A 57,671-nucleotide genomic window follows, 5' to 3' on the forward strand; every position below is an offset into this window, starting at 1 on the left:
CGCGCCATTGGGGCCGAGCAGCCCGAATATCTCGCCGCGCCGGACATCGAACGAGGTATTGGCGACAGCCGTGAAATCCCCGAAACGGCGCACCAGATCGCGCACATGAATGACCGCGTCGCCCGCAGCATCTTCCTTTGCCGCCAGACGCATTTCCGGGATTGCCGCATCGCGCGGTGCATCCGGCTTCGCGGCGTCATGCTGGCGCAGCAGCAGCATGAAAGCGTCTTCCAGCTCCTCGCTGCGCGGCTCGGCCGGGCGCCCCTGGAGCAGATCCGCCATGCCGTCCACCGGGCAATCGGCCTGACGGATAAAACGGACGGCGCCGCCGCGCGGCACCGCATCCACCACCCGCTCGGGAGCATCGATCAGCCTGGCCTGCAGATCGCGCGCTGGCGTTCCGGGTTCGGGCGTGACGCGGTAGGTGAGGCCGGCCGCCCTCGCGGTAATCGCCTGGGGCCGATCCTGGGCCAGCAGCCGTCCGTGATCCATGACCAGCACTTCGTCGCAGCGCCCCGCCTCGTCCATGTAGGCGGTACTGACGAGGACACTGAGGCCATCGGAGGCAATCAACTGCTCGATGATCTCCCAGAGATCGCGGCGCGACAGGGGGTCGACACCCACGCTCGGCTCGTCCAGCAGAAGCAGGTCGGGCACGCGCACCAGCGTACAGGCAAGGCCCAGCTTCTGTTTCATGCCGCCCGACAGATTGCCCGCCGCCCGCGCCGTAAAGCGGGCCATGTCGGTCATTTCCAGCATGCGGCGGAAACGTTCGGCCCGCACCTCCTGCGGCACGCCGTGAAGATCTGCGTAAAGATCGAGATTTTCCTGAACGGAAAGATCTTCATAAAGACCAAATCTTTGCGGCATATAGCTGATACGGTTCTGAACTGCCTGCGGATCGCCAGCGACATCCGTACCCAGCACTTTGAGCGACCCGCCATCCGGCTTCAGCAGCCCGGTCAACATGCGCATCAGCGTGGTCTTGCCCGCACCGTCGGGCCCCACCAGGGCCGAAATCGTTCCTCGCTTCAGCGAGAACGTCAGATCGTGGACGGCATCGAAAAGTCGGCCGTCCGGCCCGGCGAAGACCTTGCGCAGGCCTTCGCAGACGACGGTGCAATCGCTCACCGTGTCGATCCGGCCTTCGCGGCGCCCGCGTCGATGCGTACCGTCACCGGCTGTCCGAGCCGAAGCCGGCCCTGCCGGTCGTCCACGCGCACCCGCACTTCGTAAACCAGCGCGGTACGCAACGATTCTGTCTCCACCGACTTGGGCGTGAATTCGGCAACCGAGGAAATGTACCCGATCGTTCCGGCAACCGGCTGGTCGGGGAAACTGTCACTGGTCACGGCAGCCCGCTGACCCATGCGGACCCGGCCAAGGTCGGCCTCCTCGACATAGACCCGGATCCACTTGGGGCTGGTGAGCGCCAGTTCGTATACCGGTTTCTGCGGTGCGGCCATGTCGCCAACTTCAAGCAGGCGCGAACGCACGACCGCATCCGATGGCGCCTTGAGCGCGCCCTGATCGATCTGGTGTGTCAGCAGCGCCAGCTGCGCCTCGGCGCTTTTCACCTGGGCTTCGGCGGCAGCGATGTCCTCCGATCGCGGGCCGCGCAGGGCCAGCCTCAGCGCCGCCTCCGCCTCCTTGAACTGGGCCTTGGCGACTTGCGAGGCATTGCGCGCCTGATCGAGTTCCTGAGCGCTCACCCCGCGCCCGTCGGTGCTTGCGGATACCGTTTGCGCCCGCTGGTAATCGTCCGCAGCGCGCCGGGCCGTAGCCTGCGCGGAGGCGAGCCGAGCCCGTGCCTGCGCGATGTCTTCAGGGCGCGTGCCGTTCCGCAGCTTGAGCAGGTTTTCGCGCATCGCCGCCACCTGGGCTTCGGCATTGCGCGCCTGCAGACCAAGGCTGACCGTGTCGAGCCGGGCGATGACCTGCCCGGCCCTGACGGCATCGCCCTCCTCCACCGCCATCTGGATGACGCGGCCCGACCCGTCAAAAGCCAGAGAAACCTGCCGAATATCGACATTGCCGTGCAGGATGATCGCATCCTGCTCCTTGCCGCTTCGGGTGAACCAGAAAACCAGCCCGGCCGCCAGCAGTATTGCCACCACCACTGCGGCGACCACGGATTTCTTCATCGACGTACCTCGCCCAGCGTCTCGGGAATCGGAAAAGTACTCACGCTTTACCAGTCACATAGTGACACCGCGTTGGCGCAAATCAAATCGTGTTTACGCATAGGGAAGCTAGGCGGCGTGGACAGATTCCGCATTGCCACGGCTGGAGACAAAAGCCGTCAATTCAAGAAGGTGAGGCGCAGGAGTATGTCGATACTTCCAGCCGAGCCGACGCCGAAGGGACGGCTTTTGCCTCCAGCCCCGTAGGGGTTGCCCTGCAAGCTGCGCCAGCAGCGTTGCTCCGCCTTGAAAGAGGCCCGCTCTTCCTGCGGCTTCGCGCCTTGCTGGCGCAGCTTGCAGGGCAACCGTGGCAATGCGGAATGTGTCCACGCCGCCTAGGTCTCGCTGCGCCTGCGCAGTGAGGGTTTCCCCAAGCCGCAAAAATGCTCTAGGCGCTGCGCCATGCTGAATATTCGCGATATCACTGTCCGTCTCGGCGGGCGCACCATTCTCGACCAGGCTGCCGCCACCATTCCCAAGGACGGCAAGGTCGGCCTGATCGGCCGCAATGGCGCGGGCAAGTCCACGCTGGTGAAGGCGATCATCGGCCAGCTGGAACCCGATGGCGGCTCGGTGGAGATGCCACGCCGGGCCCGTCTCGGCTATATCGCCCAAGAAGCCCCTAGCGGCACCAGAACCGCCCTTGAAGCGGTCCTGGACGCCGACACCGAGCGCAAGGACCTGCTTGCCGAATCCGAAACCTGCGTCGACCCCCACCGCCTCGGCGACGTCCACGAACGCCTCCTCGCGATCGACGCCTATACCGGTGAGGCACGCGCCGCGCGCATCCTTGTCGGCCTCGGTTTCGACGAAGAGATGCAGAACCGTCCGCTCGACAGTTTCTCCGGCGGCTGGAAGATGCGCGTCGCCCTCGCCGGCCTGCTGTTCTCGCAGCCCGACGTGCTGCTGCTCGACGAACCTTCGAACCACCTCGACCTCGAAGCGACGCTGTGGCTGGAGAACTTCCTCCAGACTTACCCCAAGACGCTGATCGTCATCAGCCACGAACGCGATCTGCTCAACAACGTGGTCGATCACATCCTGCACCTCCAGCAGGGCAAGCTGACGCTTTATCCCGGCACGTACGACAGCTTCGAGCGTATCCGCGCCGAGCGCGCCGCGCAGGCGGCCGCAGCGCGCGCCAACCAGGATGCGCAGCGCAAGAAGCTGGCCGAATACGTCGCCCGCAATTCCGCCCGCGCCTCGACCGCAAAGCAGGCGCAGTCGCGGGCCAAGATGCTGGCCAAGATGCAGCCGATCGCGGCCATGGCCGAGGATTCCTCGCTCAGCTTCGATTTCCCCAGCCCCGACGAACTGCGCCCGCCGCTGGTCACTCTGGACCTTGCCGCCGTCGGCTACGAGACCGACAAGCCGATCCTGCGCCGGTTGAACCTGCGCATCGACCCCGAGGACCGCATCGCCCTCCTCGGCCGCAACGGCAACGGCAAGACCACGCTGGCGCGCCTGCTGGCCCGTCAGCTGGAGCCGATGGAAGGTTCGCTGAGCTTCTCGCCCAAGATCCGCATCGGCTACTTCACGCAGTACCAGGTCGAGGAACTGCCCTCGGATTCGACCCCGCTGGAACTGATGACCCGCGCGATGGAAGGCAAGCCGCCGGTTGCCGTGCGCGGGCAGCTTGGCCGCTTCGGCTTTTCCGGCGACCGGGCGACGGCGCAGATCTCCACGCTTTCGGGCGGTGAGCGCGCACGCCTTGCGCTGGCGCTGGTCACCCGCGATGCGCCGCACATGCTGATCCTCGACGAACCGACCAACCACCTCGACGTCGACGCGCGCGAGGCACTGGTGCAGGCGCTCAACCAGTTCGAGGGCGCGGTCATCCTCGTCAGCCACGACCGCCACATGGTCGAACTCGCGGCTGACCGGCTGGTGCTGGTCGATCAGGGCACGGCGGCCAATTACGACGGTTCGATGGAGGACTACATCGACTTCGTGCTCGGCCGGAACCAGCCCAAGGGCGATGGCAAGGCGCAGGCCGATGCCAAGCCCGCCCGCAAGAACGGCGCCGTCGCGCGCGAGGAACTGAAGGCCCTGCGCAAGAAGGTTTCCGAGACCGAGACGCGCATGAAGCGCATCCAGCAGCAGATCGAGGCGCTCGACGCCGCGCTGGCCGATCCCGCTTCGGTCAAGGGCGATCTCGCCAAGCTGGGCATCGGCGAGATCGGCAAGCGCCGCACGCAGGCTGCCGAGGAACTCGAAGCCGCCGAACAGGGCTGGTTCGAGGCCAGCGAGGCCATGGACGAATACATGGGCGGCGGCGCATGAGTGTCGCTTTCCGGCGCGACGGGGACGAGGAGCATCTCGAGCCCAAGTTCGAAGTGCCGATCCCGCCGGGACCGAACCTCGTCACCGCCGCAGGCCGCGCCCTGATCGACACCCGCATCGCCGCGCTGGAGGCCGAAATCCCGGCCCTCACCGACGAAACCGCGCTCAATGCCGCCAAGCGCGACTTGCGCTACTGGCGCAAGCGCCTGGCGACGGCGGACGTGCAACCGGCGCCTTCCGGCGACCGGGCGATGTTCGGGCACCATGTCCGCTTCGCCCTCAACGGCAAGGAGCGCGAGGTGCACATCGTCGGCCATGACGAGGCCGATCCCGCCAAGGGCGCGCTGGCATTTACCGCCCCGCTCGCCCGTGCCTTGCTCGGCGCGGAAGTCGGCGAATTCGTCGATTTCAATGGGCAGGAAGAGGCTATCGAGGTGCTGGCTCTGCGCGCTTGAGAGGGTCAGCCTCTCGAAAACACAGCCCTCACGAATGCGGGCGCCCCGCTTTCTTCTGCCCGCCAACCGCAAGAAACGCGGGATCCCCGCCTTCGCGGGGATGACGGATATGGTTTGGATCGGTGTTTGGATCGGCCTCTGGATCGGCCTTTGGATCCGGGCGGGGCTCGATTTCCTCTCGCGCTCCCTGATCCAAAGAAAAAGGCGGGGAACCGAGCCCCGCCTTCTCCTGATTTCAAGCCTGGCAGAGCTTACCAGTTGCCCTTCTTCGGCTTCTTGTGGAACGGCTTGCCGCCGCCGCCACTGCGCTCGGGACGGGCACCGCCGGTCGGGCGCGGCTGGTAGCGCTGGCCTTCATAGCCGCCACGACCACCTTCCTCACGGCCGCCATGCGGCTTGCGACCGCGGCCCTGCGGGCCTTCGCGGCGACGTTCGCGGGCGACTTCGCGCGGGGTGTCCTGCGCCTGCACGATGCGGATAGTGTTCTCCACGTCGCCGCTATCGTCATTCGCCGTACGCTCGACGGCGCGAACGAACTGTTCGGCCTGCGCGCGCGGGATCTGGAAGTAGGTCTCGTTGGCCATGATGCGGATCTGGCCGACCGCGTTGCGGGTAACATGACCACGGCGGCACAGCAGCGGCAGGATCCAGCGCGGATCGGCGTGCTGCTGACGGCCCACGTCCATGGTGAACCACACGACATCGTCGAAACCGGGACGCTGGCGCGCCTCGCGGGCCTCGGGGCTGTTGCCGATGAGTTCTTCCGGCTGCGGCATGGCGGCGCGGTGGGCGCGAACCAGTGCGGCGGCCAGATCCTCGGCGCTCACCTTCTCGAGGATTTCGCGGGCGATCTCGCGATCTTCCTCGTCAGCCTCGACCGGGGCGAGCAGCTTTTCCATCAGGCGGCCACGGTCGGCGGCGCGGATGACGTCGGGGGTCGGCGCGGCCACCCATTCGGCCTCGATGCGCGCACCGCGCAGCATGCCTTCGACGCGGCGACGGCGCGGGAACGGCACGATGAGCACGGCCGTGCCCTTTTTGCCGGCGCGGCCGGTGCGGCCCGAACGGTGCTGCAGCGTTTCGGCATCGCGCGGGATTTCCACGTGGATGACAAGCGTGAGCGAGGGAAGATCGATACCGCGCGCGGCGACGTCGGTGGCGACGCAGACGCGGGCGCGCTTGTCGCGCAGCGCCTGGAGCGCGTTGTTGCGCTCGTTCTGCGAGTGCTCGCCCGAAAGCGCCACGGCCGAGAAGCCGCGCTCGGTCAGCGTCGAGTGCAGGTGCTTCACATTGTCGCGGGTGGCGCAGAACAGGATCGCGGTTTCGGCGTCGTGAAGGCGCAGCAGGTTGACCACCGCGTTCTCGACGTCGGCCGGGGCAACGGTGACGGCCTGATAGGAAATGTCACCGTGGCCGCGGTTCTCGCTGATCGTCGAGATGCGCAGCGCATCGGTCTGGTAGCGGCGGGCCAGCGCCTCGATCGGGCGCGGCATCGTGGCCGAGAACAGCAGCGTGCGGCGGCTCTCCGGCATCGCGTCGAGCATTTCTTCCAGGTCTTCGCGGAAGCCCATGTCGAGCATCTCGTCGGCTTCGTCGAGCACGACGACGCGCAGCGCCGAGAGGTCGAGCTTGCCGCGTTCCAGATGGTCGCGCAGACGGCCCGGCGTGCCGACAACGATCGTCGCACCGCGTTCGAGCGCCTTGCGCTCACGCACCGGGTCCATGCCGCCGACGCAAGTGACGATGCGCGCGCCGGTCTTGCCGTAGAGCCATTCAAGCTCGCGGCTGACCTGCTGCGCCAGTTCGCGCGTGGGGGCAATGGCGAGGGCCAGCGGCGCCTCGGCGTAGGGGATGGAACCGTCCGCCAGCAGTTCGTCGCTCATGGCGATGCCGAAAGCGACGGTCTTGCCCGAGCCGGTCTGCGCGGAAACCACGAGGTCGCGCCCGCGCGCTTCGGCTTCCGAAACGGCGGCCTGAACGGGGGTCAGGGCCTCGTAGCCCTGCGCCGTGAGGGCGTCGGCAAGGGGCTGGGGGAGCTGTGAAAAAGTCATGAGTTTGTGAATCAGTCCTGTGCCGCTTGCGCGGTCTCATGGGGGTAAGTTGCCGTGGAGTGTTTTTGTGCGACCCAATGGTCCTTGCACGCCCCATAGCGGAAAAATCCACGTTTGGCGCGTCCCAATTTCACATCGTTCATCGCAGCAGTCGCAAGACTGCGGATTTACCAGTCCGGCGGCGTCACGGAATGGTCACGCTGTGCGCATAGTCCGCTCAGCGGGGACCGCAAGCAAAAAACAGGAACCGCATCAACTTGACACCACGTCAACCCAAGCGCCTGCTGGCCTCGATCCACGATGTCGGGCCGGCAAGCGAACGCGCCGTATTGCAACTGGCGGACATTCTGGAAGCGCGGCTGGGCGGGCCGAGCTTCGCCATGCTGGTGGTGCCGGACTATTGGGGCAGCCATCCGCTTGCCCGGGACAAGGCCTTCCAGGCCCGGCTGCGACACTGGTCCGATCGCGGGATCGAGATGTTCGTGCACGGCTGGTTCCACAAGGACATGGTCGCGCTCGGCAGCGGCCACGCCAATGCCGCCGCGCGCTTCAAGGCCCGCCACATGACCGCGGGCGAAGGCGAGTTCCTCGGCCTCGACGACACCACCGCGCTCGCACGGATGCTGGAAGGCAAGGCGCTGGTCGAAGACGTGATCGGGCGCGAGAGTGCCGGTTTCATTGCACCGGCATGGCTCTACGGGGACGGCGCGCGGACCGCGCTGCGCAAGGCCCGATTCGCCCTCAGCGAGGATCACTGGCGGGTATGGGACGCATCGACCGACCAGGTGCTGGCCAAGGGACCGGTGATCACCTGGGCGAGCCGCTCGGCAATGCGCACGGCATCGTCGCTCGCCTTTGCCGGGATCGCCCGCGCCGCGCTGGGCGCACTCGATACGGTGCGCATCGCCGTGCACCCCGGCGACGTCACCAGGCCATCGCTGCTCGCCAGCATCGATGCCACCCTCGGCCGCTTCGCCAAAACGCATCGGCCGGCCCGCTATGGCGAACTGCGCGCTCCGGCCAACGCCTCCGGAATGACTGTTTGAATACGGTTTCCGGTCCAGGGAATGACAGCCCCGGGAACGTCACGAACCCGACACGATAGTCGCAGTACCGCGACACCGGCCGCCGAAGCTGCGGTCTTGATCGGCCGCGAAATTTTGCGCGCGGCGACTGCGGAGGGATGCAGTCGGTGACGTCGGGGGTAGCATGAACGACAAGCTCAGGATCGTCATTCCGATCCACAGTCTCGACCCGGGGGGAGTGGAACGCGTCGCGCTCGGCCTCGCGGTGCATTGGGACCGTGCGGGACACGATGTGACGATCGTGCTGGGCCGTTCGGCCAGCAGCCACCTGACCAGCGCCCCCGCGCTCGATTACTGGCAGCTCCCCGCCCCCTTCCCCACCGCGTCCTGGGAGACGCCGTGGATGATCCACTGTCTCCACGGCTACCTCCTCAAGAACGACGCCGACGTGGTGTTCCTTGCGGGCAACACTTATGCGGTGGTCGGCGCCGCCGTGCGGCTGATGCTGGGCGAGCAGATGCCGCCGATGATGCTCAAGGTCAGCAACGCCCTGCACCGCCCCGACATGCCGCCCCTGCTGCGCAGCGGTTACCGGGCCTGGCTGCGGACGCAGGGGCGGATGTTCGACCGCCTGATCGCGCTGTCCGAACCGATGGCGCGCGAGATCCGCGAGATCGCCGATGCCCATCCCCGGCAGGTGGCGACGATCGCCAACCCCATTCTCGGACGCCGCCGGCTTGCCGACCTCGCCCGCATCGAACGGCGCCCCGCCTCGGCCTGGGGCACCCGCTATCTCGCCGCCGGACGGCTGGTCCCGCAAAAGAACTACGGCCTGATGCTGCGCGCCTTCGCGCGCTCCGCCCGCCCCGGCGACACCCTGACGATCGCCGGCGAAGGCCCCGAACGCGCCGCCATCGAGCGGCTGGCCGGCGAACTGGGCATAACCGACCGGCTGCACCTTCCCGGCCATCTCGCCTCGATCGACCCCTTGCTCGCCCAGGCAGACGCCTTTGTGCTGAGTTCCGACTACGAAGGCCTGCCCGGCGTCGTTGTCGAGGCACTGGCGAGCGGCCTGCCGGTACTCGCCACCGACTGCTGCGTGTCGATGGCCTGCCTGCTGGAAGAGGAACGCACCGGCCTGCTGGTGCCGACCGGCGACGAGCAGGCCTTTGCAGCGGGGCTGGCCCGCCTGCGCGAATTCCGCGGCGACCCGGCCCGAGCCCGCGCCATCGCCGCGCGCTACGAAATCGAGGGTGCATCCTCACGTTACCTGGACCTCATGGAAAAACTGCGCCGCGAACACGAGCGCAGCCGCCAGCGGATGCGCGACACCAGCGCCTGGCTGTCACCTGCCCCCCGGCAGCGAACGCTTTGAGCATCCGCGCACACCTTCGGAGAATCGCGTGACCGAAATCGTCACTGCCATGGCGCCCGCATCAATCGGCGCCGACGGCCCCACCATTCAGCTTACCCCGCAGGACCGCAGCCCCAATCGCGGCAGGCAGGCCCTGTTCTCGATCGTGCTCTCGCTCGCGGTCATCGCTGCCGTCATCCACGAGATGGGCGGCCTCGAAATCGCGCGGATGCGCGCGATGATGCCGATGGGCGTCGGCTTCTGGCTGGTCTTCGCCGCAGGATACCTGGTGACGCCGGCCAGCGAGTGGCTGATCTTCCACCGCCTCTGGGGCATTCCGGCGGGCGGCATGCTCGCGCTGCTGCGCAAGAAGATCTACAACGAGCTGCTGCTCGGCTATCTCGGCGAGGCCTATTTCTACACCTGGGCGCGCAAGCGCGTCGCGCTGACGGCGGCCCCGTTCGGCGCGGTGAAGGACGTGGCGATCCTCTCGGCAATGACCGGCAACGGCGTGACCATGCTGCTGGTGGCGATCATGCTGCCGATGGTGGGCACGACCCGCCTCGGGCTCGATTCGCACATGCTGGTCTATTCGCTGGCGATCCTGCTGGCGGTCTCGGTCGGTGCCATGGTGTTCCGCCGCAAGGTCTTCACCCTGCCGCGCGCCGACCTGGTGATGATCACGCAGGTCCACCTTGCCCGCATCGCCTTCACCACGCTGGCCAATGCGGTGATGTGGCACATCGTCCTGCCGCAAGTGCCGCTGAGCTGGTGGCTGTTCCTGGCGACGCTGCGCCTGCTCGTCTCGCGCCTGCCGCTGATGCCCAACAAGGACCTGCTGTTTGCCGGTTTCGCGGTACTGGCACTCGGCCACGAGGGCGACATCGGCGCGCTGATGACGCTCATGGCGGGCCTGCTGCTGGCCGCCCACCTCGTGCTTGGCGGCCTGCTCGCCGTGCGCGACCTGATCGCACCGGAGGCCAGCGCATGAGCCTTGCCCTGCTACTCCCGCTCGCGATGACGGCGGCGATCCCTTCCACCCCCGATCTCGGCAAGGCCGAAGGCCAGTGCCGTGCGGGCGAGCGCGGCCCGGCCTTCGAGGTGGAAGTGCTTGGCCTCAAGGACCGCGCCGGCAAGCTGAAGCTCGAAGTCTACCCAGCCAACGACAAGGACTTCCTGGCCGACGACAACGTGCTGGTCATGGCCGGCAAGACCTTCCGCCGCGTGGAAGTGCCGGTCCCCGCCAGCGGCACGCCAAGGCTCTGCGTGCGCCTGCCCGGCCCCGGCACCTATGCCGTCAGCCTGCTGCACGACCGCGACAACGACCGCCGCTTCAGCTGGCGGATCGACGGCATCGGCTTTTCGGGGAACCCCAGGCTCGGCTGGGGCAAGCCTGCCGTGCGCAATGTCGCCGTCAGCGCCGGCAGCGGCCTCACGGCGCTGCGCATCGTGATGAACTATCGCAGCGGGCTGGGCGTCGCCCCGCTCAAGTCCCCATCCAGACAGGACTCCTGAACCATGCGGATTGTCGATGTCTGCGCCTTCTATTCCCCCCAGGGCGGCGGCGTGCGCACGTATGTCGAACAGAAGCTGCGGATCGGCCCGGCGCTCGGCCACGAGATCGTCATTCTGGCCCCCGGCGACGAGGAAGCGGTGATCGAGCGCGGCCCCGGCGCCCGCATCGTCACCCTCAAGAGCCCGCGCTTCCCGCTGGACCGCAAGTACTGGTACTTCAACGAGGCGCCGCGCCTCCACGCCGCGCTCGATGCCCTCGCCCCCGATTTCGTCGAGGCGACCTCGCCCTGGCGCAGCGCGGGGCTGGTGGCGGACTGGGCGGCGCCGACACCGCGCAGCCTTGTCATGCATGCCGATCCGCTGTCGGCCTATGCCTATCGCTGGCTGGGCGACGTGTTCTCGCGCCAGACCATCGACCGGCAGTTCTCGATGTTCTGGCAGCACTTGCGCCGCAATTCCCGCCGCTACGACTATGTCGTCTGCGCCAACAGCGACCTCTCCCGCCGCCTCGACGAAGGCGGCGTAAGCCACACGGTGACGATCCCGATGGGTGTGGAGGCAAACCGCTTCTCGCCGGACCATCGCGATCCGGCCTTGCGGGCCCGCCTGCTGGCCGGTTGCGACTTGCCGCAAAGCGCCGCGCTGCTGCTGGCGATCGGCCGCCTCGCGCCGGAAAAGCGCTGGCCGCTGGTGATCGATGCGGTGAGCATGGCCAGCCAGCAGAGCCCGATCGGCCTCGTCATGCTGGGCGAAGGGCGCGAGCAGCGCACGATCCTGCGCCATATCGCCGGAAACCCGCATGTCCGCCTTTATGAGCCTGAGCGCGACCGTGCCGCTTTTGCCCGGATCATGGCGAGCGCGGACGGCCTCGTCCATGGCTGCGAGGCGGAGACGTTCTGCATGACCGCCGCCGAAGCACGGGCAAGCGGGGTTCCGGTGATCGTTCCCGATGCCGGGGGCGCTGCCGACCATGCCCGCGGCGGCGCAGGCCGGACCTATACGGCGGCCGATGTCCACGCCGCCGCCGAAGCGATCCGCGCGGTGGTGCGCGAACGTCCGCGTCCCGCCGCCACGGCACGCACGATGGACGAACATTTCATTGATCTTTTCGCGGCTTACGAAGCGCGCCTGCGCCATCGCCGCGCGGCCTGACGCCGCTTTCGGGGACTGCCGCAAGGCAGTCCCCGAACGGTCACTGCTTTTCCCAGCCGCCGCCCAGCGCCAGGAACACGGCGATCTGGTCATCCACCAGCGAGGCTTCCGCCGCCGCATGGTTGACCTGAGCCGAGGCCAGATTGGCCTGTGCCGTCAGCAGCGACAGCAGATCGCTGCGCCCGAACCGGAACAGCTTGGCTGCCTGCGCCGAGGAAACCCCGGCGCTGGACGTCGCGCTGCCGAGTGCCGCGGCACGGTCGGTATCGCGCGCATAAGTCTCCAGCGCCGTTTCGGTGCCGCGCAGGGCCTCCAGCACGGCCGCGTCGAACTTGGCGATATCGCCTTCGACTTGCGCATTGGCCGCATCGATCCGCGCCTTGACCACCGGCCGGTTCGGGAAGCTCCAGCTCAGCAGCGGGCCAAGGCTGAAGCCGAAGCTATGCGTCTTGCCGAGGTTCTCCAGCTTGCCGTCGTTGATGATGCCGCCGCCGATGCTGACGGTGGGATAGAGGTCTGCCGTGGCGACGCCGATCCTGGCCGTGTCGCCCGCGATGGTGCGTTCGGCCTGACGGATGTCGGGACGGCGGCGGATCATCGCCGCACCGTCTCCCACCGGCATCGGCGAGCGCAGCCTTGGCAGCGCGGCGCAGCTTTCGACGTCCGCGGGGTATTCCGCGGGCGGTTTGCCCAGCAGCGTCGCCAGCAGATAGAGCGCTGCCTTGCGCTTGGCGGTGAAGGCCGGGAGGCTGGCCTTGCTGGTCTCCACCGCCGTGCGGGAACGGCTGACGTCGAACGCGGTGCCGCGTCCGCCGCGCTGCAGCCGGGTGGTGGCGGTGAGCGTCTGCTGCTGCAGCGCGATCACCTTCTCGACCGTCGCCTGCTGGTAATTGGCCGCGCAGACATCGGCATAAGCCTTGGTGACTGCCGCCGCGACGCTGATGCGCACGGCATCGCGCGCGGCCTCCACAGCCTCGCGGTCGGCCAGGCTGCCTTCGATGGCGCGCTTCAGCTTGCCATTGAGGTCAAGCGGATAAGTAACTGAAAAACCGAGATCGTAAGTCAGAACGCCGGGCATGTTGGTGCCGGCGGACGTCGTCGTGTAGTCGCGTTCGAGGTCGGCATCGGCCAGCACCGAAGTGCCCAGCGCCTTCTGCCCGCTCGCCTCGCGCACCACCGCGTCGGCGCGGCGCAAATTGGCATCGGCCGCGCGCAAGTTCGCGTTCGCTTCCAGCGCCTGCTCAACCAGCGCATCAAGACGCGGATCGTCGTAGAGGCTCCACCAGCGGTCCGGCAGCGGCTCCTGCGAGAACTCCGGCCCCTGCCCCGAGGCGAAGGCGCCGTTGGCGGAAGGCATGGTCGCCACCGAATGCTCCGGCGGCTTGTAGTCGGGACCGGCAACGCAGCCGGCCAGCATCGCCATCGCGCCAAGCGAGGCGGCACCGAGGAGTCGGGGGAGGAGGCGGGGAGCGATGGTCACTGGGCAGGCTCCGCCGATGCGTTGGGGGCCGGGTTCCGGGCCTGCTTCTGGCTCTTGGCGGGCGCCTGATCGTGCTGTTCGATGGTCACCGTCGCGGTGCGGCCCGCGATCAGGCGCACGTCCTTGGGCACATCGGTCAGCTTCACGCGGACGGGGATGCGCTGGGCAAGGCGGACCCAGGTGAAGGTGGGATCGACGCTGGGCAGCAGGTTGCGCGAATCGCTGCGGGTGGTGTCGTTGATGCCCGCCGCGATGCTCTCGACCACGCCCTTGATCTGGCGCGTCTCGCCCATCAGCACGACCGTCACCGGCGCGCCGACGTGGATATTCGGCAGCTTGGTTTCCTCGAAATAGCCTTCGACGCGGATCGAATCGCTGTCGATCAGCGCCATCGCCTGGCTGCCCGGCGCCACATAGTCGCCCGGATGCAGGTCGAGGTTGGTCACGGTGCCGTTGACCGAGGCGTGGACATTGGTGCGCGCGAGGTCGAGCTTGGCCTTGTCGAGCGCGCTCAGCGCCTGATCGAGCGCGGCGCGGGCGGTGGCGACGGCGGCAACGTTCTGTTCGTGGCTTTCGGTCGCCACCAGGTCGCCGAGGGCAAGGTCGCGCGCGGCCTCGCGCTGGGCCTGACCCAGCTTGGCCTGCGCGCTGGCGACGGCGGCCTGTGCCTGCTGCATCGCCAGCGTGTAGCGCGGACGGTCGATCACGAAGAGCAGGTCGCCTGCCCTGACCTCCTGGTTGTCGCGCACTTCCACCGAGGTGACGAGGCCGCCGATGTCGGGCGTGACGCGCACCACGTCGGCGCGGACACGGCCGTCGCGGGTCCAGGGGCTGTCTTCGTAATGGTTCCAGAGCCAGTAGGCGACGCCTGCGGACAGGACGACAAGGACGATGGTCGCAAGGCTCGGGGCGATCCGGGCAAGCAGGTTCTTCATTGGCGGAAACCGATCAGCGGAGCGGCCCAGACCAGAAGCCCGAGCACGAGGATGTAAAGGCACAGGTCAACCGCCGCACGATAGGCGAATAGGCGGTAGAAACCCACGAGATTGGCAATGCGCATGAGCATCAGGGTGATGACCGAGGCAATCACCGCGAGCACCAGAAGGGTCGGCACGAAGACGCCGTCGAACGAGATCTCGCCCCTCATGCCGCCACCCTTTCGGGCGCGGCCATGGGCGGCGCTTCGGGGAAGATGTTGCGGCGCAAGCTGTAGAGGCTGAGCACGCCGGAACGACCGACGGCCGGATCCTCGTCATGCTGCACGGCGCCGAGCGCGACGTCGATCTCGTGCAGCAGCCTGGGGTCGGCAGGAGCGGGACGATCCGGTTCGAGGCCGCGGTAATAGTCGCCCACGCTCGCCAGCACGGCGGTGAGCGGGGCGCTGCGTTCCGGCGACATGCCCAGGCGCAGTTCACGCAGTTCGCCGATGGCAATGCCGGTGCGAAGGTCACGCAGGGCATCGTAGAGCGGCTTTCCGGGCGAACGCCCGGCCATGGCAAGGCGGGGGGCAAGGTGTGCGATACGATCGAGCATGCGGTTGATCCAGGCGCGCACGTCGGGCGGGCCCATGAGGTTGGAACGTTCGGCGATATCCCCCCATCCGGCACGGATCGTGCGCCGGATGGCGGCTTGCGCGCCGGTCGAATTGAGCAGGCGGATCATGACGATGGCGTAGAGAATGCCCACCAGCTGGGCGATGCCGCCGTTTATGTAACTGGCGAAACCGCCGACATACTCGTTCGCCACCAGCACCGGCGAGCCGAGGCCAAGCAGCATCGGCATCGCCACCCCTGCGTAACGCGGGGACTGCATCAGCATCCCCAGCATCAGCAGCATCGGCGCCATCGTCGCGGAAAACTGCAGGTAGCCGTCCAGCCGCGGCATCAGCACGAAGCCGTAGAGCATGCCCAGCAGCACCGCGATGAAGGTGCCGACAAAAAACGTGCGCAGCGGTGCCAGCGGGTCCGGCGCGGAAGCGAACAGCGCGGTGAACACGCCTGCCAGCATGATCGCGGTGCTGCCGTCGTGCCAGCCGCTCATGATCCACAGATAGCAGCCGAACACGATGGTGGCGAAGGCCCCGAGCGCGCCGCGGACCGCCCCGCCATAATCGCGATGGACCTCGCGCCCGCGCCGCCCTTCGAGCAGTTCCGCCGCGCGCGCACTGACCGGACGGGTGCTCGGCGTCTCCAGCTGTTCGGCGAGATCGCGGCAGTCGCGATGCGCCGCGATCAGTGTCGAAAGGCGCGAGAGCAGGCTGAGCAGGATGATGTCGTGCCAGGGCGTGGCGGCGCGAACCGGCGGTTCCAGCGCGGCGCAGCGGGCGCGCAGCGCCTCGGCCTCGGCGGTGCGGGAGGCGATGTCCATGTGCCCGAGGCGCGCGAACCAGTCCCGCGTATCGTCCAGCAGGCGGGCGATATCGGGATGGGGGATCCCGGCCTCATGAAGTTGCGCGATCCGGTCGGCAACGGCGGCCCCCAGCGGCATGATGAGCGAAAGCTGGTCCTGCAGGGCACGCACGGTGCGGATGCGCGGGGCGATGCGGGTGCTCTCGTAAGGAAGGTGGATCGAGAGCTGCTGCAATTCGGTGACGTCCAGCGCCAGCCGCCGCCGCTCGCGGTCGATCGCGGGATCGGCATCGACCGACAGCGAATCGCGTGACCAGCGCTCGGCGTCGGTCAGGATCGCGGTCACCCGCTGCAGCATGAAGGCCGACACCGACTGCGGAAACACCAGGGCATGGACAAAGCTGCCGCACAGGATGCCGATGGTGATTTCCTGCACGCGCAGCGAAGCCGTGGTGAAGATCAGCTGCGGGGTATCGACGCTGGGCAGCACGATCAGCACCGCCGTATAACCCGCCAGCACCGAGGCATAGGAGCGCGGTGTGCGGTCGAGCAGCGAGACGAAAACGCAGATCGCCAGCCAGCCACCGATCGCCAGCGTGAGCAGTTCGGGCGAATGGGCCAGCGGCGGCACCATGAACACTGCGGCGGCCGCCCCGATGAACGTGCCGACGACGCGGAACATCGCCTTGGACACCACCGCGCCCGCCAGCGGCTGGGCGACGATATAGGATGTCAGGAACGCCCAGTACGGCCGGTCCAGCCCGATCGACAGGGCAATGTAGACGGCCAGGATCGCGGCGAGGTACGCCTTCACCGAAAACAGCGCTGCATCAAATCCAAAGCGCTTGGTCATGGCTTGCTGCTGCTTTCAGCCACGCGGGCAGCGATTCGGTCGAGAACCGCCACGGTGGTTTCGAGGTCCGCATCGGTGATGCCATCCAGAAGGCCGGCGCGCAATGTGTTGAGGCGCGTATCAATTCGTGCGGCCAGCGCCTCGCCATCAGCGGTCAGCGACAGGTGCTTGGCGCGGCGGTCGGTCTCATCGGCGATCCGCGCGACCAGCCCGGCGCCTTCCAGCAGGTTGAGCGTGCGCACCAGCGAGGGTTCGGTAACCCCGACGACGCGGGCAAGCTCGCTCTGGCGCACCGTCTTGCCGAGGCGCAGCAAGTGCACCAGCGCCCAGCCCGAGGAGTTGGAAATCCCGAGCGAGGAAAGCGCATCGTCCGCCAGTTGCCGCCATGATCGCGACACCGGCGCCAGCCTTTCGGCAAATGCCCGTTCGCGCTTTCGTCGTTCCTGCATGGACGGGTACTTAGCAGCCTAACTAATGACCGCAAGGCGAACGAACGGAGATATTATTGCAAGTCCCGCAAGCCAATCGGCAATTGCATCTGCTGCATTTGCGAAGATGCAGGCGCCGGAATCGGGCAGCGAGGCGCCCAGGAAGCCCCACTCTTGCACATGGCCAGGGGCGGCGGGGCTGGCACAAGCCGGCAAGGCTCGTTAAGCCACGGGAAAATCGGTCGCTCCCAGACAGGAGAACGCACTTGCGCCGCCCCACCGCCTTCCGCCGTATCACCGCTTCCGCCCTCGCCCTATCGCTGACTTTCGCGCTGACCGCGCCGTCGATCGCGCAGGCCGAGGCGCCTGTCGATGTTGCCGCTGCGAACACCCGCCCGCAGCAGTGGGGCCTTGCGCGCCACGCGATGGTCGCGGCGGCCAATCCGCTGGCGGTCGAGGCCGGAGTCGAGGTGCTGCGCAAGGGTGGTTCGGCGGTGGATGCCGCGGTTGCCATCCAGGCCGTGCTCGGGCTGGTGGAGCCGCAAAGCTCGGGCCTCGGCGGCGGCGGCTTCATGATCTATTACGATGCCAGGACCCGCAAGGTCACCGCCTACGACGGGCGCGAGATGGCCCCGTCCGGCGCCAGCAATCACCTCCTCGTCGATGACGGCGGCAAGCCCCTGCCCTTTGTCGACGCGGTGCTGGGCGGCATCTCCACCGGTGTTCCCGGCGCCGTCGCGATGCTCGACATGGCGCACCGCGATCATGGCAAGCTCGCCTGGGGCAGCCTGTTCGGCAAGGCGCACGAACTGGCCGCGGACGGCTTCATCGTCAGCCCCCGGCTTGCCGGCATGATCAAGTCGCGCGCGCCGCAGGCCTCCTCGCCCGACGCCGTGCGCTATTTCACGAAGCCGGACGGCACCCGCTATGTCGCGGGCGACCGGCTGCGCAATCCCGCTTACGCGCAGACGCTGGAGCGGATCGCCAAGTTCGGCGCATCCGGCCTGCTCACCGGCCCGGTCGCACAGGACATCATCACCCGCCTCCACGAAGGCCCGCGCCCCAGCACGATGACGCTGGCCGATCTGGCCGCCTACAAGCCGCGTTCCGGCCCGGCGCTGTGCAATCCTTATCGCACTTACGTCGTCTGCACCCCTGAATCCCCCTCGGGCGGCCTCGGCCTGCAGGTCGCGCTGGGCCTGCTTGCCCATACCGACATCAACACGCGCTCGGCCAGCGACGAGAAGGCCTGGTTCCAGTTCGCCCAGGCCAGCCGCCTCGCCTATGCCGACCGCGACCGCTACGTCGGCGACCCGGCCTTCGTGAAAGTGCCCGAACAGGGCCTGCTCGACCCGGACTATCTCGCCAGCCGCGCCGCGCTGATCGGCGAGAGGGCCGGTCCCGTGAGCTTCGGCATGCCCAGGGGGGCGCCGGTCAACGGGCCCGATGCCACCGCCGAACCGGGCGGTACCAGCCACTTCGTCATCATCGACACGCAAGGCAACGTCGTCTCGATGACAACGACGGTGGAAAGCATCTTCGGCTCGGGCCGTATGGTCGACGGCTTTTTCCTCAACAACCAGCTGACCGACTTCTCCTTCTCGCCGCGCGACCAGGACGGCGCGCCTGCCGCCAATGCCCCGGCCCCCGGCAAGCGCCCGCGTTCGAGCATGGCCCCGGCCATCGTCCTCACCCCGCAGGGCAAGCTCGTGGCCGCAGCAGGATCGCCGGGCGGCACGTCGATCCAGGCCTACAACCTCAAGGTGCTGGTCGCCATGCTCGACTGGAAGATGACGCCGCAGGACGCCGTCGCGTTGCCCAACCTTGTCGCCAAGGGCGATGCCTTCAATGCCGACAAGTTCCCCGAACCGATCATGGCCGGGCTCGCCGCGCGGGGCATGCCGCTGTCGACCGGCAGGGGCGAGGAATCGGGGCTGCAGGCCGTGGTCGTGACCCCCAAGGGTTACCTTGGCGGCGCCGATCCCCGCCGGGAGGGCGTGGCCAGGGGATTCTGACGCGGGTCCGGCTTGAGCGGAGCGGATCGGCCACGCATAGTCGGCGCCGATGAATCACACCGCACCTGCCGTTCCGCTCGGCCAACTCGTCGCGACCGACCCTGCCGGGGCCGTGCCCTTGCTGCGCGAGGCGCTGGCCCGCAAGGGCGAGGATCCGCGCGTGCTGCGCCTGCTCGGACAGGCCCTGCGCACGCTTGGACGGGACAGCGAAGCGGAACGGGCGGAAAATGCCGCGATCCGCGCCTCGGTGCGCGATCCCGCGCTGATCGCCATCGCGCAGGCCTTGCTGGCGAACGATTTGCCGACCGCCGAGGCGGGCCTGCGGGAACGCCTGTCCGCCCAGCCGCGCGATGTCGCCGCGATCCGCATGATGGCGGAACTCGCCGGGCGAATTGGCCGTTACCGCGACGCCGAGACGCTGCTGCTCCGCGCGCTGGAACTGGCCCCCGGTTTTGCCGCGGCCCGCGCCAATCTTGCCACGGTTCTCTACAAGCAGAACCGCTTCGCCGATGCCGTGGCCGCGCTGGACCACGTGCTCGCCGCCAACAGCGCCAGTGCGGGCGATCTCAACCTCAAGGCTGCGGCGCTGGGGCGGATCGGGGAATACGAGGAATCGCGCAGGATCTACCGCGAGCTGCTCGAAAGTTTCCCGGACCACGCCAAGCTCTGGATGAGCTACGGCCATATCCTCAAGACACTGGGCGAACAGGCCGAAGCCGTCAGCGCCTATCGCCGCTGCATCGCCCTCGAACCTGCCCTCGGCGAGGCATGGTGGAGCCTTGCCAACCTCAAGACGGTCCGCTTCGGCGATGCCGATGTCGCGGCGATGCGGCGCGTTCTGGATCAGGCCGGCATCGGGCCGGACGATCGCCTGCACCTCCATTTCGCGCTCGCAAAGGCGCTGGAAGATCGCAGCGAGGCCGAAGCCGCGTTTGCGCACTACGCCCAGGGCAACGCGCTGCGCAGCATGGAGCTGCAGCATGATCCCGAGGCCGTGGCCGAGCAGGTCGACGCGGTGATCGGGACGTTCTCGCCGACCTTCCTCGCCGCCCATGCCGATGGCGGCGATCCCTCGCCCGCGCCGATCTTCATCCTCGGCATGCCGCGCGCCGGCTCCACGCTCATCGAGCAGATCCTCGGCAGCCACTCGCAGATCGAGGGCACGATGGAATTGCCCGACATTCCGGCACTTGCCATGCGCGAGGCACAGGCCACCGGCGGACGCCCGCGCGACTGGCCAGCCGCGCTGGCCGCCATGTCGCCGCAGCGCCGCGCCGAACTGGGGGCGGAATTCCTCGAACGCACGCGCGTGCAGCGCAAGACCGACAAGCCCTTCTACATCGACAAGCTGCCCAACAACTGGGCCTACCTCGGGTTCATCGCGCTGATCCTGCCCCATGCGAAGATCATCGACGCCCGCCGCCATCCGCTCGATTGCTGCGTCTCCAATTTCCGGCAGAACTACGCCAAGGGGCAGGCGTTCTCCTACGATCTCGCGCACATGGGCCGCTATTATGCCGACTATGTGCGGGTGATGCGCCACTACGATGATGTGATGCCCGGCCGCGTTCACCGGGTGATCCACGAGGACCTGCTGGACGATCCCGAAAGCCGCGTCCGCGCGCTGCTCGACTATCTGGGCTTGCCGTTCGAGCCCGCCTGCCTCGAATTCCACAACAACACGCGCGCCGTGCGCACCGCCTCGAGCGAACAGGTCCGCCGCCCGATCAACCGCGACGGCGTCGGCCAGTGGCGCGCCTACGAGGCCTGGCTCGCCCCGCTCACGGCAGCATTGGGCGATCTTCCAGAGACTTACGCAAAATCCTGAACGTGTGTTCATGTGGCAGAAATGTCATAGCTGCACCGCAACATGAGCGACCTCCCAAAGCCCTATTGCCGGTTCCCGAAAATTATGGAGACCTACGCATAGAGGACATAATGGGGGTTAACGGGTGGTCGTTTCCGGCATTTCGTTTCGTCGCAGCATGGTCGCCATGCTGCTGGGGTCGTCCGCGATTGCTGCAGCGCAACCTGCCTTGGCGCAGGACGACAAGGCCGCACAGGCGCCCGCCGCCGATGGCGTCATCTACGTCACGGCCCAGAAGCGGGTCGAGAACCTCCAGGACGTGCCGATCGCGATCACCGCACTCGGCGCTGAAAAGCTGAAGGACCTGCAGGTCAAGGAACTGCAGGACGTCGTCAAGTTCCTGCCCTCGGTGACGATCCAGACGGTGCAGCCCGGCTTCAGCCAGGTCTACTTCCGCGGCGTCGCCTCGGGCGAGAACGCCAACCACTCCGGCCCGCTGCCCACCGTCGGCACCTATCTCGACGAAATGCCGATCACGACCATCCAGGGCGCGCTCGACATCCACGCTTACGACATCGCCCGCGTGGAAGCGCTGGCCGGCCCGCAAGGCACGCTCTACGGCGCCAGCTCGATGGCGGGCACCATCAAGATCGTCACCAATGCGCCAGACACCTCGGGCACGTACGGCGCAGTCGACGCGGAAGTGAACTCGGTCTCGCACGGCGACATGGGCGGCGTGATGCAGGGCTTCATCAACTACCGGATCAGCGATTCCGTCGCCGCGCGCCTGGTCGGCTGGTATCGCCATGACGGCGGCTATATCGACAATGTCCACGGCAGCCGCACCTTCGCCGTCTCGGGCATCACCCAGGACAATGCCGAGCTCGTCGAGGACAACTACAACGACGTCGATACCTACGGCGGCCGCCTGGCGCTGGGCATCGACCTTGACGGCAACTGGACGATCAAGCCCACCATCATGGGCCAGGTCCAGAAGACCAACGGCAGCTTCGCGCAGGAACGCTCCAGCGCCGTCAGCGGCAAGCTGCAGACCGTCCAGTACAATCCCGAGAAGAGCAAGGACGAGTGGTATCAGGCCGCCCTCACCATCGAGGGCAAGATCGGCAACTGGGACCTCACCGCCACCGGCGGCATCCTCAACCGCAAGGACTGGACGCAGTCCGACTATTCGGACTACTCCTACTTCTACGATGCCCTGTTCGGCTCCGGCGCCTACCTCTACGACAATGCGGGCGATCTCGTCAGCCCGAACCAGTACATCAAGGGCAAGGACGCCTACCACCGCCAGTTCGGCGAAATTCGCATCAGCTCCCCGCAAAGCAACCCGCTGCGCTTCATCGGCGGCGTGTTCTACCAGCGCCAGCAACACCACATCGAGCAGAACTACATCATCGACGGCATTGCCGACGATCTGAAGGTGCCCGGCACCACCAGCGACATCTGGCTGACCCAGCAGAAGCGCGTCGACCGCGACTATGCCGCCTTCGGTGAACTGACTTACGACATCACCGACAAGCTGAGCGCCACCGGGGGCCTGCGCCTCTATCACTACAACAATTCGCTGGTCGGCTTTTACGGCTACAGCGCCGGCTATTCGAGCCGCACCGGCGTCGCCGCCTGCTTCGAGGACGCGATCGTCAAGGGATCGCCCTGCACCAACCTCGACAAGTCGACCTCGAAGACCGACGCGATCTACAAGGCCAACCTCACCTACAAGATCACGCCCGACGCGCTGGTCTACGCGACCTGGTCGCGCGGTTTCCGCCCCGGCGGCATCAACCGCCGCGGCACGCTGGCGCCCTACAAGCCCGACCGGCTCGACAACTACGAGATCGGCTGGAAAACGATGTGGGGCCCGGTGCGCTTCAACGGCGCCGTCTATCAGGAGGACTGGAACGGCATCCAGCTCTCGTTCCTGGGCGCCAACGGCCTTACCGAGATCCGCAACGCCGGCGTGGCCCGCATTCGCGGCGTCGAATTCGACGTCGGGTACAACAAAAACGGCTTCTCGCTGGACTTCTCTGGCAGCTACAACGACGCCACGATCCGCAAGGACTTCTGCCTGATCGCCAACAGCGCGTTCGACTGCAGCCTTGCCGGTTCGGACGGCGCCGCGAACGACTTGCTCGCCCCCAAGGGCACGCACCTGCCGATCACCGCCAAGTTCAAGGGCAATGCGGTTGCCCGCTACGAATTCCCGGTCGGCGGGTGGGACGGCCACGTCCAGTTCGCTGCCAACTACATCGGCAAGCGCCGCAGCGACCTTCGCACGCTGGAAAACAGCATCAAGGGCAACCTCGGAGCCTATACCACCGCCGACTTCAGCATCGGCGTGAAGAAGGACGGCTACCGGGTGGAGCTCTACGCCACCAACCTGTTCAACAGCAACGGCGTGGTCAACACCAGCGTCCAGTGCCTCGAAACCACCTGCGGCGACTATGTCGGCGACAGCAGCACCGGCGGGGTGTTCTACGATTACGTCATCCGTCCGCGCGTGATCGGCCTGAAGTTCGGCGCCGACTTCTGACATTCGCGCCGGAGTGACGCGAGAAACGCAAAAAACCGCAGGCCCGGGCGCCAGCCTGGGCCTGTTGGCGGCGACCGCGCTGGTCATGGGCAACATGATCGGTTCGGGGGTGTTCCTGCTGCCCGCCAGTCTCGCCCCGTTCGGGTGGAACGGGGTGCTGGGCTGGATTGTGACGATCAGCGGCGCACTGATCCTGGCCTATGTGCTCAGCCGCCTGACCCGGGCCTGCCCGCAGGCGGGCGGCCCTGCGGGTTTCGTCACCGATGCCTTCGGACCGACCGTCGGCTTCTTCATCAGCTGGATCTACCTCGTCTCGATCTGGACCTCGGTCGTGGCCATTGCCGTCGCGGCGATCAGCTACCTCACGAACCTGTTCCCGGTCCTGGCCAGTGGCGAAAACGTCCCCGCCCTTGCCGCTATCACGCTGCTTTGGCTGATGGCGCTCGTCAACTTGCGCGGGACCCGCGCGGCAGGCGGCTTCCAGATACTGACACTGGCCCTGAAGATCGTTCCCCTGCTGGTGGTCATCGCCATCACCGCCGTGGTACTGGCCAGCGGCGCCGCGCGGATTGCCCCGCCCGCCCCCGGCAGCATCGGCATCGGTGCGGTCAACGGCGCCGCCAGCCTGACGCTCTGGGCCCTGCTCGGGTTCGAAAGCGCCAGCGTCGCCGCCGCCCGCGTGCGCAATCCAGAAATCAACATCGCTCGCGCCACGCTATGGGGCACCGCGCTCACCGGTTTTCTCTATCTGGTGGTCTGCTCGGCGATCGCGCTGCTCTTGCCCGTGGACCTCGCCGCGCATTCCGCGGCACCGTTCGCCACCTTTGTCGGCCGGTTCTGGAGCACGGATGCGGCCACGCTGATCGCGATCTTTGCCGTCATCAGCTGCGTCGGCGCACTCAACGGCTGGACCCTGCTCGAAGCCGAAATGGTGCGCGACATGGCGCACCGCCGCCTCTTGCCCGCGTGGTTCGCAAAAACCGATAGGCGCGGTGTCGCCCGCCGCGCGCTGCTGATCTCGACGGTGATCGCCAGTCTTTTCGCGGCAATGAACGCCAGCCGCTCGATGCAGTCACTGTTCGAATACCTGCTGCTGCTCTCGACCTCCGCAACGCTCTGGCTCTATCTGGCCTGCGCGCTCTCGGCACTGAAACTCGGCATCGCCAGGCCCGCCGCGCTCCTCGGCGCGGCTTACGCCCTGTGGACGCTGTGGGGCGCAGGGATCGGCGCCAGCGGCCTCAGCTTCGTGCTGATGGCGCTAGGCCTGCCGATCTGGCTACTGGTTCGCCGCAGGTCCGCCGAGCAGCGCGTCCAGCCAGGTCTCGACTAGCCCTTCTGCCTCCTCCGGCGTGAAGGGAGCCTTGCCCAGACTGAGTTCCAGCCAGAGCCCGTCGATCAGCGCGGTCAGCGCCACGCCGATCAGGCGGGTATCCGCCATGCCCGGCCGGCAATCACGGATCAGCGCATCCATCCCGCCGCGAAACTCGCCGTAGATGTCCTCGTGCAGACGTCCGATGGCGGCATCCTGCGGCGTCATCGCCCAGAACGCGAGCCACGTTGCCAGCAACTGCGGATCGGCAATCGGCGGCCGGAAGCTGGCGACAAGATAAGCGAGCAACCGGGCGCGGGGGCTGTCATCCGCCGCCGCCACCGCCTCTTCCAGCGCGCGCGCCACGCGGTGCCCGGTCCAGCGATAAGCCTCGGCAATCGCATCCGCGACGCCGCCGAAATAGTGCCGCAGCAGCCCTGCCGAAACGCCCGCTTCCGCGCAGATCGAACGCACCGAGGTCCCGCCTATGCCATGCAGCGCAAGGCACCGTGCAGTGGCCTCGATCAGGCTTTGCCGCCGCTCGTCGGGATCGCCTCGACTAAAGGCGGGGGTGTGGGATTGCTTGGTTGTCATGGCATTGTTATACACTCGTACAACAAGGAGTCTCCAATGGCAACGCAGCCGATAGATCAGCCGCAGACCGATCCGCTCGATGGCTGGAGCCTGCCGGCGTGGACCTATTCGGACCCCGAGTTCCTGGGAGTGGAAAAGGAGCGCATTTTCGCACCGAGCTGGCAGATCGTCTGTCACGAGAGCGACGTGCCGAACGCGGGCGATTGGCACACGCTGGAGTACATCGGCGAAAGCGTGATCGTCGTGCGCGGCAACGACCGGCAAGTCCGCGCCTTCACCAATGTCTGCCGTCATCGCGGATCGCGCGTGGTCGACGGCGCCAGTGGCTGCGCGAAGAAGCTGGTCTGCCCCTATCACGCCTGGGTCTACGATCTCGACGGACGCCTGACCGGCGTGCCCGACAGCCAGAGCTATCCCGATTTCGACAAGGCCAGCCACGGCCTTGTCCCGGTGGACGTCGAAGTCTGGCGCGGCTTCATCTTCGTGCGCCTCGTCGATGACGGCGGCCCCTCGATCGCGCAGATGATGGCCCCCTACGAGGAAATGGTCGCGCCCTACCGGTTCGAGGATCTGAAAGCGCTCGGCCGCGTCACCATGCGCCCGCGCGCGGTGAACTGGAAGAACGTGGGCGACAACTATTCGGACGGGCTGCATATCCCCGTCGCCCATCCCGGCCTCACCCGCCTGTTCGGCCGCAGCTACGGCGTGGAGGCCGAACGCCATGTCGACCGCATGTGGGGCGACCTGATGGACGCGCCCTCCTCCAACTGGTCGGAGAGGATGTACCAGCGCCTGCTGCCGCCGGTGCCGCACTTGCCCGAGGACCGGCAGCGCCACTGGCTCTATTTCAAGCTCTGGCCCGGCGTCGCCTTCGATATCTACCCCGATCAGGTCGATTTCATGCAGTGGCTGCCCACGGGACCGGAAACCTGCATGATCCGCGAGATCAGCTACGTCCTCCCCGATGACCGCCGCGAGATGCGCGCCGCGCGCTATCTCAACTGGCGTATCAACCGGCAGGTCAATGCCGAGGATACCGCCCTTATCACCCGCGTGCAGGCGGGCATGGCCTCGCGCACGTTCTCGGTCGGGCCGCTGTCCGACAAGGAAGTGTGCCTCCGCCACTTCTGCAAGCGCATCCGCGAACTGATCCCAGAGGCCCGCCAAAGCGAGCGGCCCGCATCTGGCTGGAGCCAAAAATGACCCAGAAATACGATGCTGTAATTATCGGCGGCGGCCATAACGGCCTCGTCTGCGCGTTCTACCTTGCCCGGGCGGGACTGAAGGTCCGCATTCTGGAGCGCCGCGACGTGGTCGGCGGTGCGGCGGTGACCGAGGAATTCCACCCCGGCTTCCGCAATTCGGTGGCCAGCTACACAGTCAGCCTGCTCCAGCCCAAGGTCATCGCCGACATGCGGCTGGCGGACCATGGCTACCGCGTGATCGAGCGGCCGATCTCCAACCTGCTACCGCAGGAAGATGGCGGCTACCTCAAGCTGGGCGGCGGGCTGGAGCGCACACAGGCCGAGTTCCGCCGGTTCTCCAGGCACGATGCCGAGGTGCTTCCGGCCTATTACGATTCGCTCGAAGTCGTGGCCGAAGTGCTGCGCGATCTGGCGCTGAAGTCGCCGCCCAACGCTGGCGATGGTTGGCGCGGGCTGATCGACGCGGCGCTTCAGGGCCGCAAGCTGGCGGGCCTTTCCATCGAGGCGCAGCGCGATGTGCTGGACCTCTTCACCAAGTCCGCGCGCGGGCTGCTGGACGGCTGGTTCGAGAGCGAGGCGGTGAAGGCCGCATTCGGTTTCGACGCGGTGGTCGGCAACTATGCCTCGCCCGATACGCCGGGCAGCGCCTACGTGCTGCTGCACCATGTCTTCGGCGAAGTGAACGGCAAGAAGGGCGCCTGGGGTCACTCGGTCGGCGGCATGGGCAACATCACCCGCATCATGGGCGAAGTCTGCCGCAAGCTGGGCGTGGAGATCAGCCTCGAAAGTCCGGTCGATCAGGTGCTCGTCGATGGCGACAAGGTTGCCGGCGTGCGGCTTGAAAGCGGCGAGGAGATTGCCGCCAGGCGCGTGATCGCCAATGTCGGGCCCAAGCTGCTCTACGGCAGGATGATCGCGCAAAGCGATCTCAATCCCGATTTCCAGCGCCGCATGAAGGGCTTCAAGACCGGCAGCGGCACCTTCCGCATGAACGTGGCGCTTTCGCAGTTGCCGAAGTTCACCTGCCTGCCCGAACCGGGTGAGCACCACCAGTCCGGCATCATCATCGCGCCGACACTGGACTACATGGACCGCGCCTTCCTCGACGCGAAGACCCATGGCTGGTCGAAAAAGCCGATCGTGGAGATGCTGATCCCCTCGACCGTGGACGACAGCCTCGCGCCCGAAGGCCAGCACGTCGCCAGCCTGTTCTGCCAGCAATTCGCGCCGGAACTGCCAGATGGCCGCGACTGGGATGCGGAGGACGACAAGGCCGCCGACATCATCATCGATACGGTCGAGGACTATGCGCCGGGCTTCCGCGCCTCGATCCTCGGCCGCCAGGTGCTCAGCCCCAAGGGGCTGGAACGCAAGTTCGGCCTTGTCGGCGGCGACATCATGCATGGCAACCTGACGCTCGACCAGATGTGGTCGGCGCGCCCGGTACTGGGCCACGGCGCCTATCGGGGCCCGCTCAAGGGGCTCTACATGTGCGGCTCGGGCACGCACCCCGGCGGCGGCGTGACCGGGGCGCCCGGCCATAACTGCGCACACGAAGTGCTGGCGGACAAAGGCCGTTTCGGGCGCTTCCGCACCTGAAACGGGGCCTTTCGTCCCTTTGATGGGGCGATCCGCCGCTAGTGGGTTGGGTTCGGGGGCGAACGGCATCAGGTAGGCGGCAAGGTCGCCAACTGCCCGGATGTTTGTTTGCCCCAGTCCTTCATCGCCGATGCCCCGCGCAAATCCGCCGCGATCTCGATCGCACGGGTCATCTGCATCCTCGGCGTCGTCTACGTCCATGCCTGGACCGGCCTCACCGGCTACGACCTGCAACTGGCCAGAGGCTCCCCGCAGGAAGACTTGCGCTGGATCCTGATGGACGTGTTCGGACGCAGCGCGGTGCCGCTGCTGGGCCTCATTTCCGGCTGGCTGGTCGCCTCCTCCAACCGCACGCGCGACTGGCCGAGCCACGTTGCCCGCAAGGCCCGCACCATCCTGCTGCCGATGGTGCTGTGGAACGTGCTGGCGCTGGTGCTGGTTTCCGGCACCGCCTGGCTGCTCACCCTGCCCGCGCCGACGCCGCACTCGCTGGACTGGGTCTTCGAGGAAATCTTCGTTGCCAGCCGCAACCCCGACATCAACGTGCAGATGCCGTTCCTGCGCGACCTGTTCGTGTGCATGCTGGCGGCGCCGCTGCTGGTGAGGCTGGCCAATCCGTGGCTGGTCGCGCTCGCCTCCATCGCCGCCGTGTGCCAGATCCTCGGGGTGGGAGCGCCGGTGTTCATGCGCGCGTCGATCCCGTTCTTTTTCGTGCTGGGCATTCTGGCGCGGCGCGGCCACGTCGCGGACCGCATCGCGGCCTGGCCCCTGCTTCTGACCGTTCTGCCTTTCGCGGGCCTGACCTGCCTCCAGCTCTACAGCGCGCTGCGGCTCGGCACCGATCCCGCGACGCCCGAGGCCGCCGCGCTGGACCTTGCGGTTCGGGTCGCCGCTGCCGTGACTTACTGGCGCGTGGCATGGGCGCTCTCGGACAGCCCTGCCCGCACGTTCCTGCTGCGGATCGAGCCTTTTGCGTTTTTCCTGTTCTGCTCGCACCTCATCCTGATCTGGCTGGGCGGACCGGTACTGGGCGCGCTGTTCGGCAAGCTGGGCTCACCGCTCTATCCGCTCTACCTTCTGACCCAGCCACTGATCGTGCTGCTGGCCGTGATCCTGCTGGGTACCCTGCTGGTCCGGGCAGCCCCCGGACCGGCACGCGTGCTGAGCGGGGGACGGCTCACCGCCAGTTGAGCTATTTTTCGAGTACCCCCGCCTTCATCACGTGCGAAACCTTCTCCAGCACGCTCACATCGCGCAAGGGGTCACCCTCGACCGCGATCATGTCGGCATATTTGCCGAGCGCGATGGAGCCCAGTTCGCTCTCATGGCCGATCAGCGTCGCCGCATCGATGGTGGCCGAACGGATCGCCTGCATCGGCGTCATCCCGTATTTCACCATGTAGGCGAACTGGCGCGCGTTGAGGCCGTGCGGATAGACGCCCGCGTCGGTGCCGAAACCGAGCTTCACGCCCATCTTCACGGCTTTCTCGAAGCCGTCGCGCTGGGTCTGGGTGGTCTCCCGGTTCTTGCGCAAGTACTCGGCGGGCCAGCCTTCCCTGGTGCCCTGCTGGTCGATCCAGTCACCATCGTAGATGTCCATGACCAGCCAGACGCCCGCGTCCCTGGCCATCCGGAGCCCCTCGTCGTCGATCAGGCTGGCATGTTCGATCGAGTGGACACCCGAGCGGATCGCCGCCTTGATTCCTTCCGCGCCGTGGGCATGGGCGGTGGCGTAGGAATGATGCTCCTTCGCGACCGCCACGGCGGCGCGCATCTCATCCTCGGTCAGTTCCACCTGGCCCGGTTCGGTGCCGATGGCGAGGACCGCGCCGGTGGCGATCATCTTGATGAAGTCGGCACCGTGTTCGAACAGGAACTCGGTCTTGTCGTGGGCTTCCTGCGGATTACGGATCACGCCGTAGCGCATGTCAGAGGGAAGCTGGTCGTTGGGGATCACCCCGTTGAGTTCGCCGCCGCCGCCGGGCTTGGTGATGTAGGCACCCGCCACGAACATGCGCGGCCCCGACACGTAGCCGCGGGCAATGGCATCACGCAGGGCGACATCGGTCAGGCCGCGATAGGTGCCGACATCGCGCACCGTGGTGAAGCCCGCCTCCAGCGTGACCTTGGCATTATGCGCGCCGATCAGCGCGGTAAGCTGGGGCGAAGTCCGGTAGGGCGCGGCGACATCCGCGCTCTGTCCGGCATCGGCAAGATGGGTGTGCAGGTCGATCAGGCCCGGCAGCACCGTGTAGTTCGACCAATCCACTTCCCGCGCCCCCGAAGGCGTCTTGCCGCAGGCGTCGACGCGGGTGACGCGGCCATCGGTCACCGTCACGCACTGGCCGGTGCGGGTGGTCTGGTAATCGACGTCGATCAGCCGGCCCGCCCGCACATAGAGCGTTTCCGCCATGGCGGGCGCTGCCAGCACGCCCGCCACCATTGCCGCCAGAAGCGCCCCCCGCTTCGCCCCGTTCGTGCTCACTTGCTCGCGAGGTCCTTGTACATCGAGAGGTAGTAGGTGATGCCCGGACGGATGTTGACCAGCGAGACACGCTCGTTGAGGCCGTGCGCGAACTCGTCGGAATCCTTCATCATCGATGCACTGGCGCCGTAGCTCGGCACGCCGATCGCGCGGTACCACATCGAATCCGACGCGCCCGAGGCCTGCGCCGGAATGATCGGCACCGGCCCCCAGGCCGCCGTCACCGCCTTGCGCGCGGCCGCGACAAAATCGGGCCGCATCGGCGAGGCCGGGGCCATGGTGGAATCGTCACCCGTCACGTCGCTGAACTTGGCGGCGGGCATGGCGGCCACCTTCTCCAGTTCGGCCATGATCTCTTCGCGGGTGTGGCCGGGGAAGATGCGGCAGTTGATGTTGGCGGTGGCGCGCTGCGGCAGGGCATTGCGGGCATGGCCGCCCGAGAGCATCGTCGGCACGCAGGTCGTGCTCACACGGCCCACGGTGGCCGGATCGGCGCGCAATACGGCGAGCGCGGCGGGATCGTTGGGGTTGGCGGCAAAGTCGCGCATCGCCTTGGCCTTCCTGGGATCGGCCTCCAGCTTGGCGGCCTCGGTCCAGTAGGCGCGGGTGACGTCGTTGAGTTCGGGCTTGAACGTGTAGGCGCCGATGCGGGCCAGCACTTCGGAAAGCTGGACGATGGCGTTGTCCGGGCGCGGCGCGGAGCTGTGGCCGCCGGGATTGGTAACCTCGATCTGGTAATCGATGTAGGTCTTCTCGGCGCCCTGCCAGGTCCAGTAGAGCGGCTTGCCGGTCTCTTCCGACAGGGTACCCGAGGCGCCGTCGACGTTAAGCACGAGTTCGGCGTTCCTGAGCTTCTCGGCAATCAGCTTGGAGGTCGCCATCGAGGTTTCCTCGTCGCCCGAATAGGCGATCACCAGCGAGCGCCGGGGTTTGAAGCCTTCCTTGCGCAGCTGGATCATCGATTCCATCGCCAGCACCGCCTCGAACTTGGTGTCGCTGGCGCCGCGTCCGAAGAGGTAACCGTTCTCCACCACCGGGGTGAAGGGATCGCGCTGCCAGTCGGCAGGCTTGGCCTCAACCACGTCCATATGTGCGGAGACGACCAGCGGCTTGAGCGACGGGTCGCTGCCCTTCCAGGTGGCGATCAGGTAGGCGGTGTCCTTGTAGGGCACGATCTCGATGTCGGAGGCGCTCCAGCCCGCTTCGACCAGACGCTGCTTGAACAGTTCGGCCACTTGCGGGGTCTGGTTGCCCTCTCCTTCTACCGAGCGCAGGGCGATGGCCTTCTTGGCCATGTCGAGCACATGCGCTTCCGCATCGGGATAGGCCTTGGGAGCGGCCTCGGCGCTCGAAGCGCCCGACGCCAGCGCCATGGCGCCGAGGGAAGCCACGGTAAGAAGGATATGCCTCATGAAAATTGCCCTGCCCTGTAATGCGATCTGGCCCGAAGGTTCTTGCTGAACGGGGCCGGAAAGAATCGGTCCCGAAGCGGGCACTCTGTCGCATTCGCAGGGGCGGCGCACCTGTTTTGGTGCGCCGCCAGACACTTCATTGAAATTTACGCGATGTCGAGCGCGCCGGTCAGGTCTCCGGGGGCGACACCGCCGGCTGCCAGCATCGCATCCTCGCGCATCTTCAGGCCTTCGAGCTTCTCCAGTCCGAAGCGGCGCGTGAGGAAGCGGGCGATGGAGCCGGTGTCGTAGATCGTGTGGTCCACCGCGCCCTTCTTGGCATGGGGCGAGACGATCACCGCGGGGATGCGCGTGCCGGGGCCCCAGCGGTCGCCCTTCGGCGGGGCGACGTGGTCCCACCAGCCGCCGTTCTCGTCGAAAGTCACGACGATCAGCATCTTCTCCCACTGCGGGCTGGCGCGCAGGGTATCGATGACGGCGGCGATATGGCGGTCGCCAGCATCGATGTCCGAATAGCCGGCGTGCATGTTGAGATTGCCCTGCGGCTTGTAATAGCTGACCGCAGGCAGCTTGCCCGCCTCGGCATCGGCCAGGAACCTGTTGGTGCGCGCGGTGCTGCCCTCGCCGCCGTCCCGCAGGAACCTTGCGCGGTCGGCGGTGCCGGGGGCGAAGCGATCATAATAGTTGAACGGCTGGTGGTGCGGCTGGAAGTTCGGACGCGAGGGGGTGGAGGTGTCGTTCATCCGCCCTTCGAGCGCCGCGTTCCATCCGCCCGCGTACCAGGCCCAGTCCACGCCCTTGGCGCTGAGCATGTCGCCGATGGTCTTGTGCCGCTGCGGCACCAGCGTGCTGGCGCTTTCGGCATTGGCGTAGCCGGGCTTCTCGGGGTCCAGTTCATAGGTCGGCGCGTAAGGCGGCAGCATCGTGTTGACCGCCCAGAAGTCCGGCGAAAGCGTGCTGGGGCCGAATACGGCCGGGCCGTCGAGCGCGCTGGCCGGGGTCTTGGGGTCCGGCTTCAGGCGCGTGCCCTTGGGGTCGCCGCCTTCCAGTCTGGCGATCTTCCTGGCGGACGGGCTCTTGTCCGCATCGGGATAGAACGGCGGCTGCGCGGCGATCAGGTACTGGTGGTTGAGGAACGAGCCACCGAACGCACCCATGAAGAAGTTGTCGCAGAGCGTGAACTCGCGCGCGATCTGCCACAGGCGAAGCTGGGCGCGCATGTCGCCGTAGTGGCCCATGACCAGCGCGCCGCTGTCCCCCCAGGCGACGAACTGGTCGTTGGCGCCGCCGTTGATCTGCATCTGGTTGTGGTAGAAGGCATGGACCAGATCCCGGGTGACGAGGCCGTGCGGCAGCGGGTCGCCCTCGGGCGTCTTCAGCGCGAAAGGACCGTTCGGGATCGGCGCGAGGTCGTCCGGCCCGATCTGGTATTCGGCATGCTCGACAACCTGCCGGGTCGGCACGAGGCCTTCCCAGATCTTCGGCAGCTTTTCCATGACCTTGCCGTCACGGTCGCGCTGGCGGGTACGCTCGGCGGGCACTTCGGACAGCGGCTGCTGGAGGCCGGGGAAGTCGGCGAAGAGATTGTTGAAGCTGCGGTTCTCCGCATAGATCACCACGACCGTATCGATCGCCGCGCGCAGCTTCGCATCGCTGACCGGGCGCGCGGACGATCCCCTGGCCGGTTTCGCCTCGGCCGTCTCGGCCGCGCCGCCAGCAACGGCGGCAGCGCCCAGCGCCGCGGCAAGCCCGCCGAGAAAATCGCGGCGGTCGGGATTGCCGGACGCGGGTTTTGATGAGGGGGCCTCGGCAGGATCGAAATCGGACATCGGGGGAGCCTCGAAAGGATTGGAAATCTGGCACTCTGTGGGACGGTGATGCCCCCCGCGTCAACCGCCCCACCCATCAATTACGGAAAAGCAATCAGGCCTTTGCGAAGCGGCGCTCGCCCCATTTGACGGCCAGCGTGGTGCTGTCCGTGTTAACCGTGGTGCGCCGGGCAATGGTCGACATGAAGTGCCAGGTGCCGCGCACCTGATCCGGCGTCACATCCAGCGAGACATAGCCCCGGCGGCTGACGTCGGTGAACGCCAGCCCGGGATTGGCCTGACGCATTGCCCCTGCCAGCGCCTGCGGTCCGGCGCCGGGAAGGTACGCCTCGTACCCCGGCGACGTGACCGAATGGCCCGCATATTCCACGCCCGCGGCAGCGCCGCCGAACGACAGTTCGTTACCCCAGGCATTGTGGCTGTCGCCCGAGAGCACGACGAGGTTGCAATCCGCCTCACGCGCGGCCTTGAGCAGACGCTCGCGCGCCGCCGGATAGCCGTCCCACGAATCCATGTTGAACGGCAGGCCGACCCTGGCGGCCGCTGCTGCGGCCATGAGCGCGCCGCGAACCTTGGCGTCGCCGCCAGCCGGAACGAAATCGGCCAGCGCGGCGGGCGACTTGAGCGAGCCCATGACGATCTGCTGCGCCAGGATCTGCCAGCGCTTGCCCGCCCTGGCCGATGCGGCGAAGCCCTTGTAGAGCCAGTCTTCCTGCACCCCGCCCATCAGCGTGCGCTCAGGCGCCATCCACGGACCGTCACGGAAAGCCAGCAGCGACTTGGCAACGTCCTGCTGCCCCTTGAAGGCATCACCGAGATCGAGTTGCTTCATGCGCGCGGACACGCGCGTCTCGGGGCGGAACAGCGTCGCCAGCGAACCGATCTCGTAGCTGCCCCAATCGGCATCGGAAACCGGCATCCACTCACGGTAAGCCTTCTCCGCCGCTGCCTTGCGCACAGGCCACGGGCCTTCGGTCTCGCTCTGGTGGTTCTCGGCGCCGTCCTTGTAGGCGTCGTTGGCGAACTCGTGGTCGTCCCACTGTGCGATCATCGGGAAACGGGCGTGGAGCGCGCGCAGGTCGGGGTCGAGGCGGTAGCTGGCATAGCGCAGCCGGTAGTCGGCCAGACTGACGATCTCGTTCGCCGGCTCGATCGCCCGGCCCGCCATCGGATGTGCGGGATATTCGCCCTGCTTGTATTCATAGAAATAGTCGCCGACGTGGACGACAAGGTCCAGATCCTCGCGCGCGGCGGCATGGGCATAGGCATTGAACCAGCCGAACGGCATGTTCGAGCAGGAGAACAGGCCGATGCCGAAGCGGCCCACCTCGCCCACCGGCAGGGTGCGGGTGCGGCCGACTTCGCTTTTGGTGCCGTCTGGCGCGATGAAGCGATAGAAGTACCACTTGCCCGGCTGCAGCCCGCCGACCACCACTTTCGCGCAGTTGTCGCGCGCGGGGCTGGCGATCACCTCGCCGCCGCTGGCGACCTTGCGGAAGTCCCGGTCCTCGGCCAGTTCGCAGCGCAGTTTCGTCTCGCTGCTGCTGACGTAGCGAGTCCACAGCAGCACCGAATTGGCCGCCGGTTCGCCGCTGGCAACGCCGTGCGTAAAGCCCCGCGCAGTAAGGATCCGGGCAATGCCGGGCGTCGAAAGTGCGGCAAGACCGAAGGCGCCGGCCTTGATGAGAAGGCGGCGGTCGAGAGCGATGGTCATGGGATCGTCCTGTCGTCGGAAGGTCAGTAGCGCGCGGTGAACTCGATACCGTACGTGCGCGGTTCGGCCGGGATGTAGGTCGCATGGCCGAAGGACCCGCCGGTGTTTCCGGCATCGAGCAGGTACTTCTCGTTGCCCAGATTGCGGGCGTATCCGGCGATCTGGAACTTACCGTTCATCAGCGAAACGCCGCCGCGCAGGTTCACCAGCGTCACCGGATCCTGGCTGATCGCCTCGCTGTTCGGGATCTCGAAGTAGATCTTGCTGCGGTAGGTCACGCTAGGCGTCAGGAACACGCTGGTGTTCTCGGTGACCGGCACATTCAGGTTGAAGCCCGCCGCCCACTGCCACTTGGGCTGGAGACGGAACTGGTCGCCCGCATAGACCCCGTTCGAGGCATTGTCGTCGATACCGCCGCTGATGAAGCCGACATTGCCGAAAGCGCTCAGCCAGGTGGTGAGCTTTGCCTCGAGCTCGGCTTCCACGCCAAGGTTCGATGCCGAACCGGCGCTGCGGGTAACGCTTTGCCCGTTCTCGGTCACCGTGACCTGGAAGTTGCTGTAGTCGTCGTAATAGACGCCCAGCGAGCCGGAGAAGATACCGACCGAGCCCTTGATGCCCGCTTCATAGTTCCACACCGTCTCCGCCTTGATCAGGTCCAGATCGGCAACCGGACCGGCCGCCGCCGAAAGCTGCACCACCGGCGAGCGGCGGCCCTCGGAGATCGTGGCGTAGACGTTGACGTTCGGCGTGAGGTGATAGAGCGCGTTGAAGCGCGGCAGCACCGCCGCGAAGGAGCGCTGGGCGGAGTAGGTCTCGCCATCGGTATCGACGAGCGGCAGCAGCGGCTGGCCATAGACCGGGGCATCGGGCTGATAGGCCGAATAGCCCGAGCGGCGCTTCTCGATCAGCACGCGCGCACCGGCGGTCAGTTCCAGTTGCGGCACCGGCTTGTAGGTGACGTCACCGAACATCGACCATGACTGGTTGCGCCCCTTGTTCTCGTACCAGCTGGAGTAGGGAACCGCGCTATAGGCACCGCTCGTCAGGTACGATGTCGCCAGTGCGCCTGTCGCCACGTTGGAAGAGTTCACGCAGCCCAGCGACGGGATCAGGTTCGCCGTGCACTGCAGGTAGGTGCCCACTTCCGAGGAGAACGGCACGTACTGGGAGCTGTCCTCGATGAAGTAGTTCCATCCGAACGAGGCGCGCCACTGGTCGTCGCTATAGGTGAAACGGCCCTCGTGGCTGGCCTGCCAGCCCTTGGCGTGTTCGGCGAATTCGAGATACCAGGCGGCCGAGCCGTCCGCATCGAAGACTTCGAGGGCGTCGAAGTGGCGATAGCCGTTGACGGTGGTGAAGTTCCAGCCGTCCGCGAAGTCCCAGCTGGTCGTGAAATTCACGTCGTAGACGTCACGGTTGAGGCCCAGCTTGTCGCTACCCAGCACTTCAGCGGAATAGGGAGAGCCGCCGAGGTAGGCCGCGCCGTAGAGCCCGTCGACCGAAGTCGAGCCGAGGTCCTTCGACAGGAACGGCGTACCCGTGTTGCGCTGGCGGTCGTAAGTGAAGACAAGGTCGGCGGTGAAATCGCTGCTCGGCGTGAAGCGCAGCGATCCGCGCAGGCCAAGCTGGTCCTGCCCGTAGAGATCGTCCTGATCGGGCGCGAGGTTCTTCACGTAGCCGTCGCGCTTCTTCCACTGCCAGGCCACGCGGCCGGCGATCACGTCGTTACCCGCGTTCACGAAACCTTCGACGCGGTAGGCGTTCAGGTTGCCATAGCCGCCGGTCACTTCGGCCGAGACACCCGGCTGAGGCTTGGCCGATACAAGGCTGATCGCGCCGATCGTGGCGGCGGTGCCGAACAAGGTCGCCTGCGGGCCCTTCACCACTTCGATGCGCTCAAGGTCGTAGTTGCCCTGATAGGCCCCGCGCGAGCGCGAGATGTCGACGCCGTTGTAATAGAGCGTCACGCGCGGCCCCTGCTGGGCCGAGCCGCTGTCCGAGGTGATGCCGCGGATCACGAAGCCGGGGTTGTTGGCGCTCTGCACCTGGATGTTGAGCCCGGGGATATAGGCCGAGAGTTCGCCGATGTCGGTCACGCCCAGTTCGCGCATGCGCTCGCCGCTGGCGACCGAGAGGGTGATCGGCACATCGACCGCGCGCTGCTCGACCTTCTGGGCGGTGACGACGATCTGGTTGGAATCGTCAATATCGGCAGCGCCCGAGGCGGCAGCCCCGGCCTCGTCGGCGTAAGCAGCCACCGGGATCCCCGCCAGCGCCGTGCCGACCATCAGCGTCTTGATGCAAATACCGAATTTCATTGCCGTTTCCCCTGCGCCCACGAGCGTATGTCGTGGCGGGGCGTTAACGGCTTCAGATGAAGCTTCAATGGCGATTTGTTGCAGCAGCCGCAATCATGCGTGGGCGCTGCGCAATTTCTCCCCTCCCGCAACCGGCAAGCCAAGCCGCCGAACCGCCTGCTTCATGGCCACCCGGCCCTGCAGGCGCGCCGTGATGCACGCGAGCCCCGCTTCCGCGTCGGCCTGCCGGCCGCAGACAAAGATGTCCACGGCGGCCACGCCGTGCTCCGGCCAGGTGTGGATCGAAATGTGCGATTCGGCCAGCAGCGCCACCCCCGTCACCCCCATGCCCGGCCCGAAGTGGTGGAGCCGCACGTCGAGCACGGTGGCATGCGCGGCCTCCGCCGCCTCGCGCAGCGCTGCCTCGACCCGCGCGAGATCACCAAGGCCCTGGCACTCCGCAAGGTCGGCGATGAGGTGCAGGCTGCTATCGGGTTGATGCGCCATCAGGCGAGACTTTCGAATGGAAGACCAAGGTGGGCGAGCGCCGCTTCGGCGGCGACGACGCCGCGATAATGCGCCTCCTCGAACAGCGACAGGCCACTCATGTCCGAATGGGCAAACAGCACCGGCGGCCGGGCGGCGATCGCCGCGCCGCGGGCCGGATCGGAAAGGAAACCGGGCGTGGGGCGGATCATCGCATGCCCCCAGCGCCAGACGTCGATCCGCTCGATGGCACCGTCAAGATCGGGGTTCATGCCCAGCAGGTCGTCGCGCACGATCCGCTGCCACTCCCGCAGCGGGCGCGTCATCATGATCTTGCGCGCCGCTTCCGGCTTCTCCTTCGACAGCGGCAGGTACCAGGTCAGCACCGTCGGCCCGCCGTCGCTGGCTTCGCTCTGATGCGTGGCCACCACGTAGCCGAGCGATTCGCTGGCGGTCGAGACATTGTCCCACGCGAGCGATACGCCCTTGCCTTCGGGATGGCGGCCCACCGTGACATTGGCCACCACCCAGGGCGCATAGGACATGGCGTCCTCACCTGCGAACTTGGGCGCGAACTTGGCCACGAACTTGGGCGCGACCCGCGCGGCCACGAAATGGGGCATGGCCATGATGACGGCCCTGGCCCGCAAGCGGCGGCTGCGGCGCGCGGCGTGATCGAACAGGTCGACCAGCGCGCCATCGCCGTCCGGCTCCACCCGGAACACGCTATGGGCCGGTTTCAGGTACGGCGCGATCCACCCCGCCATCAGCGAGACGAGGCGGCCGTTGCCTTCCGGCCATGTCAGTTCCCGGTCGCCGTCGCCATCGCTGGCCCAGCCCCGGCGTCCTGCAAAATAGTGGATGCCCGCCCATGCCGAGACATGCTCGGGCTCGCTGCCATAATCGTCCCGGCAGCAATAGCGCAGATAGGCGCGCAGCACCGGCGAGGTGAAATGCTCGCCATCGAGCCACTGCGCGAAGTTCATGCCATCAAGCGCGCGGAAGGCTGGGTCGGCGCTGGACAAGGCCATGGGAATGGCAAAGGCGGGACGGCCATCCGATCCCACGGCCTTGCGCAGATCCGCCATCCGCCGCTCGAACGCGGCATGCTGGGCGCGATCGGCCGCAGTCACGCCCGAATTGGGAAACAGCCCTTCCTGCCAGCGCCCGCGCCAGAGCAGGCGTTCCTCAAGGTCCGCGCAAAGCTGGTAGGGATCGTAGACCGGCACCCCGTCCCGCTCACCCGTCATCATGCCGAACTGGCCGAGCATGCGGCGCAGCGCCGTCGCCTCGCGGTTGGGCACCGGCAGGTAATGCGCGCCGAGCGGATAAGCGCTGACGGCATTCCTGCCATGACGCGCATTGCCGCCGGTCCTGTCTTCCAGTTCGAACAGGGTGAAGCGGTCAAAGCCGGCTTCCGCCAGCCGCCATCCTGCCGCGAGGCCCGCCGCGCCGCCGCCCGCGATCACGACATCGATTTCCTCCACCGGCCCCTGCGGCTCGGGAAAGCGCCGGTCGCGCAGCAGGTGGCCGCGCTGCCAGTCCGCCCCGCCGAGTTCTCCGGCCATGGCCTCCTCGCCGCATCCGCCCAGCGCCATCGCGCCGGCGGCAAGCGTACCGCCCGCCAGAACCTGCCGCCTGCTCGGCCCGGCTGTTTGCTCAGCCTTCATACTTGCCCCATTCCTCGGCAAAGCTGCGCACGAGGGCCTGGTTGTCGAGGCGGTTCACCGGGGTCGGCCGGCGGGCCATGTCGGGCGGGAAATCGAACATCGCCCGCTCGCTGGAGGCGGTCAGGAAGCGCAGGCCGCCGGGCAGCTTCACCGCATCCGTCAATGGCCTGTGCGCGGCGAGCGTGAAGCCCCATTCGCCGAAGCTCGGCACATAGGCGTGATAACCGCGCGAGAACAGACCGGCGGCCTCCAGCGTGCTTGCCACCGTCCAGTAGGAGCGCGGGGCGATCAGCGGCGAGGTGCTCTGCACCGTCATCACCCCGCCGGGTGCGAGCAGGCGGGCAACCTCGCGGTAGAAACTCTCGGTATAGAGCTTGCCGAGCGAGAACTCGGTGGGATCGGGAAAGTCGACGATCACTGCATCGTAAGGGCCCCTCGCCTCGCGCACCCAGCGGAAGGCATCGGCATTGTGCACGGTGATGCGCGGCGAGGAGAGCGAGTGGGCGTTGAGCGCGGCCAGTTGCGGCGTATCGCGGAACAAGTGCGTCATTTCCGGGTCGAGATCGACCAGCGTGAGATGCTGCACGCGGGTGTCCCGCAGCACCTCGCGGGCGGCAAGACCGTCCCCTCCGCCAAGGATCAGCACTTGCGCGGGATGGGCAACGCGCCCCAGCACCGGCCAGACCAGCGCCTCGTGATAGCGATACTCGTCGCGGGTCGAGAACTGGAGGTTGCCGTTGAGGTAAAGGCGCAGGTCCTCGCCCCGCCGGGTGATGACGATGCGCTGGTAGGGCGTCGAGCGGGCATGGATCACCGGCTCGGCATAAAAGGCCACTTCCGACCAGCGCTGCATGCGGTCCGCCATGGCAAGTCCGACCAGCAGGCTCGCCGTGACCACCAGCGCCGCCGCCATGTCCGCACCGATCCGGCGCTGGCGGCGCAGCGCGACCAGCAGCGCCAGCGCAACGGCCACGTTGGCAAGGCCGAAGACAAAACCGGTGCGGATCATCCCCAGCCAGGGCACCAGCACCAGCGGAAACAGCAGCGAGGCAATCAGCGCGCCGACATAGTCGTACGTCAGGACATTGGAGACCAGTTCGCGAAACGCGAAACGGTGGCGCAGGATGCGGATCAGCAGCGGGATTTCGAGCCCCACCAGCACGCCGATCGCCAGCACCAGCGCATAGAGCGCGACACGGAAATCGCCGACCAGCGGGAACAGCATGAACAGCCCCGCCGCCGACCACCCGCCGAGCGCGGCAATCATCACTTCCACCCGCACGAAAACGCCGATCTCGTCGCCCCGGACATGGCGCGAGAGCCAGCTGCCCACGCCCATCGCAAAGAGGTAGGAGCCGATCACCGTCGAGAACTGGGTGACGCTGTCGCCCAGCAGGTAGCTCGCCAGCGTGCCCGCCAGCAATTCGTAGATCAGCCCGCAGGTGGCAACGACCAGGACCGAAACCAGCAGAATGACCGCAAGCGAGGCAGGGCCCTTTTCCCCGCCCTCACCCACGGCCCCATCTGCCACAAACTCCCCTTCAGCCATGAATGGCCGCAGCGATGATGTTCGAGATGCCGAGCGCCACGGCGCCCGCGAGGATCGCGACGGCCATGTTCTTGCGCTCGATGATCTCGCGCCAGAGTTCGCCCGGGGTCAGCTTGTCCACCAGCACGAAGCTGACGATGAAGATGACGATGCCGAGCCCCGCGTAGAGCAAGGTCGCGAGGAAGACGGAAAGCGTGAGCATGTCTGGGCTCCCTGCCGTTAGGGCGTTTTCCGATCAGGTGGACTTACCCGATGACCCGGAAAGCGCGTGGAAACAAAATCTTGGAGCATTTCATCCGATGCGATCGGATCGGAAACGGCTCCAGCGTGAATTACTTGTGGGTGGGGCCGCTGCCCCGGATGCCGGAACCGCTGCTCCCTCCTGCCTCGTGTTTCTCGTCGGAATAGGGCGACCAGGCGTAGAAGCTGGATGCCGCCACGCCCGCCAGCAGGAACAGGCAGCACAGCGCATGGAAGAACAGGCGCGCGCTCATGGCAAAGACCTCATTGCGCAGACCTCATTGTTCGGGCCTCATCGGTATTTCCATCCGCGATAGAGTGCGAAGGCGGGCATCAGCGCCACCAGAATGCACAGCGTCCAGAAGTTGCCCCTGGGCACGGTGTTGGTCTTCACCGTCACCTCGACCGGAACCGGGCCCGGCCGGTCCTCACCCCATCCGCCATACGTCGAAGCCTCCCAGGGCGAGGCGGTATTGACCGGCGGCACGTCGGTCGGCCAGCGGTGCGCACCGGCGTCGACAAAAACGTCGTACGTGCCTTTCCGGATATGCCCGAACTGGATCGTCGCCTTGGTATCGCCTTCGCTCCACGCGCCGTCGCTGTCGCGGCCGGTGTAGTGCTCGACGAGGCCATAGGCATCGATCGACTGGCCGGTCGCCCGGTCGACAAGGCTGTAGTCGAGATCGACCCACTGATTGTCGAGGGTATTGGCCCGTGCGGTGACGCTGACGAACTGCCAGGGGCGGTTGACGGTGATCGAACCGAGGCGAATGCCTTCGGCGGTGCGAGCGAACGGCGCTTCGATATCCGTCCTGACCTCGGCCGAGCCGCCCGCAAAGCCCAGCATCAGGACCAGCGCGGCGATGAGCGTCAGCAACGAAAGGCCAAGCATCGCCGGAATATCGTCGACGCCGCGCGCCGCCTCGGCCTGCGCCTCGGCCTCGAACAGCGCATAGCCGCGCGCCTTGTCGCCGCTCCCCCGGCGTTCTTCCGGCTCGGGAGGCAGGATTCCGAAGGCGCTTTCGACATGGCCGCCGGAGAGCGCGGCAAGGTGGGTCCAGTTGACCTCGCCGTCCGCTTCCTCGCGCGAGAGCGTGAAATCCCGGCTGGCATAGGATGCACAAAGCACGCGGTCCCCGCTGGAAACGCGCCAGTAGAATTCCCCGATCACCGTCTCGGTAGTGGCCAGCGCCGCCTCGTCCTCCTGCCGGTAACGCTGCCCCTGCCACACGACCGTCTTGCCGTTCTCCTCAGGCCGGCCCAGCAGCATCGTGCCGAACTTCCAGTCGCCCTCGTACTCGACCAGCCAGCGATACCCGGCGTAAGGATTGAGCAGCAGGTATTCGCGCCAGGTCGACCAGGCATCGCTGCGTTTCAGCGCGCCGATCACTTGCCATTCCGTGTCGAACAGCCGCCCCCGGCTGCCAAGCGGCAGCGCGAAACCGGCAGCGGTACGGTTGTGCTGCTCAAGGAGCTGCACTTCGGGCCGCGACACGTCGAGAATGGAGCCGCAATACCGGCAGGCCAGGTTCACCGACCAGCCCGCCGCGCGCACCTCCAGAGTGCCGCCGCAGCTGGGACAGGTTACCGCGCGCACGGCGTGCTTGGGCGCGTTCACCGCATGGCCTCCGGCACCGTCCAGCCCTCGATCTCCGCCAGCGCACGCGGCGCGAGGTCGGCGAGTTCATGCCAGGTGCCGAGCCAGGCCGACGCCCCCTGCCCGTCCCGCTGGAGCGACAGCGCCGCGCCGCCGGTCGTGCGGAAATCGACATTGGTCATTGCCCAGCCAGTGCGCGGCGAAAACGGCAGATCACCCTCGCCGCCAAGGCATTCGGCCTGCTTCACATCGGAGACGGCATATTCCGCAGCGTCCACCACAAGCGTCTGCCCGGGCACGAGTTCGCCGCCATCCGCAAAGGCGCGCGCGAGCGGTGACGTCATGACATCGGCACGCTCGGCAGTCAGCATGTACATGCCCATGGCCTCACCCAGCCAGCGCGTCTGGCCATCGGCCGCATAAAGCAGCCATTCATTCCAGGAACCACCGCTCCAGCCCCAGCGCACGCGGCCCGCGGCAACGAAGTCCACGCCGCCGACATGAAAGCGCGTCCCGATCCGCACCGGCGACACGTCTTCCGGCACCACGGCAACCTTGCCGATCTCCTCCACCGCCTGGCCCTGCCGCAAGATCAGCGACTGGCAATGGCTGCAGGTCGTATAAGGCGCGGAAAGGCCCCGCACAGGCAGGGCCGCGCCGCAGGACGGGCAATTGATCACGCCGCTATTCCCCCCGAACCCTTCGCGTCAGCGAATACGCGAAAGCAGTTCGGCTTTCTTGGCGTCGAATTCCTGCTGGCTGAGCGCGCCGAGCGTGACCAGCTTGTGCAGCTTCTCGATCGTGGCGATGGGATCTTCCTCCGCCTGCGCAGGAGCGGCCGGGGCAGCCCCCAATCCCGAGCCCAACCCTGCCGACATGGCTCCGCCGAGCGCCGTCGCCGCCGCAACGCCCGCACCGATCCCGGCCACGCCGCCATCGGCGCCCGCCGCCTGCTCGATCGCCTCTGCCGCCTGGAAACGCGTATACTGCGCCAGATCGCCCAGCACCCGCATCGAGGAGCCCTTGTCGAGATGGGCCTGCACGTCCTCGGGCAGCGACACGCTCTCCACGTAGAAGGTCAGGCATTCGAGCCCCCACTGGGCAAACGCCTTGTCGACTTCCACCTTGATGCGGTCCGACAGCGCCTGCTGGTTGGCGGCGAGGTCGAGGAAGGCGATGCCGCTGCCGCCCAGCGCCGCGGCCAGCGCGGTCTGGATCGCGGCGCGCAGCTGCGGTTCCAGCGAAGCGGCGGAAACGCCCTCCAGCGTGCCGACCACCCGCGAGACAAATGGTTCGAGCTGCGCCACACGGAACGAATAGGAGCCGAAAGCGCGGATGCGCAGCGCGCCGAATTCGGCATCGCGCACCGTTACCGGCTGGGCAGTGCCCCACTTGAGCCCGTGCTGCTCCTTGCGCGACAGGAAAACGACGTCGGACTTGAAGGGTGACTTGAAGCCCTTGTCCCAGTTCATCAGGCTCGTCAGCACCGGCAGGTTCGCGGTATTGAGCGTATGCAGGCCGGATTCGAAGAAATCCGCCACGCAGCCTTCATTGACAAAGACCGCGACCTGCCCCTCGCGCACCGTCAGCTGTGCGCCGTTCTGGATCTCGCGGTCCTCGAACGGCACCCGCCATGCCAGTTCACCCGGCTTTTCCAGCCATTCGATAACGTCGACGAACTGCTTCTTCAGAAAACCAAACATGTCGCACATCCCCCTGGGGCATCGGCCAAGACTAATCGCTTCCGCGGCAAGTGGAAAGCACCCTTGCTGCTGCCGGTCTGGTTCGAATCAGCGGTTCGACGATGAAATGGCGGGAGTTTTTTCATACCGGCAGCCACACCTGCGGCCAGGCCGGGGCACGCCCGACAAAGAAAAACCCCCGGGAATACCGGGGGGTTTCCTGAAACGTGGTGCGCCCGACGGGATTCGAACCCATGGCCCCCAGATTAGGAATAAAAATCTGGGGGTCAGCCCCTGTTTAGGGCTGTTCACAAAACCATAAAAACCAAGCCTAAACAGCGACTTGTGTGTCTGACTGTTTACCGCTGTTCACCCGAGTGGTGCCCTAACGTATGCCAGATGTATGCCAATTAGGCCACCAGACTCTGGTCCGCAAGATGAAAACAATGGCCACCAGACTAACGGGTCAACAAAAAACGAAACTCGGGTACACAGGCGAAACTGGCATACGGCTGAGGCTCGAAAGTGGTGAGGATGGCCCGCACGCGACCTGATCAAGAGGACGCGCCTTAAGAACCCTCATATCGACACGTGTAATTTCTAAATACAACTGTCACTTGTCAAACACGTCTAATTGATGCGAGGGCAGAATGATTAAGTGATTCTACGAGATATGATGGATGACACTCCTCAGAAGACTCACAACTTTTTATCGGCTGCTTACCGAAGGTCGAGCAGCCGTCGAAGCCCAACAAATGGCTGAAAGTCTACTCGACACGAAGCTGCCTCACGATGTGCGCGCGGACTGTCATGAAATTATTACAAGGATCGCCTCCTTCTCATCGGTTGAAGAGTTGGCGATGATCTATGTGATAAAGTACGCAGAGCGCATGGCGCTCTATTTGGACGCGGTTGATGCTACGCAAGAATACCGGACGCACATCGCACGAGGCGTAGAACGCGCATGCGTTTCATTCGCTGGCCGCAAACGAGCAGGAATACAATTCGAAGGATACTGGTTAGATCGATTAGCTATCACAGCTAAAACTCATGGCATTCAAGCCAAGCCCGCCAGAGATGCTGCTCCAAAGTTCTATAATTGTTAAAATAACGGCGATTGTTATTGTTAACGACCTTGAACGAATCGTAGCAATAAGAGAAAATACTGCGTCTCCCCGAGAGATGTGCAGCTTCTGTGCACGAGGGTCCGCTGCCCCCCCTAAGAGGCCGTTTCGAAAGGAGTTGAGCGGCTGAGGTTCGTGTGATTCCGGGGGTTTTGCAGACAACCCGGAGATCTTGATGTGGACCCCAGCCACCCGCGTGCAGCATACGCGTGTTTCGAAGCGTTACCAGACGGATTTGAGCGATGCTGAGTGGGCGCTGATCGCGGCATTTGTTCCCGAGGCGCGCACGACGGGGCGGCGACGGCAATGGCCAATGCGCGAAATCGTGAACGCCATCTTCTACGTTCTGCGCGGCGGGATTGCATGGCGGTTGCTGCCCAAGGACTTCCCGCCGTGGCAGACGGTCTACCGCTGGTTTGCCCGGTTTCGTGACGAATGCCTGTTCGAGCGGATCAACCATGCGCTGGTCGCGCTCGATCGCGAGCGAGCCGGAAGGGACGCCTCGCCAAGCGCAGCCATCATCGACAGTCAGAGCGTCAAGACCACCGAGAGCGGCGGACCGCGCGGCTACGATGCTGGCAAGAAGATCAAAGGTCGCAAGCGCCATGCTCTGGTCGATACTGACGGCAGGCCGCTGCTTGTCGAGCCGCACACCGCCGATGTCCAGGATCGTGATGGCGGCGGCGCGTTGCTGCAAATCTCGCGCGGCCTCTTCCCGTTCATCGAGAAGGTCTGGGCCGATGGCGGCTATAACCATCACCGTGTCACCGAGGCGACCCGCATCACCGTCGAGATAGTCAGCAAGATCGCCGGGCAATCCGGCTTCGTCGTCCTCCCTCGGCGCTGGGTGGTCGAGCGGTTCTTCGCTTGGGTCAATCGAAACCGCCGTCTGGCCAAGGACGTGGAAGCCACCCTCAAATCCGCCGCAGCCTTCCTCTACGCCGCCGCCGCCATGCTCATGCTACGCCGTTTGGCTCGGTCAGCGTGAGTTTCGAAACCGACTCTAAGAGCCCGATTCAAAAGTGTCTCAAGCGTAGCAATATCTTGCGGTTCTGCGGATGAGCATGCGGATAGAAGCGATCGTGGCCCAGGCGGTAGACGAGGCGATGGTCGCCTCCCAGTCCTTTGCGAGGCGGCGGCACCGCCCCAGCCAGGCGAACGTGCGCTCGACGACCCAGCGGCGCGGGAGGACTTCGAAGCCCTCGGCCTTGTCGGAACGCTTGATGATCTCGATTACCCAATTCCCGACTTTGGCGAGTGCTCTCCTGAGCTTGTCTCCGGCGTAGCCACCATCGGCGAAGATATGGCGCAGCCAGGGGAAGCGCTGGCATATGCCTTTGAGCACGTCGACGGCGCCATCACGGTCCTGAATATCGGCGGTGTGCACGAGGATGGAGATCAGAAAACCGGAGGTGTCGGTCAGGATATGACGCTTGCGGCCTTTGACTTTCTTGCCCGCGTCATATCCACTCGGGCCGCCGCTTTCGGTCGTTTTCACGCTCTGGCTATCGATGATGCCCGCACTGGGAGAGGCTTCGCGCCCCTCGATCTCTCGCAGGTTCATGACCAGCAGCGTGTTCATCACCTCGAACAATCCCGCGTTACGCCAGGCGTAGAAATAGCGCCGAACCGTCGAGACCGGTGGAAAGCACTTGGGCAGCAGGCGCCAGGCACACCCGGCCGAAGCCAGATAGAGCAGCGCGTTGGCCACTTCGCGCATATTCGTGCTGCGCCGCCGACCGCCTTGCTTTGCCGGGGGAATGAACGGGGCCACCAGCGCCCACTCCTTATCCGTCATGTCGCTTGGATAACGCAGTCCCTTGCGGCTATGCTCCTCTCGAGCAATGCCAGTCCATGCCATTGATCACTCCATCTCTCGCAAGGACGGCGTGAATCATAACATGCTGGTATTGCTCAACAACTTTTGGATCGGGCTCTAAGTTGCGGGCCCTCACCCCGGCGCGATTAAAAGATCGCAAGGCGATTGCTCGCGCACCTGCTCACACGTAGTCTTTGCCATGAGGATTCGTTTGCCCCCAAACGAATCCTCATGACTTGACTTGAGAACTTTTGCGTGAGAATCTCTCAATTGAGAGCCTCCACACAAAACAACCCTCGTGGTGGAGGCTCCACCTTTTCTACGGAATTCGGTTCCGATTGAAAGCGGGGGTGAGCGCGGCGACCGAAAATCGGAAAGTCGCAAAAATCCCGTGAAAAACGAAACGCCGCGCTCAATCTATTCGTATCACGATTGCGAAATTCATCAATATGCAATTGACCTGTCATCACGAATAGGCGCGATCATCTAAAACATACCTTCGACCTAAATAATTCATGATCGACATCCTATCTGGAGAGGGCGCAGAGTGGACACCCCTCGAAATCACCGATGAATACCGCGCCGAATTGCTATCCGAGTTCACCTGCGAGGAACTTGCCGAACTCAACATCTACGGCTCATCCATGCGGGCGAACGCTATGCGAGCGGAGGAGAATGATCGAGTTAAACGATCCTGCCTGATGAGCCTGCGCGACAGCCTGACCCACGCTGAACTTGACGGTGACGAATTCACCGCCTCCCGCCTCCGCATGACCATTGCAGCAGCCGAAATGCTGGAAGTTGCGGCGGACATCGTGGACATCATCCGGCTCACCAGCCCATCCAACGAATGCGATTGATCGACCACTTCGAGGCCGACATTGCCGCCGTTCTCCGCTCGAACGTCAAAGTTCGCCGCGTGGTTGTTGAGTTTTGGTATCGTGCGGTGGCCGAGACGCTCCGGGAGCGCGGCATAGGCGTCTACCCTCCCCCTGACCCAATCAACCCGGATGACGATCATGTGGTGAGGTGGGTGCCGTTCTGGCGTGGGTTGCCCACAGGGGAGTTGACCGAGGTACTGGAGCGCCTGCGTCGGTTCCGCCCACAGTCGAGGATTTTACCGCGCCATTAATCACCTATTTACGGCTACTACCGCACGCCACCTTTTACACAGAGGGAGCATCGACATTGCCATTCACTGATGAAGAACGGGCTGCATGGCTCGCAGCAAAGCGCGCTGGGGTGGAGCACGAGTTCGATGTGGAAGTCGATACGGCGGCTGATTTCGAGCATCATCCGGACGTTTCAGGCGACGACTTCTCGCTGCCACTCGTGTGCTTGCATTGTGGCTGCCCATTTTCCTTTGACGAAGGCTCGGTCGGCGAGGAAGCTGCGATTTGCGATAGCTGCAACGGTGATTAGAGAGAGCGCCTGAACACTGACAGCAGTCACTTAAAATGTGAGCGTCTGGCCGGTCACTTTCTGAGTTTCAAGGCTGCCCATTCGCCGATACGGATCATCGTCCAGATGATGGACAGGACTGCCGCCGCAGTGGGCAGCACCTGCGCAACGGTCGCCACCGCCGTGCCAGCGGAAACAACATCGATCACATTCCGGAAATCGTGGTGCTCCATCTCAGGCCTTCGGGCCGCTCATGGGTGCGAGCGCAGCCAAGACGCTTGCGGCAATAAAGGCCCATGACCACGGCTTTTGCATCGTGGCGGCAGACGTAATGGCGAGCGTGATCGCAGCCCATGTAGTACGTTCGGAGATACGATTGCGAAAATAGGTGATGAAACGGTTCATCACCTATTTATTCACTCAGTCAGATCACCGGTTGCTTAGGCCCATGGAGCAGCCACCACGTGAAACTCGGGTTTGTTTCATACTTATAGATGTTTGCAGCCTCTTGCCCGATCATGACGAACTGCAAACCAAGCTCATCGTAGATTAGAATCTTGCGATTCACACTACCTACGGTGCTGTAGATTTCTTGATCAGGCTTCCCCAGATGCTCGACGATGTAATCCTCTGATCGCCGATAGAACGTTAGCGATGCGAGAACCCCACGTTGACGCTGCTGGTTATCGGATTTCGATGTTTCGGGCGCCGCCGATGCTGACGTGAAGCATCTCGACCAGCTCTGGAACGACCTTCCAGGATTGAGCCATGATCTCGCCGGCCTGGCCGCGTAGTGCATTCTGGCGTTGATCCTCAGGCATCATGGTCGTGCAATGGCCGAGGATGGCGGTCAGTGGGTGGCCGATTTCCGGACTGGATATGTGCGGCTTCCAGTCGTCGATGCTGAGCCGCATGCCGAGGTAGAAGCCATTGGCGAAGTCCTCCAGGAGAACTTCGCCGGCGTCCGTGCGCATGTAGATGGGAGCATAGCGCTTCGGGCCACCGGACAGGGTCGCACCAATCTGGCTATACCGCTGGAAGATCGTGTTGCGCACGGCCTCCTCGATACTGCCATCCGGCGCCCAGGCGATGCCGTCTCCGACTATAGGACGTAGCCAGTCTTCGGGAGGAATGAACTGGGGCGAGACGACAAGCGCGGCGAGATAGCCGTCGATCATTGATACTCCCGGCATCGGATGCTCGCGAGTGGCCAGCCATTCCTCAAGCTTGTCATGGGTGAGGACGCGCGCTTTTCTGGGCTTCTTTGGGCGCTTGAAGCGACTGGTGCTGCTCATGCGGCCAGTCGCATAGCGGTCGGTTCAGCGGCGCGCCAGTTCCATGCCAGGAGTTGGTCGAGACCATTGTTGAGGACTTCGCCCGAGACCATCCGGGCCAGCACATCGCTCAGCCAGGTGTAGGGATCGAGCCCGTTCAGTTTTGCTGTCTGAAGCAGGGAAGCGAGCACCGCCCAGGTATGGGCACCACCTTCGTTGCCGGCGAACAGGCTATTGCGGCGTCCGATTGCAATCGGGCGCATCTGCCTCTCGATCATGTTGTTATCGACCTCGACGCGGCCATCTTCGAGGAACAGGTTGAGGCCGCGCCAATGGCCTTGAGCATAGCGGATGTGCCCTGCCAGATCCGAGACCTGCGAGACGCGCGGCAGGGTATCGTCGAGCAGCGCCTTGAGCTCCTCCATGATCGGCCTGGACTTCTCCTGCCGAGTGAGCAGCCGGTGCTCGGCACTGGTGCCGCGGATTTCCGCCTCGATCCGATAGATACGACTGAGCAGAGTGATGACCTGCGCGGTGATCGGCGACCGGGTGCTTTTATGCAGATCCACGAAGCGTCGCCGCAGATGCGCGAGGCAGAACGCGAGGCGGATCTCTCCGGACAACCCGTCCGGGCTCTCGAAGGCCTTATAGGCACGATAGCCATCGACCTGGAGCACGCCCTGATAGCGGCCAAGCTGCTCGGATATCGTGCGATGGCTTCGGGAACGGGCATGGACATAGCACACCGCCGGTGGTGCCGGGCCATTCCAGGGGCGATCATCGGTTCCATGGGCCCAGAACTGGTCGATGCGGACTTTGCCGTTGCCGCCTCCAATCACGGGCATCCGGGTTTCGTCGACGTGGATGCGGGGGTGACTGTGGATTGCCCGCAGTTGCAGATCGTAAAGGCCTTCGAGCCACCAGGCCGCGCATTTCAGCCAGCGCGTCAGCGTCGATCGATCAATCTGCAGGCCATGCCCTGCCAGCATCTGGGCCTGGCGATAAACTGGAAGATACCATGCGAAGCGCTGTGTCACGATCCAGGCGATCAGCGAGGTTGTCGCCATCCCGCCTTCGATCATCCTGCGTGGCGCCGGCGCCTGGACGATGCTGCTCTCGCAGGTCCGGCAAGCGTACTTGGGGCGGACGGTGGCGATCACGCGCAAGATGGCTGGCACGATGTCGAGCGCCTCGCTCACGTCCTCGCCGATCTTGTGCATGCTGCCCTGACAGCAGGCGCACTGCGTGCTTTCAGGTTCGATGACGTGCATGATCCGGGGCAGATGTTTGGGCAGAGCGCCGATGTTGCGCCTGGCACGAGGCCTTGCCCCCTTGGCCATCGGATCGTCGTTGGCTGCTGGCGCCATGTGAACGGCGCTCAGGTCCCCCAGATCGAGGCTGCCTTGCCCGTCGAGAACGATACGCGCCTTTTCGGAGCGCGAGCCGAACAGCATGGTCTTGTAGGTCTTCAACAACCTGGAGGCCGCCTCGAGTTCGGCCTCCAGTTCCGCCACCCGGCGGGTCATCGCATCAAGTGCGTCAGCCTGATTTTCCGTGGGGCGGGTCACCCGATTTTGTTAGCACACAATTGCGCCAAAACCGAGAAAAACCGCCACTTCTCACCCCGCCACCTCGGGCTTTCTTATCGGGTTTTCCTCAAGGCGACGCCAGTCCATTCCCCCCAGCAGCAGCGTCATCTGCGCCGCGGTCAGCTTGATCACCCCGCCTGTCACGGGGGGCCAGAAGAACTTCCCAGCCTCCAGCCACTTTGTCACCATAATGGTGCCGGAACCGTCAAAGTGCAGGAGCTTCAAACGGTCCATCCGCTTCGATCGGAACACGAAGACATCATTGGAATAGGGATCTCGGCCCAACTCATTGGCCACCAGCGAGGCGAGCCTGTTGATACCGGCCCTGAAGTCGATCGGACCCGACACCAGCACGACCTTCAGATCGCTGCGCCCGCCGATCATCGCTGACGCAGCGCCTCGCACACAACCCTCAGGACGCCCGCGTCCACCGCGCCGCGCACCACGACGTGAGCGCCGTCGAACCCAATCTCGAGGCTGCCATCTGGAGCCCGCGTGCCATCGTCGACTTCCAGCGGCACAAACGAGATCGGCTCCATCGCCGCCCGGTCGCGCACCGTTCGCCGCCAGTAATGGAGCAAGCCCGGGCTCATGCCATGGCGCCGCGCCACCGCGCTGATGTTGGCGCCCGGCTCAAAGCTTTCTGCGGTGATCCGCGCCTTCTCGTGTGCATCCCACCGTCGGTTGCGCTTCTGCGGGCCGAGGATTGTCGCTTCGCCTACATCCGACTTCGCACTATGCGGCACACCGTTCCAATCCGTATTCGCACACTGTGCCGCACTGTTTAAATCGCCGTTCAAACCGCTGATGTCATCGTCGAGCATCTTGCCATCTCCGCTGCCATTTCAAAGGCAGGGTCATTGGCTCAGCAATCAGCGCCGTCTACGTGGGGCGCTCGCATCGCTAACGATAGAACGGATTGATGCGATTGTTGTCGGTCCCAAGTCCGACCATGCTAACAGTGATGCATACCAATTGGGTTGCCGAAGCATCGGTGCCCGCCCTGCAATTTACGCGAATGACTTTCTTCGTCTCTGGATCAAATTTCGCAGCCACGGACACAGTGCCGTCCTGCGCACTCCATTCCCAGATCGGGTAATCCCTGAAATTCTTTCCATCCCGAAGTGACCCATCAGGCTCAACGATCCTAAACCCAGCAGCATCAGGCTTCTCCGCATCAACATCGGCCTTCTGGACCATGAATGGGTTGCCGAGTTCGTAGAGGATTTCCTCCTGCGTTTCGCCAATTTTGACGCCTTGCAGTTCGTCAAGGTTTGTGCGGAATAGCTGGTAGTCTTCATGCAGAGCGACCGCCTTACCGACACCAGCGAGCCCAACGAACCCGATCACCACGAGCCCGACGCCCCACTTGAGAAACTTCTTCATACGCAGTTCACCCCGGCAGCACCAATACCAGCGCCTAACTGCACCGGCAGTAGTTAACCAACTCCGAAAAATCTATGATTTCCGGAGCCTTCACCTCCCCCTGTTTCGCCTCATCAAACGATAGGCAATCGTGGATTTGTCCGGATAATTACTGGCGATGACGCCATGGCAAAATATAGAAATAAACCAATTATCCTATATTGTTCTCAGAACACATAACAGGAACAACCATTAGCCTCTCTTATTCACGACGCTCGGTTTCGGGCCCGCTCTGGGCATTTGCTGCGGCTGGCTGTATTGCGCGGACGACCGGCATCGCTGGCGTTTGTTTCACCGCATTCGGATTGATGGGCTTTTCGGGTTGAAGGGCTGGGCTCGGAGTTCTGCGGCGCTGCCGCATGGGCTACGTCGGCGCAGGCTTCAGCCGGAGAACGAGGGCGCGGAACAGGTCGGCATCCGGACAGGCGGAAGCGAAGGCAATGCGGATGCGGCTAGCACTTTCTACGACGCGCGCAGCGACCTTGAGCAGCCGCAGGCGCAAGGTGGTAAACTCCGCGCTTGCCAGAGCAGCGGTCCTGGGCATCGCCTGCTGGATGCGCCATAGCAGCCAGTATGCGGCAGTGTGCAGTATCAGGCGCATCTGATTGGCATTGGCCGAGCGGCACGAGGTTCGGTCGCTGGCGAGCTGGGACTTGTGGCGCTTGATCAGGTTCTCGGCCTGACCACGCGCGCAGTAGAGCGTGTCGTAGATGTGCTCGGCCGATCCTGTTGCCAACGAGGTGACGACATAGCGGATGTCCATGCCCAGCGTGCTGGCCTCGATCCGTGCAACGACGCGACGCTGGCACTTCCAGGTCTTTGCCCCATAGCGGGTCTCGGCATAGTTGCGCAGGACGGGACACTGACGCTGGGCGCGCTTGACCGCGCAGGCATCGGCGACCGCAACAATGGCGGGATCGGCGCGCAGCGCTGAATTGGTGGGCAGGCCGAACACGTAATCGACGCGGGCCGCATCGCAGTAGGCCATGACCTCGGGTCGACCATAGTGCCCGTCGCCGCGGATAGTGATGTGGGTATCGGGCCAATTACGGCGCAGGTGACGCACCAGGCGTCGGATGTGCCCCGCCGCCTCCTTTCCAGAAGGCGTCTTGCCTGTGCGCAGCAGCATGGCCACCGGCCTGCCGGTCGCGGTGTCGTAGATATGGATCGGTAGGAAGCAGCGCTCCCCATGATGCCCGTTCCAGAACGAGAGCTGTTGATAGCCATGCACGACGTCGCACGTGTCGTCGATATCCAGCGTGACCGCTGTCGGAGGGGCGGGATAGCTGGCGCAGTAGATGTCGATCATCGCGGCCATCATGCTGGCCAGTTCGCGCGTAGTCGGTGCATTTTCCCACCGGCTCATCGTCGGTTGGCTGGCCAGCCCCGCGCCCGATTCCGGCAGCTTGCCGAGCGCCAGGCGGAAGCCTGGATCGTCGCGCAGAGCATCGAGATCATCGGCATCCTCATAGCCGCACGCAATCGCGAACACACGGGCACGCAGAATGTCATCCAGGCGATGGATCACCCGCGCTGGATCGCGCGGATCGGCAATACAAGCCGCCAGGCGCTGGCAAATCCCCATCGCGCGCTCGGCCTGTGCAAGCAGTAGAACACCGCCATCCGAGGTAAGCCGGCCACCGTCGAACGCAGCTGTGATTTTCTTGCGGCCGACTGCTGGGAATCCAAATGAGCTTGCGATATCATCGTTCATGGCGGGTGTGGCCCGTGGCATTTTCTGCCCTGCGGCAGGTTCGGCTTAGACACCCAGTTCCTAATTCAGATCAGAGGCTTACGCCACTCCCGCCAACCCTTCAGGACACTTTTGGTGAATAAGGCGGGTTAGATAAACTTGATAATTGTTGCGAATCTCCCTTCGAGACAGTAGGTGTTTTACACCATTTTACATCGTCGAGGTAAGACCGTCGTGTTGAGAATGCTTGCGCGCTTAATGTTGTGCAGCCGGAATCGGCACAAGGTCAGCCGCAAGAGCGCGCACTGGGATGGCACGACTTTCACAGGCAAGTGCCAGCGTTGCGGGGAAACAATTCACCGACAAAGTAAAGGCAAGTGGCGGTCCACCTAGCCCATCACGGTTTGTAAGGCCGGTTGTTCGTGCTCTGGTGATACTTGAACCACTCGGACCCCGCCGAGGCGGTGCCCCGCGCGAGTTCTTCCGCAAGCTTCTGCTGGAATAGCGTCTCAGAGGTCGCCGCCGCCGCTTCGAGATCACTGCCCGTCATGCCTATATCGAGCAAGATGGCCGCACCCGCTAGGTTCGCATCCATGGCCTGCCCGTCACGGCTGGAAAGGGTGCCGCCGTCATCGTATTTGTCCCACGACGGCGCGTGAACGCTTTGAGCAGCGACGACCCCGGCGTGGTTCTGCGGCAAGCTCGCCACGTCGCCACCCGCCGCGATGATCGTCTCGTTCGACCAGTAGTTGATCAGATATTCCGAACCCGCCGAATTGATGAGCAGACCATCGTTGATGCGGCCCACGATGTGCTTGCGGTGCATGGCGAGCAGCCAGTTCACGATGGCCTCGCACTTCGTCGATTGCGCTTTGAGCGCGTCGAGGAAGCCGACTTTGGCCGCGATGTGGAGCGCGGAGAGCCAATAGCCAAGCTGGAACTCACTGCACCCCACACCATCATTTTCGCTGTGATTGCACGGCCCGAACCGCGCCGCAGCCGCCATGACGGCGAGCTTCCCATCGACCGAACCACCCGACATGATGTTCGTAGGCGGATTGAGGAATCCCGGCGTTGAGGCATACCATTGCTCATAGAAGGTCTCGAAATCAAACGTGACCCAGTCCATGATTTCCGCACGGCTGTAGAGGCGGGTTGAATTCGTCGAAGCCGTTTTCCATTGCAGCGCCGCATGGGCGAATTTCCATGCCTTTTCACGGGCAGCGAAGTTGTAGGTGTCCCACGAACTTGCGAGAATTTCGTTCGAATAGAGGCGTGTCTGGTCCGAGAAATTCACGCCGATCATCGCGAATTCCGGGCTCTGGAACATGAGCGAGCCCCAGTGGGGGAATTGGTGCGCGTGCGCTTCATCGACCTCGAAACCGCCGAAATACGGGCGATCTGCCGTTGCGCCGCTCCCCGGCGTATTACACCGAAGCGGGTTCCGTGAGGTCGTCCATTCCGAGAGACGACCGACCTGCACATAAAATGCGGACTCCGCCGCGACCGACGCTTCGCCATACCCGTAGTAGTGCTGTCGGAGCACGATGTTTCGGCGAGCATTACCCCGATAGAGCGGTGTCAGCTTGCCATTCGAAACGGCGTTGAACGGGTCGGAGGCATAGCCCGTGAGATAGTCGAGCGCGATATCGGCGAGCGCCTTGCCATCGTGCGCGCGGGTCGCGGTCACGTCACGAGCGTAGCGCTGCACGACCTCCGCCATGATCTGTCGATCAGAGCGGGTGCCACCGGGGCCGACGATTGAGGAACGCCCCATGGTGTTAAAGGGCGTGTATTCCAGCCAGAGCGCAGCGTTCGGGGTCGCAGCAAGGTCCGTGTAAAGGTTCGTGTAAGGGTCTTTCGTCGCCGCAGCCCAAGCCTTGATGCTTTCGTAATCGTACTGGCCCCAGCCCCATGGCATCAATTTCCAGTTGGCGAAGCCGTTCGACTGGCCATCGTTGCCCGCGCTACCCGCGTAGATACGAAGGTCGAACCCATTCACGGAGTAGCCGGTGTGCGAGTCGAAGGGCACGCGCTGATCGTAGACCGGCACGTTGTCGTAAATGAACTGCTGATCGTAGGCAGGCGGATTGCCATTGCGGTAGACGACGGACGAGCGCACCGTGCCATGGGGATACCAGCGGTTCGAACTCGTTATCTGGGGAATCGAGCGCCCAT

50 protein-coding genes (2 of these 50 only partly in view) are annotated in these 57,671 nt (G+C 65.2%); 18 read left to right on the plus strand and 32 right to left on the minus strand.

Annotated elements, in window-relative coordinates; all coding sequences use genetic code 11:
- Positions 1-1,131, minus strand: the 5' portion of a protein-coding gene (locus tag DM450_RS07460; RefSeq protein WP_142633791.1) for an ATP-binding cassette domain-containing protein. Its footprint begins 630 nt before the window's first position; only the first 1,131 of its 1,761 coding nucleotides appear in the window; it begins with the start codon at positions 1,129-1,131; the stop codon falls past the left edge of the window.
- Positions 1,128-2,144 carry an HlyD family efflux transporter periplasmic adaptor subunit gene (locus tag DM450_RS07465; protein WP_142633793.1) on the minus strand — a complete coding sequence of 339 codons (1,017 nt, stop codon included), beginning with the start codon at positions 2,142-2,144 and terminating at the stop codon, positions 1,128-1,130. Before DM450_RS07465 ends, DM450_RS07460 begins: the two co-directional genes overlap by 4 nt.
- A 441-nt stretch (positions 2,145-2,585) precedes the next feature.
- Between DM450_RS07465 and DM450_RS07470 the strand changes: the two genes are divergently transcribed.
- Together DM450_RS07470 and DM450_RS07475 are read left to right on the plus strand one after the other, a co-directional pair.
- Positions 2,586-4,466, plus strand: a complete 1,881-nt coding sequence (locus DM450_RS07470; protein ID WP_142633795.1) for an ABC-F family ATP-binding cassette domain-containing protein — start codon at positions 2,586-2,588, stop codon at positions 4,464-4,466.
- Positions 4,463-4,921 carry a GreA/GreB family elongation factor gene (locus tag DM450_RS07475; protein WP_142633797.1) on the plus strand — a complete coding sequence of 153 codons (459 nt, stop codon included), beginning with the start codon at positions 4,463-4,465 and terminating at the stop codon, positions 4,919-4,921. The genes DM450_RS07470 and DM450_RS07475 overlap by 4 nt, the downstream gene beginning before the upstream one ends.
- A gap of 251 nt (positions 4,922-5,172) precedes the next feature.
- Here DM450_RS07475 and DM450_RS07480 read toward each other — a convergent pair whose 3' ends face one another.
- Positions 5,173-6,972, minus strand: a complete 1,800-nt coding sequence (locus DM450_RS07480; RefSeq protein ID WP_142633799.1) for a DEAD/DEAH box helicase — start codon at positions 6,970-6,972, stop codon at positions 5,173-5,175.
- Positions 6,973-7,229: 257 nt separating this feature from the next.
- Between DM450_RS07480 and DM450_RS07485 the strand changes: the two genes are divergently transcribed.
- From DM450_RS07485 to DM450_RS07505, 5 genes are all read left to right on the plus strand, one after another.
- Complete coding sequence (locus DM450_RS07485) at positions 7,230-8,018, plus strand: polysaccharide deacetylase family protein (RefSeq protein ID WP_260610288.1); 789 nt, start codon at positions 7,230-7,232, stop codon at positions 8,016-8,018.
- A gap of 163 nt (positions 8,019-8,181) precedes the next feature.
- The gene (locus DM450_RS07490; protein WP_142633801.1) at positions 8,182-9,372 is read left to right on the plus strand and encodes a glycosyltransferase; all 1,191 of its coding nucleotides are present in this window, start codon (positions 8,182-8,184) and stop codon (positions 9,370-9,372) included.
- A 28-nt stretch (positions 9,373-9,400) separates the two neighbouring features.
- Positions 9,401-10,342: a hypothetical protein gene (locus tag DM450_RS07495; protein WP_260610289.1), complete on the plus strand. Its 942-nt coding sequence runs from the start codon at positions 9,401-9,403 to the stop codon at positions 10,340-10,342.
- Positions 10,339-10,866: a DUF2141 domain-containing protein gene (locus tag DM450_RS07500; protein WP_142633803.1), complete on the plus strand. Its 528-nt coding sequence runs from the start codon at positions 10,339-10,341 to the stop codon at positions 10,864-10,866. The genes DM450_RS07495 and DM450_RS07500 overlap by 4 nt, the downstream gene beginning before the upstream one ends.
- A gap of 3 nt (positions 10,867-10,869) precedes the next feature.
- Positions 10,870-12,018, plus strand: a complete 1,149-nt coding sequence (locus DM450_RS07505; protein WP_142633805.1) for a glycosyltransferase — start codon at positions 10,870-10,872, stop codon at positions 12,016-12,018.
- Between the two features lie 40 nt (positions 12,019-12,058).
- Here the strand turns inward: DM450_RS07505 and DM450_RS07510 are convergent, their stop codons facing one another.
- From DM450_RS07510 to DM450_RS07530, 5 genes are read right to left on the minus strand one after another with little or no spacing between them, the layout of a single operon-like run.
- A complete protein-coding gene (locus DM450_RS07510; RefSeq protein ID WP_142637630.1) occupies positions 12,059-13,441 on the minus strand; it encodes an efflux transporter outer membrane subunit in 1,383 nt (460 codons plus the stop codon).
- Positions 13,442-13,494: 53 nt separating this feature from the next.
- Complete coding sequence (locus tag DM450_RS07515; RefSeq protein WP_142633807.1) at positions 13,495-14,433, minus strand: efflux RND transporter periplasmic adaptor subunit; 939 nt, start codon at positions 14,431-14,433, stop codon at positions 13,495-13,497.
- Positions 14,430-14,645: a DUF1656 domain-containing protein gene (locus DM450_RS07520; RefSeq protein ID WP_142633809.1), complete on the minus strand. Its 216-nt coding sequence runs from the start codon at positions 14,643-14,645 to the stop codon at positions 14,430-14,432. The genes DM450_RS07515 and DM450_RS07520 overlap by 4 nt, the downstream gene beginning before the upstream one ends.
- A complete protein-coding gene (locus DM450_RS07525; protein WP_142633811.1) occupies positions 14,642-16,699 on the minus strand; it encodes an FUSC family protein in 2,058 nt (685 codons plus the stop codon). The genes DM450_RS07520 and DM450_RS07525 overlap by 4 nt, the downstream gene beginning before the upstream one ends.
- Entirely contained in the window at positions 16,696-17,148 is a 453-nt protein-coding gene (locus tag DM450_RS07530) for a MarR family winged helix-turn-helix transcriptional regulator (protein WP_142633813.1), read from the minus strand. The genes DM450_RS07525 and DM450_RS07530 overlap by 4 nt, the downstream gene beginning before the upstream one ends.
- Before the next feature lie 245 nt (positions 17,149-17,393).
- Here DM450_RS07530 and DM450_RS07535 point away from each other — a divergent pair, with 245 nt between their 5' ends.
- The 4 genes from DM450_RS07535 to DM450_RS07550 all read left to right on the plus strand — a co-directional run bounded on the left by DM450_RS07535 (position 17,394) and on the right by DM450_RS07550 (position 24,827).
- Entirely contained in the window at positions 17,394-19,142 is a 1,749-nt protein-coding gene (locus DM450_RS07535; protein WP_260610291.1) for a gamma-glutamyltransferase family protein, read from the plus strand.
- 49 nt (positions 19,143-19,191) lie between these two features.
- Complete coding sequence (locus tag DM450_RS07540; RefSeq protein ID WP_142633815.1) at positions 19,192-20,970, plus strand: tetratricopeptide repeat-containing sulfotransferase family protein; 1,779 nt, start codon at positions 19,192-19,194, stop codon at positions 20,968-20,970.
- Between the two features lie 124 nt (positions 20,971-21,094).
- Complete coding sequence (locus DM450_RS07545) at positions 21,095-23,497, plus strand: TonB-dependent receptor (RefSeq protein ID WP_312846169.1); 2,403 nt, start codon at positions 21,095-21,097, stop codon at positions 23,495-23,497.
- Positions 23,498-23,561: 64 nt separating this feature from the next.
- Positions 23,562-24,827, plus strand: a complete 1,266-nt coding sequence (locus tag DM450_RS07550; protein WP_260610293.1) for an amino acid permease — start codon at positions 23,562-23,564, stop codon at positions 24,825-24,827.
- Here the strand turns inward: DM450_RS07550 and DM450_RS07555 are convergent.
- Positions 24,774-25,400, minus strand: coding sequence for a TetR family transcriptional regulator C-terminal domain-containing protein (locus tag DM450_RS07555; RefSeq protein WP_142633817.1), 627 nt, complete (start codon positions 25,398-25,400; stop codon positions 24,774-24,776). The two genes, DM450_RS07550 and DM450_RS07555, sit on opposite strands and share 54 nt — an antisense overlap.
- 36 nt (positions 25,401-25,436) lie before the next feature.
- On the opposite strand from DM450_RS07555, the gene DM450_RS07560 reads away from it, so the two are divergent.
- The 3 genes from DM450_RS07560 to DM450_RS07570 all read left to right on the plus strand — a co-directional run bounded on the left by DM450_RS07560 (position 25,437) and on the right by DM450_RS07570 (position 29,395).
- The gene (locus DM450_RS07560; RefSeq protein WP_142633820.1) at positions 25,437-26,603 is read left to right on the plus strand and encodes an aromatic ring-hydroxylating oxygenase subunit alpha; all 1,167 of its coding nucleotides are present in this window, start codon (positions 25,437-25,439) and stop codon (positions 26,601-26,603) included.
- On the plus strand, positions 26,600-28,204 hold the full coding sequence (locus DM450_RS07565; protein WP_142633822.1) for an NAD(P)/FAD-dependent oxidoreductase: 1,605 nt from the start codon (positions 26,600-26,602) through the stop codon (positions 28,202-28,204). The genes DM450_RS07560 and DM450_RS07565 overlap by 4 nt, the downstream gene beginning before the upstream one ends.
- Before the next feature lie 108 nt (positions 28,205-28,312).
- The gene (locus tag DM450_RS07570) at positions 28,313-29,395 is read left to right on the plus strand and encodes an acyltransferase family protein (protein WP_142633825.1); all 1,083 of its coding nucleotides are present in this window, start codon (positions 28,313-28,315) and stop codon (positions 29,393-29,395) included.
- A 1-nt stretch (position 29,396) separates the two neighbouring features.
- Here the strand turns inward: DM450_RS07570 and DM450_RS07575 are convergent, their stop codons facing one another.
- From DM450_RS07575 to DM450_RS07630, 13 genes are all read right to left on the minus strand, one after another.
- The gene (locus tag DM450_RS07575) at positions 29,397-30,617 is read right to left on the minus strand and encodes a metal-dependent hydrolase family protein (RefSeq protein ID WP_260610394.1); all 1,221 of its coding nucleotides are present in this window, start codon (positions 30,615-30,617) and stop codon (positions 29,397-29,399) included.
- Between the two features lie 68 nt (positions 30,618-30,685).
- Positions 30,686-32,101 carry a M20/M25/M40 family metallo-hydrolase gene (locus DM450_RS07580; protein ID WP_142633827.1) on the minus strand — a complete coding sequence of 472 codons (1,416 nt, stop codon included), beginning with the start codon at positions 32,099-32,101 and terminating at the stop codon, positions 30,686-30,688.
- Positions 32,102-32,247: 146 nt separating this feature from the next.
- Complete coding sequence (acpA, locus tag DM450_RS07585; protein WP_142633829.1) at positions 32,248-33,930, minus strand: acid phosphatase; 1,683 nt, start codon at positions 33,928-33,930, stop codon at positions 32,248-32,250.
- 94 nt (positions 33,931-34,024) lie between these two features.
- Positions 34,025-35,644 carry an alkaline phosphatase D family protein gene (locus DM450_RS07590; RefSeq protein WP_142633831.1) on the minus strand — a complete coding sequence of 540 codons (1,620 nt, stop codon included), beginning with the start codon at positions 35,642-35,644 and terminating at the stop codon, positions 34,025-34,027.
- A gap of 23 nt (positions 35,645-35,667) precedes the next feature.
- Positions 35,668-37,965: a TonB-dependent receptor gene (locus DM450_RS07595; protein WP_142633833.1), complete on the minus strand. Its 2,298-nt coding sequence runs from the start codon at positions 37,963-37,965 to the stop codon at positions 35,668-35,670.
- A gap of 93 nt (positions 37,966-38,058) precedes the next feature.
- Positions 38,059-38,451: an adenosylmethionine decarboxylase gene (speD, locus tag DM450_RS07600; RefSeq protein WP_142633835.1), complete on the minus strand. Its 393-nt coding sequence runs from the start codon at positions 38,449-38,451 to the stop codon at positions 38,059-38,061.
- On the minus strand, positions 38,451-40,100 hold the full coding sequence (locus tag DM450_RS07605) for an NAD(P)-binding protein (protein ID WP_142633837.1): 1,650 nt from the start codon (positions 40,098-40,100) through the stop codon (positions 38,451-38,453). Before DM450_RS07605 ends, speD begins: the two co-directional genes overlap by 1 nt.
- Complete coding sequence (locus tag DM450_RS07610; RefSeq protein ID WP_260610296.1) at positions 40,090-41,631, minus strand: polyamine aminopropyltransferase; 1,542 nt, start codon at positions 41,629-41,631, stop codon at positions 40,090-40,092. The genes DM450_RS07605 and DM450_RS07610 overlap by 11 nt, the downstream gene beginning before the upstream one ends.
- 10 nt (positions 41,632-41,641) lie before the next feature.
- Positions 41,642-41,851 (minus strand): DUF350 domain-containing protein, encoded by a 210-nt coding sequence (locus DM450_RS07615; RefSeq protein WP_142633839.1) that lies wholly within the window; start codon positions 41,849-41,851, stop codon positions 41,642-41,644.
- Between the two features lie 130 nt (positions 41,852-41,981).
- Positions 41,982-42,143 (minus strand): hypothetical protein, encoded by a 162-nt coding sequence (locus DM450_RS25755; protein ID WP_185928733.1) that lies wholly within the window; start codon positions 42,141-42,143, stop codon positions 41,982-41,984.
- A 38-nt stretch (positions 42,144-42,181) separates the two neighbouring features.
- Positions 42,182-43,507 (minus strand): DUF4178 domain-containing protein, encoded by a 1,326-nt coding sequence (locus DM450_RS07620; RefSeq protein WP_142633841.1) that lies wholly within the window; start codon positions 43,505-43,507, stop codon positions 42,182-42,184.
- Entirely contained in the window at positions 43,504-44,166 is a 663-nt protein-coding gene (locus DM450_RS07625; protein WP_142633843.1) for a DUF4178 domain-containing protein, read from the minus strand. The genes DM450_RS07620 and DM450_RS07625 overlap by 4 nt, the downstream gene beginning before the upstream one ends.
- Before the next feature lie 27 nt (positions 44,167-44,193).
- Positions 44,194-45,189, minus strand: coding sequence for an SPFH domain-containing protein (locus DM450_RS07630; protein ID WP_142633845.1), 996 nt, complete (start codon positions 45,187-45,189; stop codon positions 44,194-44,196).
- A gap of 659 nt (positions 45,190-45,848) precedes the next feature.
- On the opposite strand from DM450_RS07630, the gene DM450_RS07635 reads away from it, so the two are divergent.
- Together DM450_RS07635 and DM450_RS07640 are read left to right on the plus strand one after the other, a co-directional pair.
- The gene (locus DM450_RS07635; protein WP_142633847.1) at positions 45,849-46,274 is read left to right on the plus strand and encodes a hypothetical protein; all 426 of its coding nucleotides are present in this window, start codon (positions 45,849-45,851) and stop codon (positions 46,272-46,274) included.
- Positions 46,275-46,467: 193 nt separating this feature from the next.
- The gene (locus tag DM450_RS07640; RefSeq protein ID WP_066213739.1) at positions 46,468-47,280 is read left to right on the plus strand and encodes an IS5 family transposase; all 813 of its coding nucleotides are present in this window, start codon (positions 46,468-46,470) and stop codon (positions 47,278-47,280) included.
- Positions 47,281-47,319: 39 nt separating this feature from the next.
- Here DM450_RS07640 and DM450_RS07645 read toward each other — a convergent pair whose 3' ends face one another.
- Positions 47,320-48,153, minus strand: a complete 834-nt coding sequence (locus tag DM450_RS07645; protein ID WP_142632654.1) for an IS5 family transposase — start codon at positions 48,151-48,153, stop codon at positions 47,320-47,322.
- 473 nt (positions 48,154-48,626) lie between these two features.
- On the opposite strand from DM450_RS07645, the gene DM450_RS07650 reads away from it, so the two are divergent.
- Together DM450_RS07650 and DM450_RS07655 are read left to right on the plus strand one after the other, a co-directional pair.
- Positions 48,627-48,971 (plus strand): hypothetical protein, encoded by a 345-nt coding sequence (locus DM450_RS07650; protein WP_142633848.1) that lies wholly within the window; start codon positions 48,627-48,629, stop codon positions 48,969-48,971.
- Positions 48,972-49,299: 328 nt separating this feature from the next.
- Positions 49,300-49,533: a hypothetical protein gene (locus DM450_RS07655; protein WP_142633850.1), complete on the plus strand. Its 234-nt coding sequence runs from the start codon at positions 49,300-49,302 to the stop codon at positions 49,531-49,533.
- 53 nt (positions 49,534-49,586) lie between these two features.
- Here DM450_RS07655 and DM450_RS25760 read toward each other — a convergent pair whose 3' ends face one another.
- The 9 genes from DM450_RS25760 to DM450_RS07690 form a co-directional block, all read right to left on the minus strand.
- Complete coding sequence (locus DM450_RS25760) at positions 49,587-49,745, minus strand: hypothetical protein (protein ID WP_185928734.1); 159 nt, start codon at positions 49,743-49,745, stop codon at positions 49,587-49,589.
- Position 49,746: 1 nt separating this feature from the next.
- Positions 49,747-49,917: a hypothetical protein gene (locus tag DM450_RS25765; protein WP_185928735.1), complete on the minus strand. Its 171-nt coding sequence runs from the start codon at positions 49,915-49,917 to the stop codon at positions 49,747-49,749.
- A gap of 278 nt (positions 49,918-50,195) precedes the next feature.
- Positions 50,196-50,807: a UPF0149 family protein gene (locus tag DM450_RS07660; RefSeq protein ID WP_142632302.1), complete on the minus strand. Its 612-nt coding sequence runs from the start codon at positions 50,805-50,807 to the stop codon at positions 50,196-50,198.
- Complete coding sequence (gene tnpC / locus DM450_RS07665) at positions 50,804-52,312, minus strand: IS66 family transposase (protein WP_185928750.1); 1,509 nt, start codon at positions 52,310-52,312, stop codon at positions 50,804-50,806. The genes DM450_RS07660 and tnpC overlap by 4 nt, the downstream gene beginning before the upstream one ends.
- Before the next feature lie 93 nt (positions 52,313-52,405).
- Complete coding sequence (tnpB, locus tag DM450_RS25770; RefSeq protein ID WP_185928675.1) at positions 52,406-52,759, minus strand: IS66 family insertion sequence element accessory protein TnpB; 354 nt, start codon at positions 52,757-52,759, stop codon at positions 52,406-52,408.
- Positions 52,756-53,199 (minus strand): IS66-like element accessory protein TnpA, encoded by a 444-nt coding sequence (gene tnpA, locus DM450_RS07670; protein ID WP_142632303.1) that lies wholly within the window; start codon positions 53,197-53,199, stop codon positions 52,756-52,758. Before tnpA ends, tnpB begins: the two co-directional genes overlap by 4 nt.
- Before the next feature lie 79 nt (positions 53,200-53,278).
- A complete protein-coding gene (locus tag DM450_RS07675; protein ID WP_142633852.1) occupies positions 53,279-53,761 on the minus strand; it encodes a hypothetical protein in 483 nt (160 codons plus the stop codon).
- Between the two features lie 403 nt (positions 53,762-54,164).
- Entirely contained in the window at positions 54,165-55,514 is a 1,350-nt protein-coding gene (locus tag DM450_RS07685) for an IS1380-like element ISSp1 family transposase (protein ID WP_013039775.1), read from the minus strand.
- Between the two features lie 376 nt (positions 55,515-55,890).
- Positions 55,891-57,671, minus strand: partial view of a hypothetical protein gene (locus DM450_RS07690; protein WP_142633854.1) — the end only. Its footprint extends 2,032 nt past the window's final position; only the last 1,781 of its 3,813 coding nucleotides appear in the window; its start codon lies beyond the right edge, outside the window; its stop codon occupies positions 55,891-55,893.

This window comes from Sphingomonas sp. IC081, from assembly GCF_006874585.1.
Taxonomy (GTDB): Bacteria; Pseudomonadota; Alphaproteobacteria; order Sphingomonadales; family Sphingomonadaceae; genus Novosphingobium.

Bases quoted from the DNA above. Each gene is read 5' to 3' on its own strand.
- DM450_RS07465 (WP_142633793.1), bottom strand. From the start codon at position 2,144: ATGAAGAAATCCGTGGTCGCCGCAGTGGTGGTGGCAATACTGCTGGCG.
- DM450_RS07470 (WP_142633795.1), top strand. From the start codon at position 2,586: ATGCTGAATATTCGCGATATCACTGTCCGTCTCGGCGGGCGCACCATT.
- DM450_RS07475 (WP_142633797.1), top strand. From the start codon at position 4,463: ATGAGTGTCGCTTTCCGGCGCGACGGGGACGAGGAGCATCTCGAGCCC.
- DM450_RS07480 (WP_142633799.1), bottom strand. From the start codon at position 6,972: ATGACTTTTTCACAGCTCCCCCAGCCCCTTGCCGACGCCCTCACGGCG.
- DM450_RS07490 (WP_142633801.1), top strand. From the start codon at position 8,182: ATGAACGACAAGCTCAGGATCGTCATTCCGATCCACAGTCTCGACCCG.
- DM450_RS07500 (WP_142633803.1), top strand. From the start codon at position 10,339: ATGAGCCTTGCCCTGCTACTCCCGCTCGCGATGACGGCGGCGATCCCT.
- DM450_RS07505 (WP_142633805.1), top strand. From the start codon at position 10,870: ATGCGGATTGTCGATGTCTGCGCCTTCTATTCCCCCCAGGGCGGCGGC.
- DM450_RS07510 (WP_142637630.1), bottom strand. From the start codon at position 13,441: ATGGCGATGCTGGCCGGCTGCGTTGCCGGTCCCGACTACAAGCCGCCG.
- DM450_RS07515 (WP_142633807.1), bottom strand. From the start codon at position 14,433: ATGAAGAACCTGCTTGCCCGGATCGCCCCGAGCCTTGCGACCATCGTC.
- DM450_RS07520 (WP_142633809.1), bottom strand. From the start codon at position 14,645: ATGAGGGGCGAGATCTCGTTCGACGGCGTCTTCGTGCCGACCCTTCTG.
- DM450_RS07525 (WP_142633811.1), bottom strand. From the start codon at position 16,699: ATGACCAAGCGCTTTGGATTTGATGCAGCGCTGTTTTCGGTGAAGGCG.
- DM450_RS07530 (WP_142633813.1), bottom strand. From the start codon at position 17,148: ATGCAGGAACGACGAAAGCGCGAACGGGCATTTGCCGAAAGGCTGGCG.
- DM450_RS07540 (WP_142633815.1), top strand. From the start codon at position 19,192: ATGAATCACACCGCACCTGCCGTTCCGCTCGGCCAACTCGTCGCGACC.
- DM450_RS07555 (WP_142633817.1), bottom strand. From the start codon at position 25,400: ATGACAACCAAGCAATCCCACACCCCCGCCTTTAGTCGAGGCGATCCC.
- DM450_RS07560 (WP_142633820.1), top strand. From the start codon at position 25,437: ATGGCAACGCAGCCGATAGATCAGCCGCAGACCGATCCGCTCGATGGC.
- DM450_RS07565 (WP_142633822.1), top strand. From the start codon at position 26,600: ATGACCCAGAAATACGATGCTGTAATTATCGGCGGCGGCCATAACGGC.
- DM450_RS07575 (WP_260610394.1), bottom strand. From the start codon at position 30,617: ATGGCGGAAACGCTCTATGTGCGGGCGGGCCGGCTGATCGACGTCGAT.
- DM450_RS07580 (WP_142633827.1), bottom strand. From the start codon at position 32,101: ATGAGGCATATCCTTCTTACCGTGGCTTCCCTCGGCGCCATGGCGCTG.
- acpA (WP_142633829.1), bottom strand. From the start codon at position 33,930: ATGTCCGATTTCGATCCTGCCGAGGCCCCCTCATCAAAACCCGCGTCC.
- DM450_RS07590 (WP_142633831.1), bottom strand. From the start codon at position 35,644: ATGACCATCGCTCTCGACCGCCGCCTTCTCATCAAGGCCGGCGCCTTC.
- DM450_RS07595 (WP_142633833.1), bottom strand. From the start codon at position 37,965: ATGAAATTCGGTATTTGCATCAAGACGCTGATGGTCGGCACGGCGCTG.
- speD (WP_142633835.1), bottom strand. From the start codon at position 38,451: ATGGCGCATCAACCCGATAGCAGCCTGCACCTCATCGCCGACCTTGCG.
- DM450_RS07605 (WP_142633837.1), bottom strand. From the start codon at position 40,100: ATGAAGGCTGAGCAAACAGCCGGGCCGAGCAGGCGGCAGGTTCTGGCG.
- DM450_RS07615 (WP_142633839.1), bottom strand. From the start codon at position 41,851: ATGCTCACGCTTTCCGTCTTCCTCGCGACCTTGCTCTACGCGGGGCTC.
- DM450_RS25755 (WP_185928733.1), bottom strand. From the start codon at position 42,143: ATGAGCGCGCGCCTGTTCTTCCATGCGCTGTGCTGCCTGTTCCTGCTG.
- DM450_RS07630 (WP_142633845.1), bottom strand. From the start codon at position 45,189: ATGTTTGGTTTTCTGAAGAAGCAGTTCGTCGACGTTATCGAATGGCTG.
- DM450_RS07635 (WP_142633847.1), top strand. From the start codon at position 45,849: ATGACACTCCTCAGAAGACTCACAACTTTTTATCGGCTGCTTACCGAA.
- DM450_RS07640 (WP_066213739.1), top strand. From the start codon at position 46,468: ATGTGGACCCCAGCCACCCGCGTGCAGCATACGCGTGTTTCGAAGCGT.
- DM450_RS07645 (WP_142632654.1), bottom strand. From the start codon at position 48,153: ATGGCATGGACTGGCATTGCTCGAGAGGAGCATAGCCGCAAGGGACTG.
- DM450_RS07650 (WP_142633848.1), top strand. From the start codon at position 48,627: ATGATCGACATCCTATCTGGAGAGGGCGCAGAGTGGACACCCCTCGAA.
- DM450_RS25760 (WP_185928734.1), bottom strand. From the start codon at position 49,745: ATGGAGCACCACGATTTCCGGAATGTGATCGATGTTGTTTCCGCTGGC.
- DM450_RS25765 (WP_185928735.1), bottom strand. From the start codon at position 49,917: ATGAACCGTTTCATCACCTATTTTCGCAATCGTATCTCCGAACGTACT.
- DM450_RS07660 (WP_142632302.1), bottom strand. From the start codon at position 50,807: ATGAGCAGCACCAGTCGCTTCAAGCGCCCAAAGAAGCCCAGAAAAGCG.
- tnpC (WP_185928750.1), bottom strand. From the start codon at position 52,312: ATGACCCGCCGGGTGGCGGAACTGGAGGCCGAACTCGAGGCGGCCTCC.
- tnpB (WP_185928675.1), bottom strand. From the start codon at position 52,759: ATGATCGGCGGGCGCAGCGATCTGAAGGTCGTGCTGGTGTCGGGTCCG.
- tnpA (WP_142632303.1), bottom strand. From the start codon at position 53,199: ATGCTCGACGATGACATCAGCGGTTTGAACGGCGATTTAAACAGTGCG.
- DM450_RS07675 (WP_142633852.1), bottom strand. From the start codon at position 53,761: ATGAAGAAGTTTCTCAAGTGGGGCGTCGGGCTCGTGGTGATCGGGTTC.
- DM450_RS07685 (WP_013039775.1), bottom strand. From the start codon at position 55,514: ATGAACGATGATATCGCAAGCTCATTTGGATTCCCAGCAGTCGGCCGC.